The following is a 56,183-nucleotide window of genomic DNA, read 5'->3' as shown; positions in this document are numbered from 1 at the left end:
TAACGTAATCAAAGCAGTTCGTGCAGCAACTGGTCTTGGCTTGAAAGAAGCTAAAGCTGTTGTTGACGGCGCTCCTGCTGCTGTTAAAGAAGGCGTTTCTAAAGAAGATGCTGACGCACTTAAAGCGGCTCTTGAAGAAGCTGGTGCATCTGTCGAAATCAAGTAATGATACTTGTATTTCCAGATTTCGACCTATAAGTCGAAATGGCTGGTGACATTTTGTCACCGGCCTTTTTGGGTTTCTAGAAACTCAAATAAAACATAAAAGAATTTTCAAGTGGGAGATAACGCTCCCATATATGGTAAGGCCTGATTTGGGCCTTTTGCGTCAATGTGCACAAGCTGGGGAATGCTGATGGCTTACTCATATACTGAGAAAAAACGTATCCGTAAGGATTTCGGTAAACTGCCGCCCGTTTTGGATGTGCCATACTTGCTGGCAATACAGCTTGAGTCCTACCGTAATTTTCTGCAAGAAGGCAAAAGCCTTGCAGAGCGTGGGGAATTAGGTCTGCATGGGGCCTTTAAATCTGTCTTTCCAATGGTCAGCTTTTCCGGCAATGCGGCGCTAGAATACGTCGATTACCGTTTAGGCAAACCTGTGTTTGATGTGAAAGAGTGTCAGTTGCGTGGTATTACTTACGCGGCACCTCTACGCGTTCGAGTTCGACTCATCATCTACGATAAAGAGTCCTCTAACAAGGCCATCAAAGACATCCGCGAGCAAGAAGTCTACATGGGTGAAATTCCACTCATGACAGAAAATGGTACGTTTGTAATTAACGGTACAGAGCGTGTTATCGTTTCTCAATTACACCGTTCACCTGGTGTGTTTTTTGACCACGACCGTGGTAAAACTCACTCATCAGGCAAACTACTACATTCTGCTCGTGTAATTCCTTATCGTGGTTCTTGGTTGGACTTCGAGTTTGATCCAAAAGACTGCGTATTCGTTCGTATTGACCGTCGTCGTAAGCTACCAGTAACTATCTTACTGCGTGCTTTAGGTTATGGAACGGAACAAATTCTTGAAACTTTCTTCGAAACAACTCGCTTCTTCTTAACCCGTGACGGTTTTGAAATGGAGTTGGTGGCGAATCGTCTTCGTGGCGAAACGGCATTGTTTGATATCGCTGATGCTAACGGCGAAATCATTGTTGAAGAAAGTCGTCGTATTACGGCTAAGCACATTCGCGTTATGGAGAAAGCGGGTCTTGAGCGCTTATCTGTTCCGCTAGAGTACATGCTTGGTAAAGTCACGGCGAAAAACTTGGTTCACCCTGCTACGGGTGAATTGATTGCAGAAGCAAACACAGAGCTTTCTGTAGAATTGCTAGAAGTACTAGTGTCTGCAGGTATCTCAGAAATCGATACCTTGTACACAAATGACTTGGACAACGGTCCATTCATTTCTGACACGCTTCGTATTGATCCAACAAACAACCAGCTGGAAGCATTGGTAGAAATCTACCGTATGATGCGTCCTGGCGAGCCACCAACCAAAGAATCAGCAGAAGGCTTGTTCCAAGGTTTGTTCTTCTCTGAAGACCGCTATGACTTGTCTGGCGTTGGTCGTATGAAATTCAACCGCCGTCTAGGCCGTGACGAAGACACTGGTCTTGGTATTTTGGATAACGACGATATCGTCGCTGTTCTTAAGACCTTGCTAGATATCCGTAACGGTAATGGCATGGTTGATGACATCGATCACTTGGGTAACCGTCGTGTTCGTTCTGTTGGTGAAATGGCTGAAAACCAATTCCGTGTTGGTTTGGTTCGTGTTGAGCGTGCTGTTAAAGAGCGTCTGTCTATGGCAGAAGCAGATGGCCTTATGCCACAAGATCTTTTGAATGCGAAGCCTGTGGCTGCTGCAATCAAAGAATTCTTTGGTTCGAGCCAGCTGTCTCAATTTATGGACCAGAACAACCCGCTTTCGGAAGTCACTCACAAGCGTCGTGTTTCTGCATTAGGGCCTGGTGGTCTTACTCGTGAACGCGCAGGCTTTGAAGTACGTGACGTACACGCCACTCACTATGGTCGTGTTTGTCCTATCGAAACGCCGGAAGGACCAAACATCGGTTTGATCAACTCGTTGTCTACTTACGCGCGCACCAATAGCTACGGCTTTTTGGAAACGCCTTACCGTAAGATTGTAGACGGCAAGATGACCGATGAAACAGTCTATGTTTCTGCGATCGATGAAGCGAAATATGTTATTGCCCAAGCGTCTGCGAATGTAGATGAAGAAGGGCGTTTGGTTGATGAGTTGGTTCAGGTGCGTCATATGCACGAAACCACTTTGATTCCAAAAGAGAAAGTAAACTTGATGGATGTTTCTCCTCGTCAGGTCGTTTCTGTTGCGGCGTCATTGATTCCGTTCCTTGAGCACGATGATGCCAACCGTGCCTTGATGGGATCGAACATGCAACGTCAAGCCGTACCAACGCTTAAGGCTGATAAGCCTGTTGTTGGTACTGGTATGGAGAAGAACGTAGCAAAAGACTCAGGTGTTTGTATTGTTGCTCGCCGTGGTGGTGAGATTGAGTCTGTTGATGCAAGCCGCATCGTTGTTCGCGTGAACTCTGAAGAAACGCTAGCGGGTGAAGCCGGTGTTGATATCTACAACCTAACGAAATACGTTCGTTCTAACCAAAATACCTGTATTAACCAGCGTACTTTGGTCATGAAGGGTGAGAAAGTAGCGTCTGGCGATATCATGGCCGACGGTCCTTCTGTTGATATGGGTGATTTGGCTCTAGGCCAAAACATGCGTATTGCTTTCATGCCTTGGAACGGTTTCAACTTCGAGGACTCGATCCTTGTTTCTGAGCGTGTTGTAGAAGAAGATCGTTTTACATCGATCCACATTCAAGAGCTAACGTGTGTGGCTCGTGATACTAAGCTTGGGCCTGAAGAAATCACTTCTGACATCCCGAACGTGGGTGAAGGCGCACTTTCTAAGCTGGATCAATCCGGTATCGTTTACATCGGTGCGGAAGTTGAGCCTGGCGATATTCTTGTTGGTAAAGTGACACCTAAAGGTGAAACACAGCTGACGCCTGAAGAGAAGCTTTTGCGAGCTATCTTTGGTGAGAAAGCGTCTGACGTGAAAGACACGTCTCAGCGAGTTAAAACAGGTACACGCGGTACAGTTATCGATGTGCAAGTCTTTACTCGTGACGGTATTGAAAAAGATGAACGTGCTAAGTCCATCGAAAAATCGCAACTTGATCAAGTTCGTAAAGACTTGAATGAAGAGTTCCGCATTGTTGAAAAAGCTACGTTTGAGCGTCTTGCTGAAACCTTGGTTGGTCAACCTGCAGAAGGCGGTCCAGGATTGGCGCGTAATGCGATCATTACTGAAGAGTACTTGGCAAATCTTGATCACCCTGAGTGGTTTAAGATTCGCATCGCGAACGAAGAAGCGACTGAGCAGCTTGAAAAAGCGCAAGTGGCTTTGGTTGAGCGCCGCAAAGAACTTGATGCCAAATTCGAAGATAAGAAACGTAAGCTACAAACAGGTGATGATCTAGCACCTGGCGTTCTTAAAATCGTTAAGGTCTATGTTGCCATTAAACGTCGTATCCAGCCTGGTGATAAAATGGCCGGTCGTCACGGTAACAAGGGTGTAATCTCTAAGATCATGCCAGTTGAAGACATGCCGTACGATGAGAACGGTGATCCAGTAGACATCGTGTTGAACCCGCTTGGTGTTCCATCGCGTATGAACGTTGGTCAGGTTTTGGAAACTCACTTAGGTGCTGCTTCTAAAGGCTTGGGTCGTAAGATCAACGAAATGTTGGCAGTAGAGCGTGAAAAAGCAGAAGCGGTTGCTGAGCTACGTAGTTTCCTTGATGAAATCTACAATGGCTATGAAGGCGACTTGCGTTGTGCTCGTACGGAAGATCTAGATAGCTTCACAGACGAAGAAATTCTAACCTTGGCGCATAACCTGAAAGGTGGTGTTCCAATGGCGTCTGGTGCCTTTGATGGTGCGAAAGAAGCTGAAATCAAACGTATGTTGCGCTTGGCTGGCATTAACGAAAGTGGCCAGGTTAAGTTGTTCAACGGCCGTACTGGTGATGCTTTCGAGCGTCCTGTGACGGTTGGTTACATGTACATGCTTAAGTTGAACCACTTGGTTGACGATAAGATGCACGCACGTTCTACCGGTTCTTACAGCTTGGTTACTCAGCAGCCGCTGGGTGGTAAAGCTCAGTTCGGTGGTCAGCGTTTCGGGGAGATGGAAGTATGGGCACTAGAAGCATACGGTGCCGCTTACACGCTTCAAGAAATGCTAACTGTTAAGTCGGATGACGTGAATGGCCGTACGAAGATGTATAAAAACATCGTCGATGGCGACCATCGCATGGAACCTGGCATGCCTGAGTCCTTCAACGTGTTGGTGAAAGAGATTCGTTCTCTTGGTATCGATATCGAGCTGGAAACCGAATAAGCACGAATCACATTTGACCTGCTGGGGAGCAAGACTCCCCGGCCTTACGAGTGGGGCGAATATCCATGAAAGACTTATTAGGTCTTCTAAAATCACAGGGACAATCTGACGAGTTTGATGCAATCCGCATCGGCTTGGCATCACCAGATATGATTCGTTCATGGTCTTATGGTGAAGTAAAGAAGCCTGAGACTATTAACTACCGTACGTTCAAACCAGAACGTGACGGTCTGTTCTGTGCAAAAATCTTTGGTCCTATTAAGGACTATGAATGTTTGTGTGGTAAATACAAACGTTTGAAACACCGCGGTGTTATTTGTGAGAAGTGTGGCGTTGAAGTGGCTCTGTCTAAAGTGCGTCGTGAACGCATGGGTCACATCGAGCTTGCATCACCCGTTGCGCACATTTGGTTCTTGAAATCACTACCGTCTCGTATTGGTCTTATCCTAGATATGACACTACGTGACATTGAGCGAGTGCTGTACTTTGAATCTTTCATCGTGATCGATCCAGGTATGACAACGCTTGATAAAGGGCAGTTGCTAAACGACGAGCAGTACTTTGAAGCGCTAGAAGAATTCGGTGACGAATTTGATGCCCGTATGGGTGCCGAAGCGGTTCAGATGTTGCTACGCGATTTGGAAATGCCTGAAGAAATCAATCGCATGCGCGAAGAGCTAAACAGCACGAATTCTGAAACTCGTATTAAGAAGCTTTCTAAGCGTCTTAAACTGGTTGAAGCTTTCTATCATTCTGGAAACAACCCAGAGTGGATGGTGCTAGAAGTATTGCCCGTTCTTCCGCCAGATTTACGTCCATTGGTGCCTCTTGAAGGTGGCCGTTTTGCGACGTCTGATTTGAACGACCTTTACCGTCGTGTGATTAACCGTAACAACCGTCTAAAACGCCTGTTAGAGCTTTCTGCTCCAGACATCATCGTACGTAACGAAAAACGTATGCTGCAAGAGTCTGTTGATGCATTGCTTGATAACGGTCGTCGTGGTCGCGCGATTACTGGTTCTAACAAACGTCCTCTAAAATCTTTGGCTGATATGATCAAAGGTAAACAAGGTCGTTTCCGTCAGAACTTGCTAGGTAAGCGTGTTGACTATTCTGGTCGTTCTGTAATCACAGTAGGTCCATCACTGCGTCTACATCAGTGTGGTCTACCTAAGAAAATGGCACTTGAGCTATTCAAGCCATTCATTTTCTCTAAGCTTGAACTTCGTGGCATGGCGACGACGATCAAAGCAGCGAAGAAAATGGTTGAGCGTGAAACACCTGAAGTGTGGGATATCCTTGATGAGGTTATCCGTGAACATCCAGTGATGTTGAACCGTGCGCCAACACTTCACCGTTTGGGTATCCAAGCGTTTGAACCTATGTTGATCGAAGGTAAAGCGATTCAGTTGCACCCATTAGTGTGTGCGGCTTACAACGCCGATTTCGATGGTGACCAAATGGCGGTTCACGTTCCGTTGACGATTGAAGCGCAGCTTGAAGCTCGTGCCTTGATGATGTCTACGAACAACATCCTATCACCTGCAAACGGTGAACCAATCATCGTACCTTCTCAGGACGTTGTATTGGGTCTGTACTACATGACTCGTGAGAAAATCAATGCCAAGGGTGAAGGCATGGCGTTTTCTGACATCAAAGAAGTACACCGTGCGTATGGTGCTAAGCAAGTTGAATTGCACGCGAAAGTAAAAGTACGCATTAGCCAAGTCGATACGACATTGGATGGTGATAAAGTGCCGTCTACTTTCATTGCTGACACTACTGTTGGTCGTGCTTTGCTGTTTGATATCGTGCCTGATGGCCTACCGTTCTCTGTGGTTAACCAAACCATGAAGAAAAAGGCAATCTCGAACCTGATCAATGAGTGTTACCGTAAAGTTGGCTTGAAAGAGAGCTGTATCTTTGCTGACCAATTGATGTACACAGGTTTCGCGTACGCAACAGCCTCTGGTTCTTCTGTTGGTGTGGATGACTTTGTTATTCCACCAGAAAAAGCAGCGATCATCGCGAAAGCAGAAGCGGAAGTTAAAGAAATCGAATACCAATATGCGGATGGTCTTGTAACACAAGGCGAGAAGTACAACAAAGTAATCGATTTATGGTCTCGTACAAACGAAACCGTAACTGAAGCTATGATGAAAAACTTGGCAAAAGAGACCACGGTCAATAAAGCGGGTGAAACGGTTGAACAACAATCTTTCAACTCAGTTTATATGATGGCCGACTCCGGTGCCCGGGGTAGTGTTGCTCAGATGCGTCAGTTGGGTGGTATGCGTGGTTTGATGGCGAAACCGGATGGTTCCATCATCGAGACACCGATCACAGCGAACTTCCGTGAAGGTCTATCCGTACTTCAGTACTTTACCTCCACTCACGGTGCTCGTAAGGGTCTTGCCGATACCGCATTGAAAACAGCCAACTCTGGTTATTTGACGCGTCGTCTTGTAGACGTTGCGCAAGATTTGGTTATCACTGAAGTAGATTGTGGTTCCACAAACGGTATTTCCGTTGCAGCTATGATCGAAGGTGGTGATGTTGTTGTTCCACTAGGTCATCGTGTATTGGGTCGTGTTGTTGCTCAAGACGTGATGGACGCTAAGGGCAATGAAGTACTTCCTGCTGGTACTTTGATTGACGAGCATAACGTTCGTACTATCGAAGCGGCTGGTGTTGACGAAATGCTTATCCGCTCTGTAATCACTTGTGATACTCGTCATGGAGTATGTGCGAAGTGTTACGGTCGTGACTTGGCTCGTGGACATCAAGTAAATATCGGTGAAGCGATCGGTGTTGTGGCAGCACAATCCATCGGTGAGCCGGGTACACAGTTAACGATGCGTACCTTCCACATCGGTGGTGCGGCGTCTCGAGCTTCTGCTGTAGACAGTGTACAAGTTAAGAGCGCGGGTACAGTTCGTTTTAATAAAATGAAGAGTATCGAGCGTCACACAGGACATTTGGTTGTTGCTTCTCGTTCTTCTGAATTGGCGATTGCTGATGAAGCTGGTCGTGAGAAAGAGCGTTATAAACTTCCTTACGGTGCTGTGTTGAGTGTGCGTGAAGGGGATCAAGTAACAGCGGGTCAAATCGTTGCTAACTGGGATCCACACACACACCCAATCGTATCTGAGATGGAAGGTCGTCTTGAGTTCAGCGGTATGGAAGAGAACGTTACTATTCGTCGCCAATCTGACGAAATGACGGGTCTAACCACCATTGAAGTTATGGAAATTCGCGATCGTCCAACAGCGGGTAAAGATCTACGCCCTATGATCTCGGTGGTAGATGCGGAAGGCAATCCAGTATTGATTCCAGGAACCGATTCTCCTGTTCAGTACATGCTGCCTGAAAAAGCATTGTTGAGCCTTGATCATGGTGCAACCGTTAAATCTGGTGAAGTGTTGGCTCGTATTCCTCAGGAATCACAAGGTAACAAAGATATCACCGGTGGTTTGCCACGAGTGGCAGACCTATTCGAAGCACGTCGTCCGAAAGATCCAGCTGTTATGGCGGAAGCAACGGGTGTGGTTAGCTTCGGTAAAGAAACAAAAGGTAAGATCCGTTTGGTTGTTACGCCACAAGATGGCAGTGACCCAATTGAGACATTGATTCCTAAGTGGCGTCAAATCAACATCTTTGATGGTGAAGAAGTGGCAAAAGGCGAGATCATTGCCGACGGTCCTTTGAGCCCTCATGATATCTTGCGTCTTCAAGGTGTAGAAGCTCTGGCTGATTACATCACTAATGAAGTACAAGAAGTTTACCGCTTACAAGGCGTTGTGATTAACGATAAGCACATTGAAGTTATCGTTCGTCAGATGCTGCGTAAAGTAGATGTTGGTGAGTCTGGTGATACAGATCTTATCCAAGGTGACCAAGTTGAATTAACTCAACTTCTAGATGCAAACGAGAAAGCAGAAGCAGAAGGTAAATTTACTGCCAAGTTCGAACGTGTACTTCTAGGTATCACTAAAGCTTCTTTGGCTACTGAGTCCTTTATATCAGCAGCATCTTTCCAAGAGACAACTCGAGTCTTAACAGAAGGTGCGGTAACTGGTAAGAAAGATCACTTACGTGGCTTGAAGGAAAACGTTGTAGTAGGTCGTCTGATTCCAGCTGGTACTGGTTTGGCTTACCACAATGAGCGTAAGCGTAAAAAAGAGCTTGCGCTGGCAGCGAAGGAAGGAAGTGCCTCAATTAGTGCCTCTGATGTAGAAGAAGCACTGAGTGCAGCACTGAAAGACTAGTTAATCGCTGCTAAATCGCGAGGGAGGTGATTTTTTAGTCGCCTCCCTATTGACTGTTTTATAGGCGCAAATTACACTTGCGCCTCCTAAATTTTGGCGATTTCCGCCATAAGTATTGGATCTGTGGAGCTTGTTTAATGGCAACCGTTAACCAGTTGGTTCGTAAACCACGTAAACGTAAAGTGGCAAAGAGTGACGTTCCTGCGTTACAAGCTTGTCCGCAACGCCGCGGTGTCTGCACACGCGTATATACTACTACACCTAAAAAGCCTAACTCGGCTTTGCGTAAAGTATGTCGTGTTCGCTTGACTAACGGCTTCGAAGTAACTTCATACATCGGTGGTGAAGGTCACAACCTGCAAGAACACAGCGTAGTGCTGATTCGCGGCGGTCGTGTAAAAGATCTACCGGGTGTTCGTTACCACACAGTACGTGGTAGCTTGGATACTTCAGGCGTACAAAATCGTAAGCAAGGCCGTTCTAAATACGGTACTAAACGTCCTAAGTAAGTTAATACTGCTTAAGTCACCGTTTAGACATAATTTTTTAATACAGTAAGGCCGAGCAATAATTGTATTGTCTCGGGCGAACCTGAAGAGGATATAGACATGCCTAGAAGACGCGTAGTCGCTAAGCGTGAAGTTCTTCCTGATCCTAAACACGGAAGCCAACTTCTTGCTAAGTTCATCAACCATGTAATGGTTAGTGGCAAAAAATCTGTAGCTGAAAGCATTGTTTACAATGCACTAAACACAGTTGCAACCCGCGCTAAATCTGAAGATCCAATGGCGATCTTCGAGAAAGCACTAGAATCTATCCAGCCAATGGTTGAGGTTAAATCTCGCCGTGTTGGTGGTGCGACTTACCAAGTCCCTGTAGAAGTACGTCCAGCTCGCCGTTCAGCATTGTCTATGCGTTGGTTGGTTGAAGCGTCTCGTAAGCGTGGTGAAAAATCCATGGCTCTACGTCTAGCAGGTGAAATTCTAGATGCATCTGAGAATAAAGGTTCTGCTGTTAAGAAACGTGAAGACGTTCACCGTATGGCAGAAGCTAACAAAGCATTCTCTCACTACCGTTTCTAATAGACCGGAGCAACAAAGACAGTGGCACGTAAGACACCTATCAACCGCTACCGAAATATCGGTATCTGTGCGCATGTTGATGCGGGTAAAACGACGACAACTGAACGCGTTCTTTTCTATACTGGTTTGTCCCATAAAATTGGTGAGGTGCATGATGGTGCCGCAACAATGGATTGGATGGAGCAAGAGCAAGAGCGTGGTATTACCATAACGTCAGCAGCAACAACTTGCTTCTGGAGCGGAATGAGTAAACAGTTCGATCAGCACCGTATCAACATCATTGATACGCCAGGGCACGTAGATTTCACAATTGAAGTGGAACGTTCTTTGCGTGTTCTAGATGGCGCGGTGGTTGTGCTTTGTGGTTCTTCTGGTGTTCAGCCTCAAACTGAAACGGTTTGGCGTCAAGCAAACAAATATGAAGTGCCTCGTATGGTGTTCGTCAATAAGATGGACCGTACGGGTGCCGATTATTTCTCTGTGGTACGTCAATTAAAAGACCGTCTCGGTGCGAACGCGGTACCAATTCAAATGAACATTGGCGCTGAGGAAGATTTCCAAGGTGTTGTTGATTTGATTCTCATGAAGGCGATTCGCTGGAATGAAGAAGATCATGGGATGACTTTTACTTTAGAAGACATTCCTAGTGATCTCCTTGATGATGCGAATGAGTGGCGTGAGAAATTAGTAGAAGAGGCTGCAGAGGCGAATGAAGAGTTGATGGACAAATACCTTGAAGAAGGTGAGTTGTCTGTTGAGGATATCAAAGCCGGTTTGCGTGCTCGCACATTAGCCAATGAAGTTGTCTTGGTGACCTGCGGTTCTGCGTTTAAGAATAAGGGGGTTCAGGCTGTCCTGGACGCCGTTATTGAGTACATGCCTTCTCCTGTTGAAGTTAAGGCAATTGAAGGTACGCTTGAAGATGGTGAGACCGTCGTTACCCGTGAAGCGGATGACAGCGCACCTTTCTCTGCGTTAGCGTTTAAAATTGCGACAGATCCATTTGTCGGAACGCTAACCTTTATGCGAGTGTACTCCGGTGTACTAAAAACAGGCGATGCGGTTTACAACTCTGTCAAACAGAAGCGTGAACGTGTCGGCCGAATGGTTCAAATGCACGCCAATAATCGTGAAGAGATCAAAGAAGTGCTTGCTGGGGACATCGCTGCCGCTATCGGTATGAAAGATGTCACTACAGGTGATACGCTTTGTGACATGAAGGATGTGGTGGTACTTGAGCGCATGGAATTTCCAGAGCCTGTTATCTCGGTTGCGGTTGAGCCTAAATCTCAAGCTGACCAAGAGAAGATGGGGATTGCGTTAGGTAAATTAGCGCAAGAAGATCCATCTTTTCGTGTGGAAACACATGAAGAGACCGGGCAGACGATTATTTCTGGTATGGGTGAACTGCACCTCGATATCCTTGTTGACCGTATGCGTCGCGAGTTCAAGGTGGAGGCGAACATTGGTAAGCCTCAGGTTTCCTACCGGGAGAAAATTCGCAAAGAAGTGACGATTAATCACAAATTTGCACGTCAATCTGGTGGTCGTGGTCAATATGGTCACGTCGTAATGAAGTTGATTCCAACCGATAAGGAAGGACTTGAGTTCGTTAACGAGATTGTTGGTGGTGCTATTCCTAAAGAATACATCCCTGCAATAGAAAAGGGTGTTTCGGAGCAAATGAAAAATGGTGTGATCGCTGGTTTCCCTTTATTGGGTATCAAGGTCGTATTGTTTGATGGTTCATTCCATGATGTTGACTCCAATGAAATGGCCTTTAAAATTGCAGCTTCTCAAGGCTTAAAGAAAGGGGCAGTTGATGCTGACCCTTGCGTTCTTGAGCCTGTAATGAAAGTGGAAGTTGTTACTCCTGAAGAATACATGGGCGATGTGATGGGTGACCTGAATCGTCGTCGTGGTCTTGTACAGGGGATGGACGATTCCCCGTCTGGTAAAATTATTCGAGCGGAAGTGCCTTTGGGTGAGATGTTTGGGTATGCAACCGACGTGCGTAGCTTGTCGCAAGGGCGTGCAAGTTATGCGATGGAATTTGAGAAATACGCTGAAGCACCAGCTAGTGTGGCAGACGCGATCATCAAAAATGAAGATTAATCATCATACTTACTAATTCTTAAGGTGTATGTATCATGGCAAAGAGTAAATTCGAACGTAATAAACCACACGTTAACGTTGGTACTATCGGTCACGTTGACCACGGTAAAACAACACTAACTGCAGCACTAACTCGTGTATGTGCAGAAGTATTCGGCGGAACCGCTGTTGCTTTTGACGGTATCGATAATGCTCCAGAAGAACGTGAGCGCGGTATCACTATCTCTACTTCTCACGTAGAGTACGATTCTCCATCTCGTCACTACGCACACGTAGACTGTCCTGGACACGCCGATTATGTTAAAAACATGATCACTGGTGCTGCTCAAATGGACGGCGCGATCCTAGTATGTGGTGCGACTGACGGCCCTATGCCTCAGACTCGTGAGCACATCCTTCTTTCTCGTCAAGTAGGTGTACCTTACATCGTAGTTTTCCTAAACAAAGCTGACTTGTTGGCTGAAGACTGTGGCGGTGCGGATTCTGAAGAATACGCTGAAATGCTAGAGTTGGTTGAAATGGAATTGCGTGACCTTCTTTCTGAATACGACTTCCCAGGCGATGATACTCCAATCATCCCAGGTTCTGCTTTGATGGCATTGAACGGCGAAGACGACAACGAAATGGGTACTACTGCTGTTAAGAAACTTGTTGAAACTCTTGACTCTTACATCCCTGAGCCAGAGCGTGCAATCGACGGTGCATTCATCATGCCTATCGAAGATGTATTCTCTATTCAAGGTCGTGGTACAGTAGTTACTGGTCGTGTAGAACGCGGTATCGTTAAAGTTGGTGAAGAAGTTGAAATCGTTGGTATCAAAGATACTACGAAAACAACTTGTACTGGCGTTGAGATGTTCCGTAAGCTTCTAGACGAAGGTCGTGCTGGCGAAAACTGTGGTGTTCTTCTACGTGGTACTAAACGTGATGACGTTCAGCGCGGTCAAGTATTGGCTAAGCCTGGTTCTATCACTCCACACACTGAGTTCACTGCAGAAGTATACGTGTTGGGTAAAGATGAAGGTGGTCGTCACACTCCATTCTTCAAAGGTTACCGTCCACAGTTCTACTTCCGTACAACTGACGTAACTGGTGCTTGTGAGCTTCCAGAAGGCGTTGAAATGGTTATGCCTGGTGATAACATCCAGATGACTGTTACCCTAATTCACCCAATCGCGATGGACGAAGGTCTACGTTTCGCGATTCGTGAAGGTGGTCGTACAGTTGGTGCGGGCGTTGTAGCTAAAGTTCTAAAATAATTGATTCTTCGAATTAATTGTTAAGAGCTAGGAAAAGGCCGCTCGATTTTCGAGTGGCCTTTTTTATTTGTTGGCAAATTTTATTCTTTCAGAATTGGTTACTTGACAACCAGTTTTCGAATAGCTAATATTCGCCGTCCTTAAAAAAGGATGTTAGCTTAACAAATGTACAGTTAAGTTATCAAAACATTGTATTTGGAGTTGGAAATGCAAAGCCAAAAAATCCGTATTCGTTTGAAAGCGTTTGATCATCGTCTGATCGATGCTTCAACACAAGAAATTGTGGACACAGCGAAACGCACAGGTGCGCAAGTACGTGGACCGATTCCACTTCCTACTCGCAAAGAGCGTTACACAGTATTGATTTCTCCACACGTAAACAAAGATGCGCGTGATCAGTATGAAATCCGTACACACAAACGTGTTCTAGACATTGTTGAACCAACTGAAAAAACAGTTGATGCTCTAATGAAACTAGATCTTGCGGCAGGCGTGGAAGTACAAATCTCTTTGGGTTAATAACTCAAAGTTTTGGGGTGCGAGAACCGACTGGTTATCAGTCGGCTTATGCACATTAGTGGAATGGTCTGGAATGACCAGCCGTAGCGGGTGATAGCCCCGTACACAACTGGCAAATGAGGTAAAAAATGACTATTCAATTAGTCGGACGCAAAGCCGGTATGACACGTATCTTCAATGAAGATGGTGTATCCGTGCCAGTAACCGTCATCGAGGTTGAACCGAACCGCGTTACTCAGGTGAAAACGACAGAAACTGACGGCTACCAAGCTGTTCAAGTTACTGTTGGTACTCGCCGTTCGAGCCGCGTCACTAAAGCTGCTGCAGGTCACTTTGCAAAAGCGACAGTTGAAGCAGGTCGTGGTTTGTGGGAGTTCCGCCTGGCAGGTGATGAAAAAGAAATCAATGTTGGTGATGAACTGACTGTAGCTGATTTCGAATCTATCTCTATGGTTGATGTAACTGGTCAATCTAAAGGTAAAGGTTTTCAAGGTGCCATCAAGCGTCATAATTTCAGTATGCAAGACGCTACACATGGTAACTCATTGTCTCACCGTGCACCTGGTTCTATCGGCCAATGTCAAACACCTGGTCGTGTTTGGAAAGGCAAGAAGATGGCAGGACACATGGGCGCAGCACAAGTAACTACTCAGTCTTTAGAAGTAGTTCGTGTTGATACAGAACGTAACCTTATCCTTGTGAAAGGTGCGGTACCTGGCGCTGTAAACGGTGATGTTATTCTTCAATCAGCTGTTAAAGCTCGCTAAGAGGGGTAGACAATGAACTTGAATCTTACAGGCGCAGAAGGAACTATCGAAGTTTCTGAAGTAGCCTTTGCTCGTGAATACAACGAAGCACTAGTACACCAAGTAGTTACGGCTTACTTGGCTGGCGCTCGTCAAGGATCACGCGCACAGAAAACACGCTCTGAAGTGGCCGGTGGCGGACGCAAACCTTGGAAACAAAAAGGTTCTGGTCGTGCACGTGCAGGTACTATCCGTAGCCCTCTATGGCGCTCTGGTGGTGTTACCTTCGCTGCGAAACCACAAGATCACTCTCAGAAAGTAAACAAGAAGATGTATCGTGCAGCAATGCGCACCATCTGGTCTGAATTAGTACGTCAAGACCGCCTTGTTGTTGTTGAAGAACTTAAATTGGAAGCTCCAAAAACTAAGCTCTTCAAAGCCAAAATGACAGAATTGAATGTTGAGAATGCTTTGATTATCTCCCATGAATTGGACGATAACCTGTTTTTAGCAGCTCGTAACATTCCAAACGTAGATGTGCGTGATGCAGCGTCTATCGACCCTGTTAGCTTGATTGCTTACGACAAAGTGTTGGTGACAGTTGGTGCTCTGAAACAAGTTGAGGAGACACTAGCATGATCGGCGAACGCATTTATAAAGTTCTGTTGGGTCCACACATTTCCGAAAAAGCAACTATCGTTTCTGAAGGAAACGGTCAGTACGTTTTTCGTGTTACTGGTGATGCAACGAAACCTGAAATCAAAAAAGCTATCGAAGCGCTTTTTGAAGTCAAAGTTGAGTCTGTTCGCACGTTGAACCAAAAAGGTAAAACTAAGCGTACAGTTCGTGGTCTAGGCAAGCGTAGTGACGTGAAAAAAGCGTACGTACGTTTGGCTGAAGGCCAAGAAATTGACTTCATGGTCGCTGAATAAGGGGAGATAGGTCAATGGCTGTTGTAAAAAGTAAGCCAACGTCTGCAGGCCGTCGTCACGTTGTTAAAGTTACCAACAACGATTTGCACAAAGGCGCGCCATATGCACCTTTGCTTTCTAAAAAGAGCAAATCAGGTGGACGTAACAATAACGGACGCATCACTACGCGTCACGTAGGTGGTGGTCATAAGCAGCATTACCGTATGGTTGATTTTCGTCGTAACAAAGACGGAATTTCTGCGGTAGTTGAGCGTTTGGAATATGATCCAAACCGTTCTGCAAATATTGCATTGGTTAGATATGCTGATGGTGAGCGTCGTTACATTATCGCTTCTAAAGGTATGGTAGCTGGCAATGTTGTTTTTAGTGGTGCAGATGCGCCTATCAAAGCGGGTAATACTTTGCCTCTGCAAAATATCCCAGTTGGTAGTACCGTTCACTGTATCGAGCTTAAGCCAGGTAAAGGTGCACAAGTTGCACGTTCAGCCGGTGCTTCTGCTCAGCTAGTTGCTCGTGAAGGTCGTTACGTTACTCTTCGCCTACGTTCTGGTGAAATGCGTAAAGTCTTGACGGAATGTCGCGCTACTTTAGGTGAAGTATCAAACTCTGAGCATAGCTTGCGAGTTCTTGGTAAAGCTGGTGCTACGCGTTGGCGTGGTGTTCGTCCTACCGTCCGCGGTGCAGCGATGAACCCAGTTGATCACCCACATGGTGGTGGTGAAGGTCGTAGCAAAGGTGGTCGTCACCCAGTTACACCATGGGGTGTGCCTACTAAAGGTTACAAAACGCGCAGCAACAAGCGTACTGATAAACTTATTGTACGTCGCCGTACTAAGTAATAAGAGGAAACGACTGTGCCACGTTCACTAAAAAAAGGTCCTTTTATCGACCTTCATTTGTTGAAAAAGGTAGAGGCTGCGGTAGAGAAAAATGAACGCCGTCCAATTAAGACTTGGTCACGCCGTTCTACTATCTTCCCTGATTTTGTAGGGTTGACTATCGCTGTCCATAATGGTCGCCAACATGTTCCAGTTCTTGTAACTGAAGACATGGTCGGTCATAAATTGGGTGAGTTCGCTCCGACCCGTACATATCGTGGTCACGCTGCGGACAAGAAAGCCAAACGGTAATTAGGAGTATTAATATGAGTGAAGTAAGCGCTTCATTAAAAGGTGCTCGCCTCTCAGCGCAGAAGGCCCGTTTGGTTGTAGATCAAATCCGCGGCAAATCTGTTAGCGAAGCACTGAACATCTTAGCGTTCAGTCCTAAGAAGGCGGCAGTAATTGTCAAAAAAGTACTAGAGTCTGCTGTAGCAAATGCTGAGCATAACGAAGGTGCTGATGTTGATGACTTGCGTGTATCTACGGCGTATGTTGATGAGGCTATGACTCTGAAACGTATTAAGCCACGTGCTAAAGGCCGTGCTGACCGTATTCTTAAACGCGGTTGCCATATTACAGTTAAAGTCGCTGACTAATTAGGAGAAACCCAATGGGTCAGAAGGTTCATCCAACTGGAATACGCTTAGGGATTGTTAAAGATCATACTTCTACTTGGTATGCGAACAATCAGAACTATTCTAAGCTGTTATTAAACGATCTTCAGGTTCGTAAGTTCTTGGAGAAAAAATTGGTTCAGGCTTCTGTTTCTCGTATCGAGATTCAGCGTCCTGCTCAAACAGCTCGCATTACTATTTACACTGCCCGTCCAGGTATTGTAATTGGTAAGAAAGGCGAAGATGTTGAGAAACTACGTAATGCAGTTTCTGAGATGATGGGCGTTCCTGTTCACATCAACATCGAAGAAATTCGTAAGCCTGAAATGGATGCGAAATTGGTTGCGCAAAATATTGCTAGCCAATTAGAGCGTCGTGTTATGTTCCGTCGTGCGATGAAGCGTGCAGTACAGAACGCTATGCGTGCAGGCGCGAAAGGTATCAAGGTTCAGGTAAGTGGTCGTCTAGGCGGTGCTGAAATTGCACGTGCTGAGTGGTACCGTGAAGGCCGCGTGCCTCTACACACTCTACGCGCTGACATTGACTACGCTACTTATGAAGCAAACACAACTTACGGCATCATTGGTGTTAAAGTGTGGATCTTCAAAGGCGAAATCTTGGGCGGTATTGAGCAAGTGCGAGCTGACAAAGGCGCACAAAAGAAGAAGTCTAAGTAGGGGGTAAGTCATGTTACAACCGAAACGTACTAAGTTCCGCAAGATGATGAAAGGCCGTAACCGCGGTCTTGCCCTTCGCGGTAACCAAGTTAGCTTTGGTGAATTCGGATTAAAGTCCACTGAACGTGGTCGTATTACTGCTCGTCAAATTGAGGCGGCGCGTCGTGCAATGACTCGTCACATCAAACGTGGTGGTAAAATTTGGATTCGTGTGTTCCCTGATAAGCCGATTACTCAGAAACCTCTAGAGGTTCGTCAGGGTAAAGGTAAGGGTAATGTAGAATACTGGGTTGCACAGATTCAACCTGGTAAGATGCTTTATGAAGTTGAGGGCGTTTCAGAACAGCTAGCTCGCGAAGCGTTTGCTTTAGCTGCTGCTAAACTTCCTTTGTCCACAACTTTCGTAACGCGTACGGTGATGTAGATGATAGCAAAAGAACTGCAAGAAAAGTCTGTAGCAGAGCTACAAGCGACCTTGGTTGAGCTTCTACGTGAGCAATTTACATTGCGCATGCAGAAAGCAACTGGTCAGCTGACGCAAACTCATTTGCTTCCGCAAGTTCGCCGCAATATCGCACGTGTTAAAACCGTGCTAAATGATAAGGCAGGTAACTAAGATGGCAGAAACAAAAGCGCGTACAGCTACTGGTAAAGTAGTCAGCGACAAAATGGATAAAACCATTACAGTACTAGTTGAACGTACGGAGAAACACCCGTTGTACGGTAAGTACGTACGTCGTTCAACTAAACTACACGCTCACGATGAAAACAATGAGTGCCAGATTGGTGATACGGTTAAGGTCGTAGAAACACGTCCTTACTCTAAGTCTAAGACTTGGAACCTGGTTCAAGTTATTGAGAAAACTGCAGCTCTATAAGCTGCTTTTTCCCTCGTGAGACTTGTTATCTAACTTGATTGGAGAGCAGAAATGATTCAAACAGAATCGATGCTTGATGTTGCAGATAACAGCGGCGCAAAGCGTGTTCAGTGTATTAAAGTACTGGGTGGCTCACACCGTCGTTATGCTGCTATCGGTGACATTATTAAGGTCACAGTGAAAGAAGCGATCCCTCGTGGTCGTGTTAAAAAAGGGCAGGTTCTTAACGCAGTTGTCGTTAGAACTAAGAAAGGTGTTCGTCGTCCTGATGGTTCTGTAATCCGTTTTGATGTAAACTCAGCGGTTCTATTGAATGCTTCAGGACAGCCTATTGGTACTCGTATCTTTGGCCCTGTAACACGTGAGTTGCGAACTGAGCAATTCATGAAAATTGTTTCTCTTGCACCTGAAGTGCTGTAAGAGGGAGAGGGGACATTATGCGTAAAATCAAACGTGACGACGAAGTAATCGTGATTGCTGGTAAAGATAAAGGCAAACGCGGTACTGTTGTTAAGGTAGTAGACGAAAGCCGAGTTCTTGTTTCTGGTATCAATATGATCAAGAAACACGAAAAACCAAACCCTATGAAGGGTTCAACTGGCGGCATCGTTGAAAAAGAAGCACCTATCCAGGTTTCTAATGTAGCCATCTACAACAAGGCTACTGACAAAGCGGATCGCGTCGGCTTTAAATTGAATGAAGACGGTACTAAGGTACGTATCTTTAAATCAAACAGTGAAGCGATCGACGCCTAAGAGCGAGAATTATAGCCATGGCGAGACTTAAGCAAGTTTATAAAGATAATGTTGTATCAGCTCTTACTGAAGAGTTTGAATACAAGAATGTGATGGAAGTGCCGAAAATCACTAAAATCACATTGAACATGGGTGTTGGTGAAGCTATCGCAGACAAGAAACTTCTTGAACATGCGGTAAACGATCTAGAAGCACTTAGCGGCCAGAAAGTTGTAGTGACTAAGGCGCGTAAATCAGTAGCAGGCTTTAAAATCCGTGACGGTTACCCGATCGGTTGTAAAGTAACGCTACGTGGTGAGCGTATGTGGGATTTCTTTGACCGTTTGGTTGATGTTGCTATTCCACGTATCCGTGACTTCCGTGGACTTAATCCTAAGTCTTTCGACGGTCGTGGTAACTATAGCATGGGTGTTAAAGAGCAGATCATCTTCCCTGAAATCGATTACGATAAAGTGGATCGTGTACGTGGTATGGACATCACCATTACAACGACTGCTCGTACCGACGAAGAAGGTCGTGCTTTGCTAGCCGCCTTTAGTTTCCCTTTCAAGAAATAAGAGGTAGGAATCATGGCAAAGATCTCAATGATTCAGCGCGAAGCAAAACGTACTAAATTAGTAGCTAAGTTCGCTGAAAAGCGTGCTGCTCTAAAAGCGATCATTAGCGACGTTAATGCATCGGACGATGAAAAGTGGGAAGCAACGCTTAAATTACAAGCGCTTCCACGCGATTCATCTTCTTCTCGCCAGCGTAACCGTTGTCAAATAACGGGTCGCCCACATGGTGTTTATCGTAAATTTGGTTTGTCTCGAATCAAATTGCGTGAAGCAGCTATGCGCGGTGATGTACCAGGCTTGAAGAAAGCTAGTTGGTAAGCAAGTAGAGCGCTATCATAATACATGGCAGTGGGTGGGGTGTCTAAATACTGGACATTCTCCCCGCTGCTGTGTACTATGCGCGAGCTCTATTTGCTGCACAATGGTTTTTAATTAGGAGCTCTTTAATGAGTATGCAAGATACCCTTGCGGATATGTTCACACGTATTCGTAATGCACAGATGGCTGCAAAGACCTCTGTGAGCATGCCTTCATCAAAAATGAAGGCATCTGTCGCTGCAGTTCTACGCGAAGAAGGTTACGTAGGTGACTTTTCTGTAGACGAAGCGATTAAACCGACCCTTACTATCGAGTTGAAATACTACGAAGGTAAGCCGGTTATTGAACAAATTAAACGCGCATCTCGCCCAAGCTTGCGTCAATACAAAGGCACATCTGCTTTACCTAAAGTAGAAGCTGGCCTTGGTGTTGCGATCATCTCTACCTCTAAAGGTGTGATGACAGACCGAGCAGCTCGCGCTGCTGGTATTGGTGGCGAAGTAATCTGCACTGTATTCTAGGAGTTAGTATGTCTCGAGTTGCTAATAGTCCCGTGACGCTTCCTAGTGGTGTAGATTTAACCCTAAATGGCCAAAATGTTGTTGTAAAAGGCGGCAAAGGTTCATTAGAGTTTACTGTTCACACAAGCGTTATTGTGTCTAAAGAAGAAAATGTTATCACTTTCGCTGCCCGCGATGGTGCAAAACAAAGCCGTGCCTTAGCTGGTACTACTCGCGCTTTGGTTAACAACATGGTTGTTGGTGTTAGCCAAGGTTTTGAGAAAAGATTGCTTCTTCAAGGTGTTGGTTACCGTGCTGCGCTTAAAGGCAAAGTACTTAACCTATCTTTGGGTTTTTCACACCCAGTAGATTATGAACTACCTGAAGGCATTACAGCTGAATGTGCTTCACAGACAGAAGTCGTGATCAGAGGCATTGATAAGCAAGCCGTTGGTCAAGTCGCTGCAGAAGTTCGCGGTTTCCGTCCACCAGAGCCATATAAAGGCAAAGGTGTTCGCTATGCTGACGAAAATGTTCGTCGTAAAGAAGCTAAGAAGAAGTAGGTAAGCATTCATGAACACTAAGAAACAATCTCGAATTCGTCGTGCACGCCGTGCGCGCCTACATATTCGTGAGCTAGGTGCGAATCGTCTTACTGTACATCGCACGCCACGTCATATGTATGCTCAAGTGATTTCTCCTTGCGGTAGCAAAGTACTAGCTAGTGCTTCTACTCTGGAAGAAACTCTACGTGCTACAGCGACTGGCAACAAAGCAGCGGCTCAACAAGTCGGTACTTTGATTGCTACACGCGCTAAAGAAGCAGGTGTCACTTCGGTCGCTTTTGACCGTTCTGGCTTCAAATACCATGGCCGCGTTCAAGCTCTTGCTGACGCAGCACGTGAAGCCGGTCTAGAGTTCTAAAGGGGTAGCAAATGGCAGTTAATGATCAACAAACTAGCGACCTCCAAGAGAAGCTAGTTCAAGTAAACCGCGTTGCTAAAGTTGTGAAGGGTGGTCGTATCTTCTCTTTCACTGCTTTGACAGTCGTTGGTGATGGAAATGGTAAGGTTGGCTTCGGTCGCGGTAAAGCGCGTGAAGTCCCTCAAGCTATCCAAAAAGCGATGGAACAAGCTCGTCGCAACATGGTTTCAGTTAAACTTGACGGTGATACTTTACAGTATCCAGTTAAAGCAGTTCATGGAGCTTCTAAAGTTTACATGCAACCAGCTTCTCAAGGTACTGGTATCATTGCCGGTGGTGCTATGCGTGCAGTTCTTGAAATTGCAGGCGTACACAACGTATTGGCAAAATGTTACGGATCTACAAACCCAGTAAACGTAGTTCGCGCTACGATCAAAGGTTTGCAAGATATGAAAGCACCTGAGCAAATCGCGGCTAAACGCGGTAAGTCAGTCGATCAAATTTTGGGGTAATGTGTTATGGCGAATAATACCATCACAGTTCAACTAACCCGTAGCCCGATCGGTCGTCTTCCAAAGCACCGTGAAACAGTTAAAGGCTTGGGTTTGCGTAAAGTTGGCCAAACACGTGAGCTGGAAGATACTCCAGCAGTACGTGGTATGGTTAATAAAGTTTATTACATGGTTAAAGTAGTAGGAGAATAACATGTTCTTAAATACGCTTCGTCCTGGCGAAGGTAGCAAACATGCTCCGAAACGTGTCGGTCGCGGTATTGGTAGCGGCTTGGGCAAAACAGGCGGACGTGGCCATAAAGGTCTTAAGTCTCGCTCTGGTGGCTCAGTAAAACCTGGTTTTGAAGGCGGTCAAATGCCATTGCAGCGTCGTCTGCCAAAATTTGGTTTTACTTCACGTCAGGCAAAGTATGTTGCTGAGGTTCGTTTAAACGAACTTGCTGCTGTAAATGCTGAAGTTGTAGATTTGGCTGCTCTTAAAAGCGCCGACATTCTTGGTCATCAAATTAAGACAGCACGTGTAATTTTGTCTGGTTCTATCGACAAAGCCGTTACCGTTCGTGGTCTTAAAGTGACTAAAGGTGCTCGTGCTGCTATTGAAGCTGCCGGCGGAAAAGTCGAGGAATAAATGGCAAAGCGTGGCTCACTACCAGCTGGTGTACAAAATGGATTAGGCGAACTTTGGTCGCGTATCCGCTTTGTATTCTTAGCAATTATTGTATACCGAATTGGTGCACACATCCCTGTTCCGGGTATTAACCCAGATAGATTGTCTGCCCTGTTTAATCAAAATGAAGGCACAATTCTGAGTTTATTTAACGTATTCTCAGGGGGCGCACTCGAGCGTATGAGTATTTTTGCGCTTGGGATTCTGCCCTATATTTCTGCCTCTATTATTATGCAGTTATTAACGGTTGTGAGTCCGCAGCTAGAACAGTTGAAGAAAGAGGGTGAGGCGGGTCGTCGTAAGATTACTCAATACACTCGCTACGGCACTGTACTGTTAGCGCTTGTTCAGTCTGCCTCTATGGCAGTCGGCTTAGCGAGTCAGGGCATTTCGTTCAGTAATGGTATTGAGTTCTACGGCGTCGCCGTTGTGACTCTCGTTGCTGGTACGGTGTTCTTGATGTGGCTAGGTGAGCAAGTGACTGAAAAAGGAATTGGTAATGGTATTTCCATTATCATCTTCTCCGGTATCGTTGCTGGTTTGCCATCTGCTCTAGGTCGTTCATTTGAATCGGCTCGTCAAGGCGATATAAATATTCTTGCTCTGTTGGTTATTGGTGTATTAGCTGTTGCGACAATCGCGCTCGTTGTTTTCATCGAACGTGGTCAACGTAGAATTACAGTCAATTACGCGAAGCGTCAGCAAGGTAATAAGGTGTTTGCCGCACAAAAGAGTCATTTGCCTCTTAAAGTGAATATGGCGGGTGTTATCCCACCAATCTTCGCTTCTAGTATCCTTCTGTTTCCAGCGTCTATTGGCCAATGGTTTGGTCAAGGGCAAGGTATGGAATGGTTGCAAAATATCTCTTTGGCTCTAGCTCCTGGACAACCTCTATATGTGCTGTTGTTTGCAATCGCAATTGTTTTCTTTTGCTTCTTCTATACAGCGCTGGTGTTCAACCCTAAAGATGTGGCAGATAACTTAAAAAAATCCGGTGCTTTTTTGCCGGGTATTCGTCCAGGCGATCATACAGCTCGATATATTGATGGTGTAATGACTCGTTTGACTCTATTTGGTGCTTTATACATCACTTTAGTGTCGCTGATGCCTCAGTTCTTTGTTGTTGCGTGGAATGTTCCATTCTACTTTGGCGGTACCTCTATGTTGATCGTAGTGGTGGTTGTCATGGACTTTATGTCGCAAGTGCAAAGTCACTTAATGAGTCATCAATACGAGTCGTTAATGAAGAAATCTAATCTGACTGGTTATGGTCCAAATGGCCTAATGCGTTAGCATAGGTTGGAGTTGAACATGAAAGTACGTGCATCTGTAAAGAAAATCTGTCGTAACTGTAAAATCGTTCGTCGTAACGGTGCAGTTCGAGTGATTTGCACTGAGCCTCGACACAAACAGCGTCAAGGTTAATTGCAAGTTCGTTCGATGATAGGGTAGGGTGGTTGATTTTTCGCCTAAAGATAGGCATAATCAGCCGCCCTCATGAAAGTAAAGTGATGATTTAGATATCGTCCATAACAACGGAGTGAATTGAATGGCTCGTATAGCCGGTGTCAATATTCCTGACAATAAACATGCGGTCATTTCTCTGACTTACATCTTCGGAATTGGTCGCACACGTTCGCGCGCAATTTGCGCCGCGTCAGGTGTTGCAGAAACTACGAAAATTGGTTCTTTGAGTGATGATATCCTTGATGAACTTCGTGGCGAAGTTGCTAAGTATACTGTAGAAGGTGATCTACGCCGTGAAGTCAGCATGTCTATCAAACGCTTGATGGATCTTGGCTGTAATCGTGGTATTCGCCATCGCCGCAGTCTACCTGTTCGTGGTCAACGTACCAAAACGAACGCTCGTACACGTAAAGGCCCTCGTAAGCCTATTCGTAAGTAATATAAACGCGTTTCGCTCTAGTTGCTAAGTCCACTAGAGCTGAGCATTAAATAGGAAAGTGCAATATGGCTAAGCCAGCTACGCGCAATACCAAGAAAAAAGTCAAAAAGACGGTTGTTGATGGTGTTGCTCATGTACACGCTTCATTCAACAATACGATCGTGACTATCACCGACCGCCAGGGCAATGCTTTGTCTTGGGCTACGGCAGGTGGTTCTGGTTTTCGCGGATCTCGTAAAAGTACACCATTCGCAGCTCAAGTAGCAGCGGAACGTGCCGGTACTGTCGCACAAGAATTTGGCCTTAAAAACGTCGACGTAATGATCAAGGGCCCTGGTCCTGGTCGTGAGTCCGCAGTTCGTGCATTGAATGCATTGGGCTTGCGTATTAATAACATCACAGATGTGACGCCAATCCCGCACAACGGTTGCCGTCCACCTAAGAAACGTCGCGTTTAACTGAGGAGACAGATACATGGCTCGTTATATAGGTCCAACTTGTAAGTTGTCTCGTCGTGAAGGTACCGACTTGCAATTGAAGAGCGGTTCACGCGCTCTTGAGTCGAAATGTAAAGCAGAAACTGTTCCTGGTGTGCATGGCGCACGTCGCGGACGTCTTTCTGATTACGGCTTACAATTACGTGAGAAACAAAAAGTACGTCGTATGTACGGTGTTCTTGAAAAACAATTCCGTAACTACTACAAATCTGCTGCTCGTCTAAAGGGTGCTACTGGTGAAAACCTTCTGCAACTTTTAGAATCTCGTTTAGATAACGTTGTATACCGCGCAGGTTTTGGTTCTACACGTGCGGAAGCTCGCCAACTAGTAGGCCATAAAGGCATTCTAGTAAACGGCGCAACGGTTAACATTCCATCTTACCAAGTTAAAGCTGGTGATGTTGTGTCTATCCGTGAAAAAGCTAAGAAGCAATTGCGTATTCAAAGCGCACTAGAGCTATCTAAAAATCGTACGTCGATCCATTGGATCGAAGTTGATACAACTAAACTGGAAGCAACTTATAAAGCTGCTCCAGAACGTGCCGATTTATCAGCTGAAATTAATGAGAACCTAATTGTCGAACTTTACTCTAAGTAAGTCGGTGATTAGGATTAAGAAATAGGTGGATCTATGCAGCGTTCAGTGAGCGAATTGTTAACCCCACGCAACATTGAAGTTCAGGAATTGGGTAAAACGCGAGCTAAAGTGACGCTTCAACCACTAGAACGTGGTTTTGGTCACACTTTAGGTAATGCGTTGCGCCGAATTCTACTGTCTTCAATGCCTGGTTGTGCAATTGTTGAAGTTGAAATCGACGGTGTATTGCATGAATACAGCGCAATTGAAGGGGTTAAAGAAGATGTCATTGAAATTCTTCTTAACCTGAAAGGAGTTGCGATCGCTCTACACGGGCAAGATGAAGCAACTCTTACTCTAAGTAAAAAAGGTCCTGGTATCGTAACGGCTGGTGATATCCAGTTAGTTGCTGATGCAGAGATCGCTAACCCTGACCATGTAATTGCACACTTGGACGATACTGCTGAACTTTCTATGCAGATCAAAGTGGCTCGTGGTCGTGGTTATGAGCCTGCTGACGCTCGTGTTGCTAGCGATGATGAGACTCGTCCTATCGGTCGCTTGCAACTGGATGCCTCATTCAGCCCTGTTCGCCGTGTAGCCTACAGTGTTGATAATGCTCGTGTAGAGCAACGTACTGACCTTGATAAGCTAGTTTTAGATATCGAGTCAAACGGTACTATCGACCCTGAAGAAGCTATCCGTCGCGCAGCGACTATTCTACAACAACAGATCGCAGTCTTTGTTGCTCTTGAAAGTGAGAGTGAAGCGCCTGTAGTTGAAGAAGAGGATGAGATTGATCCAATTTTGCTACGCCCGGTTGATGATCTTGAGTTGACCGTTCGCAGTGCTAACTGTTTGAAAGCAGAGAACATTTATTACATCGGTGATTTGATTCAACGTACTGAGGTTGAGCTTCTTAAGACGCCTAACCTAGGTAAAAAGTCGTTAACTGAAATCAAAGATGTTTTAGCACAGCGTGGTTTGTCTTTGGGAATGCGTCTAGAAAACTGGCCACCAGCTAGTTTGAAAGACGATAGCAAAGTTCTAGCTCGCTAGGTCATTGTTCCCTGACCACCGTAGTTTGGTAAGGAATGTAAAATGCGTCATCGTAAGAGTGGACGTCACTTAAACCGTACTAGCTCTCATCGCAAAGCGATGTTCAAGAATATGGCTGCTTCTTTGTTCGAACACGAAGTTATTAAAACTACGTTGCCGAAAGCCAAAGAACTTCGCCGTGTTGCAGAGCCTTTGATCACATTGGCGAAAGAAGATTCCGTTGCGAATCGTCGCCTTGCCTTTGCTCGTACTCGTAGCAAAGATGCAGTAGGTAAATTGTTCTCAGAACTTGGTCCTCGTTACCAAGCTCGTCCTGGCGGTTATGTTCGCATTTTAAAATGTGGCTTCCGTGCAGGTGATAACGCACCTATGGCTTACGTTGAATTGGTCGACAGACCAGTTGCGGAAGCAGCTGAGTAACATCAGTTTGTAACAAAAAAGCCGAGCTAATAAGCTCGGCTTTTTTTGTGCCTAAAATTTGTCTCAAAAAAAAGCGGCTTAGCCGCTTTTTATGAAATAGGGCGCCAGTTAGCGCACCCCATGCCATTTAGTATTAAGCCAACATCCCTTTTAAGAAGCGACCGGTATGCGAGTTGCTGGATTCAGCCACCTCTTCCGGCGTCCCTTCAGCGATAATATAGCCTCCACCACTGCCACCTTCTGGACCAAGGTCAACAACCCAATCAGCGGTTTTTATCACGTCTAGGTTATGTTCAATGACGACAACGGTATTGCCGTGGTCTCGTAAGCGATGCAGTACCTTTAGAAGTTGCTCAATATCCGCAAAATGTAAGCCAGTCGTCGGCTCATCAAGGATATACAGTGTCTGCCCGGTATCGCGCTTAGACAACTCTTTGGCTAGCTTCACCCGCTGTGCTTCACCGCCAGACAGCGTCGTTGCCGCTTGACCCAGTTTGATATAACCCAAACCTACATCGATCAAGGTTTGCAGCTTACGGGCAATGGATGGCACGGCATCAAAGAAGTCTCTGGCGTCTTCAATGGTCATGTCTAAACACTGATGAATATTTTTGCCTTTATAGTGTATTTCTAATGTTTCGCGGTTATAGCGCTTACCTTTACAAACATCACAAGGCACATAGACATCCGGTAAAAAGTGCATTTCGACCTTAATAACCCCGTCACCTTGGCAAGCTTCACAGCGTCCGCCTTTAACATTAAAACTAAACCGGCCTGGCTTATAACCACGAGAACGCGCTTCCTGAGTGGCGGCGAACAGCTCACGCATTGGGGTAAATATACCCGTATAGGTTGCTGGGTTAGAGCGTGGCGTTCTGCCAATTGGGCTTTGGTTTATGTCTACGCACTTATCGAATAGATCTAATCCTTCAATGCGCTCATGAGGTGCTGCTTTGAGTGTGGTCGCTCCATTTAAGGCCGTTGAGGCCAACGGATACAGAGTGCCATTAATTAAGGTCGATTTTCCTGAGCCAGAGACGCCGGTAACGCAAGTCATGATGCCAACAGGAATCTTGAGGTCTACGCTGTTCAAGTTGTTTCCTGTTGCGCCAATCAAGTTCAGCGAGTGGCCATCTTTTGCTTTGTTTCTTATTTCAGGAATCTCAATCTTGCGTTTGCCCGTCAAAAATTGCCCAGTAATAGATTCCTTACAATCCATTACGTCTTGCGGAGTGCCGCTGACAATGACTTCGCCGCCGTGAATACCTGCGCCAGGGCCGATATCAACCACAAAGTCAGCGACTCGAATGGCATCTTCATCGTGCTCCACAACAATAACGGTATTACCGAGGTCCCGTAAGCGCGTTAAAGTTTCAATCAAACGCTCATTATCACGTTGGTGAAGTCCTATAGAGGGTTCATCAAGAATATACATAACGCCAACTAGGCCTGCGCCAATCTGGCTGGCGAGACGGATACGCTGAGCCTCTCCACCAGAGAGTGAATCTGCTTTGCGGTCTAGGGTTAAATAATCTAAGCCAACATTGACTAAGAAGGTAAGTCGGTCACGAATCTCTTTCAAAATTTTGGAAGCGATTTCGCCACGGGCACCGGGTAGGTCAAGCGCTTCAAAGTAGCTAAGACATTCTGCAATCGGGTAGGTCACTACCTCTGGCAAGGTTTGCTCATTAATAAAGACATTTCTTGCTGAGCGGTTAAGTCGCGAACCATGACACTCTGGACAGGATTGAGTGCTGATGTATTGGGAAAGATCTTCTCTGACGCTATCAGACTCTGTTTCATGGTAGCGGCGTTGGAGGTTAGGCAAAACGCCCTCAAACGCATGTGAGCGTATCATCTTGTCGCCGCGTTCATTGATGTAGACAAAGTCTATCTTGTCTTTTCCTGACCCTTTTAGAATCTTGTTTTGGAACTCGACCGGGATGTCTTTAAATTTCGCCTCGACATCAAACCCATAATGTTTCGCGAGAGCGGTCAGTTGTTGATAGTAGAAAATACTACGTCGTCCCCAACCTCGAATAGCGCCTTCAGCCAGCGTCAATGTATCGTCTTGGATGATTCGGTCAGGGTCGAACAGTTGGTGCGTGCCTAAACCATCACAAGTCTGGCAGGCGCCATTTGGGTTGTTAAAAGAAAATAGACGAGGTTCCAATTCCGTTAAACTGTATCCACAAACAGGGCAAGCAAATTTACTGGAGAAAATATGAACGTCTTTGTCGTCGTCCATATTGATGACTTTGGCAATGCCGTCAGAGAGCGCAAGACAGGTTTCAAAGGACTCTGCCAAGCGAAGTTGTAGGTCGTTACGAACCTTAAAACGGTCAATAACCACCTCAATAGTGTGTTTCTTATTTTTTTCTAAAGTGGGTGCGTCGTCTAAATCGACAACAATTCCGTCAATACGTGCGCGAATAAATCCCTTAGATAACAAGTCACTAAGAATATGAAGGTGCTCGCCTTTACGATCTTTCACGATCGGTGCAAGCAACATCATTTTAGTTTCCTCAGGGAGGGAGATTATCTTATCCACCATTTGTGATATGGTCTGCGCCTCAAGAGGCTCGCCATGATCAGGACAGCGTGGTTGGCCAGCTCGCGCAAACAGTAGACGTAGGTAGTCATAGATTTCTGTGATCGTACCCACCGTTGAGCGTGGGTTATGTGACGTGGATTTCTGTTCTATGGAGATCGCGGGAGAAAGCCCTTCAATATGGTCTATATCTGGCTTTTCCATCATGGATAAGAATTGACGAGCGTACGTAGAGAGGGATTCTACATAGCGTCGTTGACCCTCTGCATATAAGGTGTCGAAAGCAAGTGATGACTTTCCCGAACCTGATAAACCTGTGATCACCACGAGTTTGTCTCTGGGGATGTCTAAGTCCACATTTTTTAAATTGTGGGTGCGAGCTCCGCGTATGGTGATGGTATCCATGTGTCTCCAAATAGTGTTTTAGCAACAGAAGTTTTACATCGTTGTCGGTAGAATAACTGTCTATTTTTACAGTACTTGAAATAGAGCTTCAACGGTATTTTAAGTAAAATAGGCATCTTTCTTTTTTAAACCCTAAGTTGAGTGGTTGTAATCTCCTTATGGATGTACTCGAACGTCGTTCTGTTCTCGCCTTAGCATCAGTCTACTTGTTTAGAATGCTAGGCCTTTTTCTTATTATGCCAGTGATTAGTGTTGCCGCGGATGGCTTAACCGGATCCGATGCAGCCTTAATAGGTACTGCGATTGGCATTTACGGTTTTACTCAAGCGTGTCTACAGATTCCGATGGGCATGTGGTCCGATCGTATTGGCCGTAAACGTGTGATTGTCATTGGTCTATTACTGTTTGCTTTAGGCAGTTTGATTTGTGCCAACGCCACCGATATTAGCGTATTGATTATTGGTCGAGCCGTACAGGGCGCTGGGGCGATTGCTAGTACCTTAATGGCGCTTCTGAGTGATGTGACGCGAGAGCAAAATCGAACCAAAGCAATGGCGACCGTGGGCATTAGTATTGGCGCTTCCTTTATGCTGTCACTGGTATTAGGTCCTTGGATATTTGACCTGATTGGCTTGTCTGGGCTTTTCTATTTATCGTTTGGCTTTTCTTTTTTAGGCATCGCTTTGGTGCTCTTTATGGTGCCAAATGTGGTACAGCATACCTTCCGCCGAGATACGACACCAAGCGCGGTCGCTCTAGGAAAAGTTATCAAAGACAGCAAGTTACGCTTTTTGAATATTAGCGTGCTCTTGCTACACGCCAGCCTGACAGCCTTGTTTGTGACTGTGCCGCATTTATTAATCACTCGATTCGGTTTGCCATTGGCGCACCATAGCTGGTTGTATCTAGCGATTATGGGTTTTGCTTTTGTGGGTATGGTACCATTGGTGATTATTGCAGAAGCCAAAGGCAAAATGAAAGAAGTCGTTTTTGGCGTCGTTGCATTACTAGGTTTCAGTGCTTTGTTGCTACAATGGGCACCATACTTATGGGCTTTTGGGCTATTGCTATGGGCTTATTTTGTTGGCTTCAATACCTTAGAAGCAACCTTACCTTCTCTGATTAGTAAGTTAGCACCTGTTGGCTATCGCGGCACGGCCATGGGGGTTTTCTCTACTCATCAATTTTTAGGTTCCTTCATTGGTGGTATTGGTGGTGGCTGGCTATTACAGCACTTCTCCAGCAACAGTTTATTCCTCGTCGTTGGTTTGGCATTGCTTTTGTGGTCGATAGTCTGCTTATTCCAGCCTACAATACGACAACTGAGCAGCGTGGCGTTTAGCCTGCCAGAAGGCGATGACGCAGCGATAACTGCGTTCGCAGACCAGCTCTCCCATGTGGAAGGGGTGGAAGACATGCAGATTTTTATAGATGAGCGTACCGCTTATCTTAAAGTAGACAAAAAAATACTCGATAAAGAGACATTGCAGCGCCTTGCGCCGCAAGTGAATCTTTAAAGATGACAATGAATTATTTAGTTGGAGAGCGTCATGGCACGTGGAATTAACAAAGTTATCCTAATCGGTAACGCAGGCAATGATGCCGAAGTGCGTTTTATGCCATCGGGTGCAGCGGTTGCAAACGTTAACCTAGCAACATCAGAAAGCTGGCGTGATAAGCAAACCGGACAAATGCAAGAACGTACCGAGTGGCATCGAGTGGCTTTTATGGACCGCGGTAATTTCCGTTTGGGTCAAATTGCAGGTGACTTCATCAAGAAAGGCTCAAAAGTCTACGTAGAAGGTTCTTTGCGTACACGTGAGTGGGAAAAAGACGGCATTAAGCGTTACACCACTGAGATTGTTGCGAACGAAATGCAGTTACTTGACGGTCGTGGCGATAACAATAATGGCGGCCAGCAAGGCGGCTATGATTCATCTGCTCAAGGTGGCTACGGCAACAATGCACCACAACAAGGTGGTTATAACCAAGCACCGGCACAACAAGCGCCACAGCAAGGTTTTAATCAACCACAAGGTGGCTACAACCAAGCGCCCGCTCAGCAAGCACCACAACAAGCGGCTCCGCAAGCTCAGCCTCAATCTTTTGGTAGCTGGGGTAATGCGCCACAGCAAGCGCCTGCTCAAGCAGCGCCACAGCAACGTGCGCCACAGCAGCCGGCTCCTCAGCGTGCACCAGCGCCTGAGCCAAAACCTCAGCAAGCGCCAAACTTTGATGACTTCGATGATGATATCCCGTTCTGATATCTGAATTCATAACGTGTAGAGTTAACTTGAAAGCCCCTTTATAAGGGGCTTTCTTTTTTCATAGCACAACTCATAGAGGACTACGCAATGCTGTTAGGTGTTACGCTCGGAACGAATGATCTCGCAAAAGCGGGTGCTTTTTATGACGCTGTATTAGGCACCATTAATATGGTTCAGACGATGGCGGTAGAGGGGGAGATAGGTTACGGCGTGATAGGTGGCTTAAGTTGCTTTTGGGTATTAACGCCGTTTAATCAACAAGCTGCGTCGTACGGCAATGGCGTGCAAGTTACCTTTCAAGCGTCGAGTAACGATCAGGTTGAGGCTTTTCACCAAATGGCGTTAGCGCTTGGCGGCGTGGATGAAGGCGCACCAGGGTATCGTTATCGTTCAGATTATTACGGTGCCTACTGCCGAGATTTAGATGGTAATAAATTGCACGTTATGTACGAAGCTTAATAGTTCTATTTTCTCTTTAATATATTACGACTGAGTGCTTTGCCCTCTAAAGCTTTAAATATAACTTGCTATGTAATTACTTACTGTGTTAATATTTTTTCATCGGGTCAATAGAAAGCCCTGTTTATTTGTACGTACCACGTTGTTATTAGTAATAATCCTTCGCGTTATCCTCAGTTAAATATCTGTTTTCTTCACACTCAATCGCCTTATTTTGGGCACACTTTTATTAATTTCTAGGATATCTATTATGTCTAATACAACAACTGGTTCAGTAAAATGGTTTAACGAAACAAAAGGTTTTGGTTTTATTGAACAAGAATCTGGTCCTGATGTTTTTGCTCACTTTAGTGCAATCGTCAGTGACGGCTTTAAAACATTGGCCGAAGGTCAACGTGTTGAGTTTAAAGTGACACAAGGCCAAAAAGGCCCACAAGCAGAAAATATTGTTTGTATCTAAATTTCTAAATAGTGGGCTTAATTAGCCCACTATTTAACATTAGTTTGAAAGAAAGACCTGTTTATTGTACGTACCACGTTGTTATTAGTAATAATCCTTCGCGCTATCCTCAGTTAAATATTTGTTTTCTTCATGCTCTATCGCCTTATTTTGGGCACACTTTTATTAATTTCTAGGATATCTATTATGTCTAATACAACAACTGGTTCAGTAAAATGGTTTAACGAAACAAAAGGTTTTGGTTTTATCGAACAAGAATCTGGTCCTGATGTTTTTGCTCACTTTAGTGCAATCGTCAGTGATGGCTTTAAAACATTGGCCGAAGGTCAACGTGTTGAATTTAAAGTGACACAAGGCCAAAAAGGCCCACAAGCAGAAAATATTGTTTGTATCTAAACGTCTAAGCAGCGGGCTTTTTTAGTTCACTGGTTAATGTTAGTTTGAAATGAGGATCTGTTTATTGTTGGTGTCGCGTTGTCGAGCTTACTTTGGACTCCTTGTTAAAAAGCCTTGCTAAATTTAGCAGGGCTTTTTTGTTTTTAAGGGGTAATAAAGATGCTTCTTTAATCCTTTATTATCTTTAGTACAATTTTTCCTAGATGGTGTTTTTTCTGAAACGCTTCTTGCGCTTGAACGATTTCTTTTAGCGGATAAGTTTGTGCCACCAATGGTTGAATCTTCCCTTCTTCTAGGTAGTGAATTAAGTTCTGAAACACGTTCGGTGCTAAGACAGTGCAACTAAATACCCCCAGGTCTTTTAAGTACAAGGTTCTTACATCCAGTTCGACAAATGCTCTGCCAATCGCGCCAGATACTGCATAACGACCGCTTGGTTTATCAGCTTGTTATCGGGGAAAGCCGCAATCGCGTTCATCGACAAGCAGCCGTGAGGGGCGTTGTTGCTCATCCAGGTTTCAAGGCGCTGAAAGATAGTAGACAGGGCGTGTTCGCCACTCGTTGATAGGTCACTATCAAGGTAAGCAGGATAGCGCTGATGACGATATTCTAATGCGGCAACAACCATGGCTTCTTTCGAAGGGTAATGTTTATACAGGGTACGCAGACTGACATGACAGGCTGTTTTTAGTTTGTCCACATTTGGCTCGGCAAAGCCATATTGGCTAAAAGCGAGCTCAAGGTTGGCGGCGATTTTCTGCATCAAAGCGTGCTCCCTATTGGGGTAGAGTGTTTGCTTTACCTTTGTCAGTGTTCTGCTGCGAATCTATGGGCAATTTTGTTTACAGCGGAGCGATATCTGGGGCACATTTATCGGTATACTTAGCGCTTTTTAGCATCTAGTCATGCGTCCAAAAGGTGCATAACACAAGAAGAGGTTGAAACAGTGAACGATGACGATGAGGCATCTTTGTTTGCTCAAGAAGTAGCGGGCATTCAGCCTTTAGCAAAAAGCGAAGTCTACCTTGGCAAGAAAGGGGCGCCGGTGGATTTCCAAGCACGTAAACGTGCGGCCATTATGGCAAAGGAAGCCGACAGTAATCACTTGTCGCATGACTATGTTGAAAAGGTCGATCCAAACGATGTTTTGGAGTACAAGCGTTCAGGGGTGCAGGATGGCGTGTTTAAACGTCTACGCCAAGGAAAATACGGCATCGAGTCTCGTTTAGACCTACATCAGAGAACCGTAGCTCAAGCCCGGGAGCTTGTTTACCAGTTTGTTGAAGACTGCATGCGTAACGATATTCGGGTGGCTATTATTGTGCATGGTAAAGGCGATCGAACACCAAATCCAGATAGCCAAGCGATGATCAAAAGTTATATCAACAAGTGGTTACGTGATTTAGACAGTGTCATGGCCTTCCATACAGCGCAGCGTTACCATGGCGGCTTAGGCGCTGTGTATGTGCTTTTTAAAAAAAGTGAAAAAGCACGTCTCGAAAATTGGGAAAAAGCGCAGAAACGCTAAATGTTCACACAACCAAGACAAAACCATAACGGTTTGTTCGTGCAGTAAAAGTCACAAATTTGTTATAATTTCGCCACTTTGCAACCTTGAGTTCCATAGGGCTGCCCCAAAACATTCCAATCACCGTATTCTAATTCACTAGAGGTAGAGAATGACTAATAGCACCGCACATCATCCTGCGTTTACTTTTCTTCGCAGCGAATTTATCGATGCTCTAAACGTTACCGTTCAAGAGTTCGAGCACACAGTTACAGGCGCTAAACATTTTCATATCGCATCAGAGAATGATGAAAACGTTTTCTTGGTCGGATTGAAAACCGTACCAACCGATTCTTGTGGTGTTGCGCACATTTTAGAGCACACCGTATTGTGTGGTTCCGAGCGTTTTCCTGTTCGTGACCCTTTCTTTATGATGATTCGCCGTTCTTTGAATACCTTCATGAACGCCTTTACGTCATCTGACTGGACGGCGTACCCATTTGCCAGCAAGAACAAAAAAGATTTCCATAATCTTCTTGATGTTTATTTGGACGCTGTGTTTTTCTCTCGCTTGGATGAATTGGACTTTTCCCAAGAAGGTCATCGCCTTGAGTTTGCTGAGCCAACTAACCCTGAGTCAGAATTAACGTACAAGGGCGTGGTCTTCAATGAAATGAAGGGAGCAATGAGCTCGACCACATCGGTACTTTGGCAAACACTGACCAAATACCTGTTCCCAAATAACACTTACCATTTTAATTCCGGTGGTGAGCCGAGTGACATTCCAGACCTTTCTTATCAAGATTTGTTGGCTTTCTACCGCACGCATTACCACCCATCTAATGCGGTCTTTATGACGTTTGGTGACATTCCTGCGCAAACACTGCAAGCGGAATTTGAAGAAAAAGTATTGAGTCGTTTTGAGCGCCTAGCAACACAAGTCAGTGTGCCAAATGCCAAACGTTACTTTTCTCCGGTGCGTGTTGAAGAGGGCTATGCGGCCGACGAAGTCAAAGAAGACGGTAGTCATGTGGTTGTCGGTTGGTTATTGGGCGAAAGTATTGATCTTGGCCAGCAGTTTGAAGCCGAGTTGTTGTCGAGCGTGTTATTGGATAACAGCGCATCGCCATTGCGACGAGTACTGGAAAGTAGCGAACTAGGTCGTGCGCCGTCGCCTTTGTGTGGCCTTGAAGACAGCAATAAAGAAATGAGCTTCATGTGTGGTCTAGAAGGCGTGAAGCGTGAGAATACAGCGCAAGTTGAAGCATTAATTTTATCGACTCTTGAAGACATCGCTAACAACGGCATTCCACAAGACATGGTCGATGCCATGTTGCACCAATTGGAGTTAAGCCAGCGTGAGGTCGGTGGCGGTAGTTACCCATACGGACTGCAATTGATTTTAGCCGGTCTCTCAACGGCAGTGCATTCTGGTGATGTGATTGCGCAATTGGATTTGGATCCGGTTATCGAAAGCATGCGTGTGAAGGTGCAAGATAAGGACTACATCCCGAACTTAATTAACACCTTATTGCTGTCTAATGCTCACCGCGTGACGATTACATTGAGCCCTGACGATGCCTTAGAGATGCGCCGTAATCAGTCAGAAAAAGACCGCTTAAGCAAAATTAAAGCGGCGCTGTCCGATGACGAAAAAGCCAACATCATTGCTCGCAGCGAAGCCTTGAAAGAACGTCAGTCGCAAATAGATGATATGAGCATCTTGCCAAAAGTGGGTCTTGAAGATGTGCCGGCGCGCTTGCCAGAATACGAGCACCATCAGCAAGCGGGTGAGCTGCCTGTTACTTTTTATCCACAGGGCACCAATGGTTTGGTGTATCAGCAGTTGGTGATTACTTTGCCTGAGCTGGATGAAGAAGAAAAAAGCCATTTGCCTTTGTTCTCTTCATTGATCACCGAGTTGGGTGTTGGCGAGCAAGATTACCTTGCTATCCAAGAGCGCCAAGCTCAAGTATGTGGTGGTTTGGGTGCGTCGAACTCGATCCGCGCCAGTATTCAAGACCGCCAGAATGTGAGTGCGTATTTTGTGCTGTCTACCAAGGCGTTGGTGCCGAATGTGGCGGCAATGAGCGAATTGCTTAAAGACACCATGTTGAATGTTCGTTTTGACGAAATCAGCCGTGTGAAAGAGCTGGTGGCACAACGCCGTTCGCGTCGTGAGCAGTCTATTACAGGTCAAGGTCATTCACTTGCCATGACCGCTGCCGCGAGTGGTATTTCAGGTTTGTCTGCTCAGCAAGAGCAATGGGGTGGCATGACAGGGATTCGCAGTGCGATTGCCTTGGATGACGCGATGAAGGCGGATGATACGGCAGTAGAAGAGCTCTTTGCAGTGTTCTCTCGTTTACACGCCAAATTGCTCGCCGCGCCTAAGCAAATGTTGCTGGTGGCTGAGCCTCAGCACGAGACCAGTATTCTAGAATCTGTACAGCCTGTGTTTGCGGATCTGCCGAATGGCGCGTCAACAAGCACGTTTGTTTTGCCAGCAGTGGATCATAAGGTCAATACGGCATGGCTAACGGCGACCCAAGTAAGCTTCTGTAGTAAAGCCTTTAAAACCGTTTCAGGTGAGCACCCTGATGTGGCGGCCTTAACGGTATTAGGTGGCTTCTTACGCAATGGCTTTTTGCACCGTACGATTCGTGAGCAAGGTGGTGCTTACGGTGGCGGCGCGAGCTTCGATGGCACCAATGGCGCTTTCCGCTTTTACTCTTACCGCGATCCTCGTTTAACAGAAACCTTGGCGGATTTTGATGCCTCCATTGAGTGGATGTTAAATGAAGATCATACGGAGGACGCGCTAGAAGAGGCCATATTGGGTGTTATTGGGTCGATGGATAAGCCAGGATCACCTGCTGGCGAAGCGCAAAGTGACTTTTATGTTCAGTTGCATGGGCGTTCTCTTGCCTATCGCGAAGCATTTCGAGCACGTATTTTGGCGGTGACAATAGAGCAGCTAAAAGCGGTAACGAAAGCCTACTTGAACAAAGAAAATGAAAACGTGGCCGTGGTGACTTCAACCTCTAAGCGGGCAGAATTGGAAGCGTTAGGCTTCGATATTCAAACTTTATAATAAAAAACGAGACAGTTTTTACTAGCGGAAAATTAAATGGATCAGTTTCATGATATACGCCCTTACAACGACGACGAAGTCGTTGGGGTGTTGCACAACCTGGTAGACACGCCAGATTTTATTAACACTATTGTCGGCTTTCGTTTTGCCGGCTGGCCTAAATTATTGCACGCGCCTTTGGCACTTGCCGTCAAATTTGCGCTGAAGCGTCAGGTGGCAGGCATTAACAATGTGCATGATTTTCAAATGCGTGTTGCGGGCTACATGGATCGTATGATCAAAACAACGACCTCTGATGTAGAGTATCGTGGTATTGAAAAGCTCGACAAAGGGGTAGGGTACTTATTCCTATCCAATCACAGGGACATAGCGATGGACCCTGCGTTTGTAAATTATGGTTTGTATTTAGCTGGCCTGAACACGGTGCGTATCGCCATTGGTGATAACTTGTTACGACGTCCATTTGTGTCTGATCTGATGCGTTTAAACAAGAGTTTTATTGTTAAGCGCTCAGTCAATGGTATTCGTGAAATGATGGCCGCTTTTGGGCAACTATCAAGCTACATCACCCACTCCTTGACGAAAGACCAATGCAATATCTGGATCGCTCAGAAAGAAGGGCGAGCAAAAGATGGGGTGGATCAAACCGACCCTGCGTTGATCAAAATGTTGTACATGAGTCAGAAGAAAGAGAAAGTGAGCTTTGCCGAAGCCATGGCAAACTTGAAGATTGTCCCTGTCTCGATTTCTTATGAATACGATCCATGTGCGTTTGATAAAGCACAGGAGCTGCATGAAAAGTCGACCACTGGCAATTATGAAAAGTCAGAGTTTGAAGACATAGATAGCATCAAAAATGGCATAGTTGGGCAAAAAGGCAAAGTCGTGGTGACGTTTGGCGATGTGCTCAAAGAAGGCATTGATACCCCTGAAGCTTTGGTCGCAGAAGTGGACCGCCAGATCATTACCAACTACGCCATTCAAACGAGTAACGAAGCTGCACTCGCTATTCAGCAGGGTAAACCGTCCACCGACAGTGCGTTTGCTACGTATCTAGAAAGTTGCCCACAGGCGTTGCGTGATACGGTGGTCGCTATGTACGCGAACCCGCTAAAGCAGCAACAAAAATATCTAAGTGAATAGAAATTGAGGTAGCGATTGTGCGTTTAGGAATCTTGTTAAGGTCGTGGATCGGCTCAACCATTTTCTTTGTTTATTACATGTTGTCTACGGTCTTTTTTGGCGTGCTTGCTCCTTTTGCAACCGTGTTATTGCCAAAAGACTATCGTCAACCAGTACTTAACCAACATAACAAAGGCTTGTTGTTTGTGTTTCGAGTGCTGTGCGGCGTGAAAGTTGAAATCATTGGGCGCGAGCACATTAATAAAAATCGGCCAGTCGTGCTGGTGGCGAATCACCAGAGTGAGTGGGAAACCTATGTGCTGCAAGTTTTGATGGCACCTGTTTCAACCGTGCTTAAAAAAGAGCTGTTGTCGGTTCCCTTCTTTGGCTGGGGGTTGCGAATGGTACAGCCTATTGCCATTGACCGCTCTAAGCGAACCAATGCGCTGAAACAAATTATGAGTCAGGGGAAAGAGCGTCTAGAAGATGGACGATCAGTGCTGATCTTCCCGGAAGGAACCCGAACTAAGCCAACAGAAACAAAAGACTTTAATAAGGGTGCTGCCATGTTAGCGACATCCGCTAAAGCGCCGATTTTGCCTGTGGTTCATAACGCGGGATACGCTTGGCCGAGTAAGAGTTTTTTCAAGTTTCCAGGCTCTATTCGTCTTGTGATCGGACCGGTTATTGAGTCTGAAGGTAAGAAAACGTCTGAGCTGCACAATGAAATGGAGCAGTGGATGCGAGCGGAAATGGCAAAGTTGCCTAACGGTAAATAGTCCATTAGGAAAAAAGACTAAGCGCCTTATCTTTATGTTGTTTGTCGATGGGGTGTATTAGAAATAAAAAAGCCGCATTTATAATGCGGCTTTTTTTTGACACTGAACTGAGTCGTCAGTCAGATTATGCGTCGTATTTTTTGAATACTAGGCTGGCGTTAGTACCACCAAAACCAAAACTGTTAGACATGATCAAGTTCAAATCTACATTGTCTTGGCGAGTTGTCACAACTGGAATGTTACCAGCGGCTTCATCTAGCTCATCAATGTTTGCAGACGCTGTGATGAATTTGTTTTCCATCATTAGCAAGCAGTAGATAGCTTCATGAACACCGGCCGCACCCAAAGAGTGACCAGACAGTGATTTTGTTGAGCTGATAGATGGGATCTTGTCACCAAATGTCTCATTCACTGCTTGCAGTTCTTTCATGTCACCAGCGGGTGTACTTGTACCGTGAGTGTTGATGTAATCAATCTCACCATCGATGGTGCTCATGGCCATTTGCATACAACGTTTTGCGCCTTCACCAGAAGGAGCAACCATGTCGTAGCCATCAGATGTTGCACCGTAACCGACTAACTCAGCATAGATTTTCGCGCCACGAGCTTTAGCGTGTTCTAGTTCTTCAATGACTAGAATACCGCCGCCGCCAGCGATAACGAAACCATCACGGTTTGAATCGTAAGCACGAGAGGCTTTTTCTGGTGTTTCATTGTACTTAGAAGACAATGCGCCCATGGCATCAAACATACACGTTTGCGCCCAGCTTTCTTCTTCGCCACCACCGGCAAACACAACGTCTTGTTTGCCTAGTTGGATAAGTTCCATGGCATTACCAATACAGTGCGCACTGGTTGAACAAGCAGAAGTGATTGAATAGTTAACACCTTTGATTTTGAATGGCGTTGCCAAACAAGCAGAAACGGTGCTGCCCATGGTTTGAGTAACGCGGTATGGACCCACGCGCTTCACGCCTTTCTCACGTAGAGTGTCAGCGGATTCTACTAGGTTTTGTGCGGATGCACCGCCAGAACCAGCAATCAAACCAGTGCGAATATTAGAAACTTGCTCTTCTGTTAAGCCCGCATCTTCAATAGCTTGTTGCATAGAAACATACGCATACGTTGCCGCGTCGCCCATAAAACGGCGAACCTTGCGGTCAATGCTAGATGAATCTAAGTCGATGCGACCACAAACGTGGCTACGAAAGCCGTGTTCTTTGTAATCTTCAGCGAAACGAATACCAGAACGGCCCTCGCGCAAGGAGTTTAAAACGCTCTCTTTGTCATTGCCTAGGCAGCTGACAATGCCAAGACCTGTTACTACTACACGACGCATAAATGTGCCTCTTTATTCTTAGTCTTTAGAAGTTTTCTGTTGATGAGAATAAACCGACACGTAAGTCTTGTGCGGTATAAATTTCTCGACCATCAACGGATACGCTTCCGTCTGCAATTCCCATGATCAACTTACGCTCAATAACGCGCTTAAGATGAATATGAAAGGTAACTTTTTTTGCAGTCGGAAGGATTTGACCTGTGAATTTCACTTCACCAGAACCCAATGCGCGACCGCGACCTTTGTTGCCTTTCCAGCCAAGGAAAAAGCCAACAAGTTGCCACATAGCGTCCAAACCTAAACAACCAGGCATTACTGGATCACCAGGGAAGTGGCATTTGAAAAACCAAAGGTCTGGATGAATATCAAGCTCAGCTATGATTTCACCTTTACCGTATTTACCACCTTCGGTAGAGATACGAGTGATTCGATCCATCATCAGCATATTCCCAACTGGAAGTTGAGCATTGCCTGGGCCAAACATTTCGCCGTGGCCGCATTGTAATAGTTCGTCTTTTTCAAACGAGGAAGCTGTAGTCATTATAATCCTATTTCCACATTCAGCAGATAACTCGACTTGGTTACGCTGAGTTGTGTGGTTCAGTTAGCAGTATAAAATCCACCGGATTATAGCGTCTCAAGGACGTAATATGAACGTTTGAGTAGAAAAAAACCAACAAGACTTCGTAAAAGTCGGTTATTTACTGATCTTGGGCCGTGATTTTAGGGAGAATCTGGTGCTAGCAAGAGAAACAGAGCTGGTTTACTCTATTCTGCTGACACACATTAGAACGCTCCAACGGTAAGGTGGTACATAAGGTTGTCTAGGTTATTGCACGGAAATGAATGGCTAGATGCTTGGCGCCACGAATTTGTGGATGGCTATACAGTTGGGTATGTAGGGCCTGTTCGTGATGAGCGCCCTAATTTGCATTTTTTACATGGCAATGGCTTTGCTGTGCAAACCTATCGTCAGTTTCTGAGCGCACTGGGTGAAGACTACAATTTGATTCTACAAGAAGCGGCGGGTCATGGTCGATCGTCTGCAGGTCGCCGATTTGTTGGTTGGAATGCCACCGCAGAACGATTCTCTGCCAGTTTGAAGCCGCGAATGGCGTCGTTACCAAAGCAGAAAATGATGGGGGTAGGGCACAGCTTTGGCGGTTGTATGACGCTCTTAATGGGAGCTCAAGATCCCGCCTTGTTCGACCGGCTGGTATTGTTAGACCCTGCGTTATTTCCACCACGGTTGTTGTGGTTGTTGCGAGCAGTGACCTTTTTGGGATTGAAAAATCATGTGCCGTTAGCAAAACAGGCGAAACGCCGCCGCGTGAAGTGGGAAAGCATCGATCAGGTAAAAGCAAATTTCACCGGAAGAGGCACGTTTAAGGGTTGGCATCCGTCTTGTTTAGAGGATTATATAGAGCACTCAATTCGCCAAGACAAAGCATCACGAGAGTATCACTTAGCTTGCCCTTCATGGATGGAGGCCGCCGTTTTTGCCAGCTATCCGAAAGGACTTTGGAAAGCCATTCGTTCGATTTCTGTGCCGACTTATATTGTGCAGGGGAAAGAGACGTTTTCGTATTTTAAAGAAGCCTATCAGCTCGCCGCGCGCATTAACCCTAATATACAAGTAATAGAAGTGGAGGGTGGTCATTGCTTTATGCAGCAATACCCTGAGCAGAGTGCGAAGAAAGTGAGAGAGATATTGAAGCAAGAAATAAAACCTCGGACATGATGAGGTCTTATTTCTTGTGAGTCGCTAAGCAGCGCGTTTAGCTTTTGCGTTTCACCGCTGTGTTGGCTAATGCAATAAGCGCTTGTTTGTATTCAGACTCGGGCAAAATGGCAATAGACTGGATTGCTAAGTCGGCTTGCTGTTGTGCTTGTTGCTGGGTGAATTCAATGGCGCCACAGGCTTGTACATCGGCAATAATGGCATCAAGGTTTTCGAGGCCGCCAGTCAAAATCGCTTGTCTAACGCGATCTACGGCGTCTTGGCTGCCATTTTTCATTGTGTAGATTAGTGGCAGAGTCGGTTTGCCTTCGGCTAAGTCATCACCCACGCTCTTACCCATTTCTTCGGCGGTGCTGGTGTAATCCATCACATCGTCGATCAATTGAAATGCGGTACCAACGTACATGCCGTAATCTTGGAGCGCCGTTTGATGCGCTTTATCTGCATCAGCAATAACCGCACCGCAAAGCGCCGCACCTTCAAACAATTTGGCCGTTTTGTATTGAATAACTTTTAGGTAACTTTCTTCCGTGGTATCTGGGTCGCCGCAATTGATCAGCTGTTGGACTTCGCCTTCAGCAATGATGTTGGTGGTTTCCGCCAGAATCGCCATGCAATCCATGCTGTTAATGCTGACCATCAATTGAAATGCACGTGTGTATAAAAAGTCACCGACAAGAACGCTGGGCGCGTTGCCCCATTCTTCATTGGCGGTTTTTTTACCACGGCGCATATCAGATTCATCCACCACATCATCATGCAACAGCGTAGAGGTGTGGATAAACTCAATAATGGTCGCCATTTTAATGGCTTTTTCTAATTTGTCAGGGTCCAAATCGGCGCTTGCGCGAGCGGCAAGAAGTACTAACAATGGGCGCAATCGTTTGCCGCCATTACTAATAATATAGTAACCAATTTGTTCTATTAGAGGTATGTCACTGCTGAGCTGTGACATAATGTAGTCGTTCACTTGACCAAACTCGTTGGTCACAACATCATGGATTTGTGTGGATTGCATGCATTTTCCGAAGCTAATAAGTCCCAAGCTGAACAGCAAGTGCGCACCATGCTAGGTAAGCGCTGTGCTGCGGTCAACCCAAAACATGAAAAATATACAATAGATTGCCTTTTCTCTTGTTTTGACTGGTGTGATTTTGTACAATCTCGCGTCCGATTTACCCACGTTTTGCTCCCTATCATATGGTAAGTGAGTTTTTATCGTGATCGATAAAGATTTGGTGCCACTAGAAGTAGGTCAAACTCAATTCAGTAGCCGGGTAAATCTCATTGGAGAAGAACATGTTCGCAGTAATTAAAACTGGCGGTAAGCAATACCGTGTACAAGAAGGCCAAACCCTTAAGGTTGAGAAATTAGCTATCGAAGAAGGTGGCGTTGTGCAATTCGACGACGTTCTTCTAGTTAGCAATGGCGACGACGTTAAAATTGGCGCTCCTGTTGTAGAAGGCATCAAGGTAACAGCTGAAGTTGTTACTCATGGCCGCGGAGACAAAGTGAAAATTTTGAAATTCCGTCGTCGTAAGCACTCTATGAAGCGTATGGGTCATCGTCAGTGGTTCACGGAAGTGAAAATAACTGGCATTAAATAAGCCCTAACTAAACTAATTTTAAGGAGTAAGTCATGGCTCATAAGAAAGCGGGTGGTAGTACTAATAACGGTCGCGACTCCGAATCGAAACGATTAGGTGTCAAACGTTTTGGTGGTCAAGTTGTGATCCCAGGTAACATTCTTGTTCGTCAGCGTGGTACTCAGTTCCACCCTGGTGCAGGTGTTAAGATTGGTAAAGATCACACTTTGTTTGCTGTTGCAGAAGGCCAAGTGAAATTTGAAGTTAAAGGTAAGTTTAAGCGTCGCACAGTTTCTGTTGTTGCTGCTTAATCTCTGCTAAAAACTCAAAAAGAGCTCCGCGACGCGGGGCTTTTTTTTTGGAAAAATTCTATAATCAGTTTCTGTTGATTCTGATAAAGCACCTAAGAGGTGAATCTGTGAAATTCGTTGATGAAGCCAGTATCTATGTAAGAGCGGGTAAAGGCGGAAATGGTTGTTTAAGCTTTTGGCGTGAAAAATTCGTGGCGAAAGGTGGTCCTGATGGTGGTGATGGCGGCAACGGCGGCAGTGTAGTGCTGGTCGCTGATGAGTCATTGAACACTTTGATTGACTTTCGCTTTACCAAAAAATACATCGCAGAAAGCGGTGAAGGCGGCCAAGGCCGTGACATGACGGGTTCAAAAGGCCCAGATCTTGAGATCATAGTGCCAGTAGGGACCACAGTGATCGACGAAGACACAGGAGAAACCTTAGGGGATCTTGTGAAAGTCGGTCAGAAGCTAAAAGTGGCTCAAGGTGGTCACCATGGTTTGGGTAATACCCGTTTCAAATCCAGTACTAACCGTGCCCCTCGTCAAACGACAAAAGGAACGGTAGGGGAAGAGCGTACGCTTAAGTTGGAAATGAAGGTATTGGCCGATGTGGGCTTGCTAGGCTTGCCGAATGCAGGTAAATCGACCTTTATTCGCTCCGTGTCTTCTGCAAAACCAAAAGTGGCGGATTACCCGTTTACAACGCTAGTGCCCAATCTGGGTGTGGTAAAAGTTAAGAAACACCAGAGCTTTGTGGTTGCCGATATTCCGGGAATCATCGAAGGCGCTTCTGAAGGCGCGGGCCTGGGTATTCGTTTCTTGAAGCACTTGGTGCGTAACCGTATCTTGTTGCACATAGTCGATTTGGCGCCTTGGGATGAAATCACCCCTGCAGAAGCGGCTGTTATTGCGGTTAATGAACTTCATCAGTTTAGTCCAGCATTGGCTCAGCGTGATCGTTGGTTGGTATTGAATAAAACGGATATGGTGCCAGCAGAAGAGTTGGAAGAGCGCTGTCAAAGCGTGATCGATGCACTAGGCTGGGAAGGCAAGGCGTATCGTATTTCTGCCATCTCTGGTGAAGGTACAGAAGTCTTGTGTCTTGACCTTATGACAGCGCTTGAAGAGCAGCGTGAATTGTTGGCAAACAGTGAAGAAGCGCGTGAGAAAGAGCAGGCTATGCGTGCCTTGATCGACGAAGAAGGTCGTAATCGAATTCTGTCGTTGCGTGAAAAACGTCGTAAAGCAGGTCAATTGCTGGATGATGAAGACTTTGACGATGAAGATTATGATGTGGACGTAGAATACGTTCGTTAATTGGATGAGAAAATAAGCAGTATCATGGATATTCGAGAGAGAGTTGCTAATGCGCACCGTGTCGTAGTGAAGATCGGCAGTGCGTTGCTGACGAATGATGGTCAAGGGCTTGATGTGGCCCGTATTGGCCTCTGGGTTGCACAGATAGCAGAGTTAAGGGCGCAGGGCAAAGAGGTTGTCTTGGTGTCTTCAGGCTCTATTGCGGCTGGTATGAAGCGGCTCGGCTTCTCTTCTCGACCGACACAAGTAAACGAGCTTCAGGCTGCTGCTGCTGTTGGGCAGATGGAGTTGGTTGGTGTTTATGAGTCTCATTTTGAACGCCACGGTTTGTGTACCGCACAGATATTGCTTACTCATGATGATTTATCGAACCGCCGACGCTATTTGAACGCGCGCTCCTCGTTGCGAACGCTGCTTAATCTTGGGGTTGTACCCATAGTTAACGAAAATGACACGGTTGTAACCGATGAAATTCGCTTTGGTGACAATGACACCCTAGGCGCGTTAGTGGCGAACTTAGTTGAGGCGGATGTGTTGATCATTTTGACGGATCAGCTTGGCTTGTTCGATAAAAACCCACGTGATCACAAAGACGCTGTGTTATTGCCGTATGTTTCTGCTTCAGATAGTCGCCTCGAAGCCATGGCGAGTGGTGGAGCGGGTGCGTTGGGCAGTGGTGGTATGCTGACAAAAATCCGTGCGGCACGTTTGGCTGCTCGATCCGGTGCGGATACCTTGATCGCCTCTGGTCGTGAGGAGAATGTCATTGTCAGAGTCTCGTTGGGTGAGCCTATTGGTACTTGGCTAGAACCTGATCATAGTCGACAAGCTGCGCGTAAATTATGGCTGGCAGGTCATCTTAAGAGTCGCGGTTCTCTGGTGCTGGATGCCGGGGCGGTGAAGGCGCTTCGTAAAGCAGGAACCAGCTTGTTAGCGGTGGGGGTAAAAGACGCCGAAGGGTCTTTCTCTCGTGGCGATATGGTGTTGTGTGTCGATGAGCAAGGTGTTGTTGTCGCTCGTGGATTGGCCAATTACAGCGTTGCAGAGACGTTAAAATTACTCGGTCGCTCTTCTTCTGAAATAGGGGCGATTTTGGGGTATCAGGGTGAACCTGAATTAGTGCATCGCGATAATTTGGTGATTGTTTAATTGGCTGAGTAATTATTTAACTGTTAGTTGGGAGAATGTAATGGCAAAGCCGGGGCAGTCTGGTTTGGCGCGAGTATTGAGTGCGTCTCGTTATTCTTATCAAGGTCTTAAGGCGCAATGGAAACACGAAGCGGCTTTTCGCCAAGAAGTGTGTTTGTTTATTATCGCTCTTCCTTTTGCACTTTGGTTAGGGGATACAGCATTAGAGAAAGCGGTGCTGATCTTTTCAGTTGGTATGGTATTGATTGTTGAAACGCTGAATTCAAGTGTTGAAGCTGTGGTGGATAGAATCAGTGATGAGCATCACGAGTTATCTGGTCGAGCCAAAGATTTAGGGTCGGCGGCGGTTATGTTGACGCTATTGTTGGCCGTTGTGGTATGGGGTGTTGTGCTGATTGGCTAATGAGAGTTGGGCAAGAAAATAAAGTATAAAAAAACCGGCATAAGCCGGTTTTTTTATAGGTATTAGGCCAGTGCTTTGATTTTAGCACTCAAGCGGCTCTTATGACGAGCTGCTTTGTTTTTGTGATATAGGCCTTTATCAGCTGCTTTGTCTAGCTTAGATGTAGCTAGAACGTAAGCTGCTTGTGCATCAGCTTGATTACCTGCTTCGATGGCTGCATCTACTTTTTTCAAGTATGTGCGAACCATAGAGCGCAGGCTACCATTATGAGCGCGACGTTTGATCGCCTGGCGCGCACGTTTTTTTGAACCGGCGGAATTTGCCACAGTCTGGCTCCTTTCGTTTATATTAGGAAACGGCACAGCACTGTGCTGCGTCGTGAAATCAATGTCAAGTATGACTTCATAATCTCGCGGCGGATTTTACCAGTTTTTGAGCATGCCACAACCCCATTATACAAATAATCACCAAATCTACTGGCTTATTTCCCTAACTTGTTGTGGATTCAGGTGGTATTCTTGCTCCAATTTGTTGGAATGGTTAACAAAATTGCTATGTCGGAAAATAATATCACCCCGAAAAAAACATCGAAAAATAACTCATTATTGCGATCAGGTGTTTTGGTGTCCGTGTGCACTTTCTTGTCCCGTATCTTGGGGTTGGCTCGAGATTCGGCATTAGCGTATGTGCTGGGGGCAAGCGCAGGTGCGGATGCGTTTTATGTGGCGTTTAAAATTCCCAATTTTTTCCGTCGTTTATTTGCTGAAGGGGCGTTTGCTCAGGCGTTTGTTCCTGTGTTGAGCGACTATCGAGTGAACGAGACGAAAGAAGAGGTTCGCGCTCTTATTTCCGCAGTGTCTGGCTCCTTGGCGTTAGTGCTGCTGTTGATTACCGCGTTGTTTATGGTATGCGCTCCGTGGGTGGTGTATCTCTTTGCGCCTGGGTTTGCTGCAGACGGCGAGCAGGCACGGTTAGCGTCTGAGCTGCTAACCATTACTTTTCCGTATTTGCTGTTTATTTCACTTACGGCATTGGCGGGTGGCATTCTCAATGCCCATGGCGAATACGCAGTGCCAGCCATTACGCCCATTTTTCTCAACATTAGCTTATTGGTTGCTACCTTGGTGTTTGCGCGCAATGCCTTGGAAGCAGAAACTGCCGTGGCATGGGGGGTCTTTTTTGCAGGGCTGGTTCAATTGCTCTTCCAAATGCCCTTTCTGGCGCGCCTCAAATTACTGCCGATGCCGTCTCTTCAGTTTCGTCACCCAGGTGTGAAGCGCATTTTGATCTTGATTGGTCCGGCGTTGTTTGGGGTCTCGGTCGGGCAAATCAATTTGCTCTTAGACACTGTGTTGGCGTCGTTTCTGCAAACGGGCAGTATTACGTGGCTGTATTTGTCTGATCGTTTGTATGAATTGCCGCTGGGGATTTTTGCGATTGCGATTAGTACCGTGATTTTGCCTTCTTTGTCGCGCAGTTTTGCAGGCAAAGACCCGAAAGCATTTTCGGATACATTGGATTGGGCGCTGCGAATTTTATTGTTGATCGCAGTGCCGTCGGCATTGGCATTGTTTATGTTGGCTGAGCCATTGATTGCGACCATCTTTTATCGGGGTGAGTTGACCGTGCATGATGTGACGAAAGCCGCGCAGAGTTTACAGGCGTATTCTTTAGGGCTGATCTTTATGATGCTCATTAAGGTGCTGGCGCCTGGGTATTACGCTCGCCAAGATACGCGCACACCAGTGCGAATAGGGATTATCGCGATGGTGGCCAACATGGTGTTTAATCTGATTTTAGTGTGGCCTTTGGGTCATGTTGGATTGGCCTTGGCGACCAGTTTGTCGGCGGCGTTAAATGCATTTTTGTTGTGGCGCGGGTTGCGAAAGCAGGGTCATCATCAGTTTTCTCATCATTGGAAATTGATAACGAGGGTGTTAATCGCGGCAACGGCGGCCTTGGCGGTGTGGATCTATTTCTTTCTGCAACAGGGTATGGTGTGGACGCAAATGACTGATCTGCATCGCGTTGGTGAGGTGCTTCTTGTGGTTGTGGTTGGTGTGACCGTCTACGTAGGTGCTGCGGTACTGGTGGGGTTGCGACCGTCTTCTTTCAAACACTAGATTCGTTTCATGGCGTCATCGATGCTTCTTGCTGAGGTTGTGCTAGTTCTGGCCTACCTTCAGGTGGTGATCTGCTATATAATCTCGGTTATTTTTTCGGCACTGGGTGGGATAGTCTTGAACGAGGTACTATGGAGTTAATTCGCGGTATTCATAATATCCGTTCAAAGCATAAAGAATGTGTGCTGACGATAGGGAATTTCGACGGCGTTCATCGTGGCCATCATGCCATCTTGAACCGCGTCAAAGCGCTGGCGGAACATTATCAAGTGCCGGCAGGCATTATGATTTTTGAACCTCAGCCAAGGGAGTTTTTTACGCCCGATAAAGCGCCAGGTCGTATTAGTCGACTGCGTGATAAAGTGCACTTCTTGAAAGGGCAGGGCATTGATTATGTGTTGTGCTTGCCGTTCAACCCTAAGCTTCAGCAATTGGATGCGAAGGCTTTTTGCCAGCAGATTCTATTTCAAGGATTGTCCGTTCGTCATTTGGTGGTAGGAGACGATTTTCGTTTTGGCTGTGATCGCCAAGGGGATTTCGATTACCTTAAACAATTTGGTGAGAGTCATGGCTTTGATGTGGAAAATACCCCATCGGTATTGAACGAGGCCGGTGAGCGTATTAGCAGTACCTTGGTGCGCCAAGCATTGGAAACCGGTGATATTGACGCCGCCCAAGAAAACATGGGCCATCCGGTCATTTTGGGCGGGCGAGTCATCGGTGGTCAGAAGCTGGGTCGCACATTGGGCTTTCCTACGGCTAACGTTCATTTAAAAGGGACTCAGCCTGCGTTGTCAGGTGTGTATGCGGTGCAACTTGACGTTGCAGGCGTAACGCACAATGGTGTGGCTAATATTGGTGTGAGACCAACCGTACAAGGCAAGACGCCGATATTAGAAGTGCACCTTTTTGATTTTAATGGTGATCTGTACGACAAATATGTTCAGGTAACCTTCTGTCGCTTTATCAGGGCAGAGCGAAAAATGGCCAGCTTAGATGCGCTGGAAAAACAAATTCAATGTGATAAAGAAGAAGCAATACTCTTTTTTGCCTAATCAGTGAACTGATGATCTTTGAGGATAAATCGATAAACCATGAGTGATTATAAACCGACGCTTAATTTGCCAAAGACAGACTTCCCTATGCGTGGAGACTTGGCAAAACGTGAACCTGCAATGCTGAAGCAATGGCAGGATATGGATCTATACAACAAAGTACGCGAAGTCAGTAAAGGCCGTAAATCTTTTATTCTTCATGACGGCCCTCCGTACGCAAATGGCAGTATTCACATTGGTCACGCGGTTAACAAAATCCTCAAAGATATTATTGTTAAATCAAAAACCGTCAGTGGTTTTGATGCGCCTTACATTCCAGGTTGGGATTGTCACGGCTTGCCGATTGAGCACAAAGTAGAACAGTTGATAGGCAAAGCGGGTACCAAAGTATCGTACAAAGAATTCCGTGCCAAATGTCGCGAATACGCTTACACGCAAATCGAACAACAGAAAAAAGATTTTATCCGTTTGGGCGTAATGGGCGATTGGGAAAACCCATACCTTACGATGAACTTCCAAACCGAAGCGAACATTGTTCGTGCCTTGGGTAAGATTGCTGAAAACGGCCACCTCGTTAAAGGCTTTAAGCCAGTTTACTGGAGTGTGGTGGGTGGTTCTGCCTTGGCTGAAGCCGAAGTGGAATACCAAGATAAAACGTCATTGTCATTGGATGTGCGCTACGCGCCTCAAGACGAAGCGGCGTTGTTGGCAAAATTCTCTGATGTAGAAGGCGAAGGCAAAGTATCGGTTGTTATCTGGACAACGACGCCTTGGACCTTGCCTGCTAGCCAAGCGGTTTCTGTTCACCCTGAGTTTAACTATGCCCTTGTTGAAGTGGACATGGGCTTGGGTAAAGAGCGCTTAATCGTTGCTGAAGACATGGTTGAAGGTTTGATGGTGCGCTACGGTGTGTCTGATTTCCGTATTGTGGGTCGTACTATCGGTGCGGATCTACAAGGCACTGTCTTGAATCACCCATTCTTGGAACGTGATATCCCCGTTATTCTTGGCGAGCACGTGACCACCGAAGCCGGTACAGGTTGTGTGCATACCGCACCAGACCATGGTGTAGACGATTTCAACGTCGGCCGTGAAAATGGCATTGGTACCATTAACCTAGTACAAGACAATGGCGTGTATTCAGATGCCGCTGGTGAATTTGCTGGCTTGCATGTTTATAAAGTAGATGGCGCAGTGCTTGAAGCATTAAACCGAAACAACGCCTTGGTTTTCGAATCGAAAATTTTCCACAGCTACCCTCATTGCTGGCGTACTAAAACACCATTGATCTTCCGCGCGACACCACAGTGGTTTATCAGCATGACCAAAGAAGGTTTGTTGGATGCGGCCAAACACGCAGTTGAAGGTGTGAAGTGGGTGCCAAGCTGGGGACAAAATCGCATGGAAGGGATGTTGAATAACAGCCCTGATTGGTGTGTGTCTCGTCAACGTACTTGGGGTGTTCCGATTGCTTTGTTTATCAACAAAGAAACGCAAGAATTGCACCCAGAAACACCACGTTTGATTGAAGAAGTTGCCAAACGTATCGAGCAAGAAGGCATTGATGCTTGGTTCGAAATGGACGCAGAAACCCTATTGGGTGATGAAGCGGCAAAATACAGCAAGGTGACTGACACGCTAGACGTATGGTTTGACTCTGGGGTAACGCATTACTCTGTCATCGATCAGCGTGACGAATTAAGTTTTCCGGCCGATTTGTATTTGGAAGGTTCTGATCAGCACCGTGGTTGGTTCCAATCGTCGTTGAAAACGTCCATCGCGATTCGCGGTGTGCCTCCGTACAAGCAAGTGCTTACCCATGGCTTTACAGTGGATGGCGACGGTCGCAAGATGTCGAAATCATTGGGTAACGTATTGTCACCTCAAAAAGTGATGGATACCTTAGGAGCGGACATCATTCGTTTGTGGGTAGCGGCAACCGATTACACCACTGAAATGACTGTTTCTGATGAGATTCTGAAGCGTGTTGCAGATTCATACCGTCGTATCCGTAATACCGCGCGCTTTATGTTGTCTAACTTAAGTGGCTTCAATCCAGCAACGGATGTTGTTGCAAGCAAAGACATGTTGGCCTTGGATCGCTGGATTGTAGATCGTGCCGCTTTGTTGCAAACAGAGTTGGATACGGCTTACAACGAATACCAATTCCACACAGTTAATCAGAAAATCCAAAACTTCTGTTCTGTGGATCTAGGTGGTTTTTACCTAGATATCATCAAAGACCGTCAGTATACGACTCAGCCAAACAGCTTGGCTCGTCGCTCTGCGCAGACGGCCTTGTACCATATCATGGAGGCCTTCACTCGCTGGATTTCGCCAATCTTGAGCTTTACCGCGGATGAGTTGTGGCACGCTATGCCAGGTGACCGAGTTGAGTCTGTCTTCTTAGAAACATGGTACGAAGGATTAGAAACGTTGTCTGGTGATGAGCCAATGGGACGTGAATTCTGGAAGCATGTGCTGGAAGCTAAAGTCGCTACTAACAAGGTATTAGAAGCCGCACGCAGCGAAGGCAAGATGAAGGCCAGCCTAAGTGCAGAAATCACCTTGTATTGCGATGAGGCATTGCAAGCGACATTGAGTCGTCTTGATGATGAGTTACGCTTTGTGCTGATTTCTTCTAATGTAAAAGTATTGCCATTGGCGCAAGCGGGTGATGATGCCGTAGCAACAGATCTTGATGGGCTAAAAGTTGTGGTAGCGTTAAGCAGCAATGAGAAATGTGTTCGCTGCTGGCACCACCGTCCAGAAGTTGGTCAGCGTGCCGAACACCCAGAATTGTGTGATCGTTGTATTTCCAATTTACCAGATGGAGAAGGTGAACAACGCCTTTACGCCTAATGACCATTCGTTTTGTATGGCAACAAGTCCAGCGCTGGTGGGCGCTGGCACTTGTTATATTTGCAGTAGACTGGCTGACTAAGCAATGCATTGAAGCAAGCATTGCTTATGGTCAGACTGTCCCTGTTCTTCCCTTCTTTGATTTAACGCTGCGTTATAACACGGGGGCTGCTTTTAGCTTCTTAGCAAATGCAGGCGGCTGGCAGCGTTGGTTCTTCTCCTTTATCGCATTAGCTGTCGTAATCGGCATTAGTTGGCGCTTGGTTAAAGTGGCCGCTACGAATCGTTGGGAAGCCTTGTCACTGAGCCTCATATTAGGCGGTGCAGTTGGCAATTTATATGATCGATTGGTTTATGGTCACGTTGTCGATTTTCTAGAGTTTCATTGGCAACAGTCTTGGTATTTTCCTGCTTTTAATGTGGCGGACAGTGCCATCACCATTGGTGTTATTTTGATGTTGTTAGAAAGTGTGCTGGCAAAGCCACAGAAAGGCCCGAAAGAATGAATGTAATTACCACGAATAGTCAGGTGACTTTGCACTTTGAGTTGTCTTTAGAAGATGGCCAAATAGTCGACTCTAATTTCTCTCATGAGCCCGCTCGGTTTGTGTTCGGCGATGGCAACTTACTGCCTGCTTTTGAAGAAGTATTGCTGGGCATGAGCGTGGGCCAAGAAGGTCGTTTTGAAATGTCGCCAGAGCAAGCCTTTGGTGCGCGAAATGAAAGCAATATTCAGCGTATGCCGCGTTCTCAATTCTCGATGGATATAGAAGAGGGCATGGTGGTGTCGTTTGCTGATGCCAGCAAAAACGAATTGCCAGGCGTGATCGCAGAGATCAGTGACAATGAAGTGCTGGTGGATTTTAATCACCCCTTGTCTGGTCGCACCTTAACTTACCGAGTACAAATTGTAGCGGTAGAGGAGGCAGCATGAGTTTTGCTATTCAGTTAGCCAATCCTCGTGGTTTTTGTGCTGGTGTAGATAGAGCCATTGATATTGTAAATCGCTGTTTGGATTTGTTTGAAGCGCCTATCTTTGTTCGCCATGAAGTGGTTCATAACAAGTTTGTTGTTGAGTCCCTTAAAGCGCGTGGCGCTGTCTTTGTTAACGAGTTAGACGAAGTGCCGGATGACAATATTGTCATCTTTAGTGCGCACGGTGTGTCTAAAGCGGTTCGTGATGAAGCCGAAAAGCGCGGTCTTAAAGTGTTTGATGCTACCTGCCCGTTAGTGACTAAAGTTCATCTAGAAGTGCTTCGTTATTCTCGCGATGGTGCTGAGTGTATTTTGATTGGTCATGATGGTCACCCTGAAGTAGAAGGGACCATGGGGCAGTATGATAACAAGCAAGGTGGTGCTATTTACCTTGTGGAAAACCCTGATGATGTGGCCAAGCTAAAAGTAGAAAACCCAGACAAACTCGCTTTTGTCACGCAAACAACACTTTCTATGGATGACACCTCTGTCGTGATTGATGCCTTACGTCATCACTTCCCTAATATTACAGGGCCGAAGAAAGACGACATTTGTTACGCAACCCAAAATCGTCAAGACGCAGTGAAGACGTTAGCGAAAGAGTCAGAGCTGGTATTGGTCGTTGGCTCAGTCAATAGCTCGAACTCAAACCGCCTTCGAGAACTGGCGGAGAGAATGGGAGCGAAAGCGCATTTAATTGATAATGCGAGCGAGATACAAAGTGACTGGTTGGCTGGTGTTCGTAGCGTGGGCGTCACCGCGGGTGCCTCGGCGCCTGAAATCTTGATAAACGAAGTAATTGATCGTCTTATTCAAGAAGGTGGTAATTCACCAGAGGAGCTTAAAGGGAGAGAAGAGAATGTTTCTTTCTCTATGCCTAAAGAGCTTCGAATCGTTGAATTATAGGTGCTTTCATTTTTATTATAAAAAAATGAATCTTTTATTAAAAAGTACTTGCGCTAAAATTTTCACGATGTATTATACGCACCCACTGACACGGACAACGACGCAAACAAGAGTTTGCAACTTAGCTTGCTAAGTAAGTCGACCGACATGTCAGACGCTCTTTAAAATAGATAATCAGATAATTTGTGTGGGCGCTCGCTGGAGTCTTCAGAAGATCATCGCCGTTCGGTTTTACCGGAAGGTAGTTGATCAAAAAAATTGAAGTCTTACGAGAG

63 protein-coding genes (1 of these 63 running past the window's edge) are annotated in these 56,183 nt (G+C 45.9%); 56 read left to right on the top strand and 7 right to left on the bottom strand.

Annotated elements, in window-relative coordinates; all coding sequences use genetic code 11:
* The 35 genes from rplL to rplQ all read left to right on the top strand — a co-directional run.
* On the top strand, positions 1–166 hold the 3' end of the coding sequence (rplL, locus tag E0D71_RS17045) for a 50S ribosomal protein L7/L12 (protein WP_133004508.1). 206 nt of this gene lie to the left of the window's left edge; 166 of the gene's 372 nt are visible here — the last part of the coding sequence; its start codon lies beyond the left edge, outside the window; its stop codon occupies positions 164–166.
* Between the two features lie 189 nt (positions 167–355).
* The gene (gene rpoB / locus E0D71_RS17040; RefSeq protein ID WP_133004507.1) at positions 356–4,456 is read left to right on the top strand and encodes a DNA-directed RNA polymerase subunit beta; all 4,101 of its coding nucleotides are present in this window, start codon (positions 356–358) and stop codon (positions 4,454–4,456) included.
* A gap of 65 nt (positions 4,457–4,521) precedes the next feature.
* Positions 4,522–8,724, top strand: a complete 4,203-nt coding sequence (gene rpoC, locus E0D71_RS17035) for a DNA-directed RNA polymerase subunit beta' (RefSeq protein WP_133004506.1) — start codon at positions 4,522–4,524, stop codon at positions 8,722–8,724.
* Between the two features lie 137 nt (positions 8,725–8,861).
* Positions 8,862–9,233, top strand: coding sequence for a 30S ribosomal protein S12 (rpsL, locus tag E0D71_RS17030; protein WP_013659444.1), 372 nt, complete (start codon positions 8,862–8,864; stop codon positions 9,231–9,233).
* 99 nt (positions 9,234–9,332) lie between these two features.
* Positions 9,333–9,806 (top strand): 30S ribosomal protein S7, encoded by a 474-nt coding sequence (rpsG, locus tag E0D71_RS17025; RefSeq protein ID WP_133004505.1) that lies wholly within the window; start codon positions 9,333–9,335, stop codon positions 9,804–9,806.
* A gap of 21 nt (positions 9,807–9,827) precedes the next feature.
* A complete protein-coding gene (gene fusA / locus E0D71_RS17020) occupies positions 9,828–11,921 on the top strand; it encodes an elongation factor G (protein ID WP_133004504.1) in 2,094 nt (697 codons plus the stop codon).
* 35 nt (positions 11,922–11,956) lie between these two features.
* Positions 11,957–13,180, top strand: coding sequence for an elongation factor Tu (tuf, locus tag E0D71_RS17015; protein ID WP_133004503.1), 1,224 nt, complete (start codon positions 11,957–11,959; stop codon positions 13,178–13,180).
* A 207-nt stretch (positions 13,181–13,387) separates the two neighbouring features.
* Entirely contained in the window at positions 13,388–13,699 is a 312-nt protein-coding gene (gene rpsJ / locus E0D71_RS17010; RefSeq protein ID WP_012071937.1) for a 30S ribosomal protein S10, read from the top strand.
* 128 nt (positions 13,700–13,827) lie between these two features.
* Positions 13,828–14,466: a 50S ribosomal protein L3 gene (rplC, locus tag E0D71_RS17005; protein ID WP_133004502.1), complete on the top strand. Its 639-nt coding sequence runs from the start codon at positions 13,828–13,830 to the stop codon at positions 14,464–14,466.
* 12 nt (positions 14,467–14,478) lie between these two features.
* Positions 14,479–15,084 carry a 50S ribosomal protein L4 gene (rplD, locus tag E0D71_RS17000; protein ID WP_133004501.1) on the top strand — a complete coding sequence of 202 codons (606 nt, stop codon included), beginning with the start codon at positions 14,479–14,481 and terminating at the stop codon, positions 15,082–15,084.
* Positions 15,081–15,377: a 50S ribosomal protein L23 gene (gene rplW, locus E0D71_RS16995; RefSeq protein ID WP_115898953.1), complete on the top strand. Its 297-nt coding sequence runs from the start codon at positions 15,081–15,083 to the stop codon at positions 15,375–15,377. The genes rplD and rplW overlap by 4 nt, the downstream gene beginning before the upstream one ends.
* 14 nt (positions 15,378–15,391) lie before the next feature.
* Positions 15,392–16,216: a 50S ribosomal protein L2 gene (gene rplB / locus E0D71_RS16990; RefSeq protein WP_133004500.1), complete on the top strand. Its 825-nt coding sequence runs from the start codon at positions 15,392–15,394 to the stop codon at positions 16,214–16,216.
* Positions 16,217–16,231: 15 nt separating this feature from the next.
* Positions 16,232–16,507 carry a 30S ribosomal protein S19 gene (gene rpsS / locus E0D71_RS16985; RefSeq protein ID WP_115898955.1) on the top strand — a complete coding sequence of 92 codons (276 nt, stop codon included), beginning with the start codon at positions 16,232–16,234 and terminating at the stop codon, positions 16,505–16,507.
* A 14-nt stretch (positions 16,508–16,521) separates the two neighbouring features.
* Positions 16,522–16,854, top strand: a complete 333-nt coding sequence (rplV, locus tag E0D71_RS16980) for a 50S ribosomal protein L22 (protein WP_133004499.1) — start codon at positions 16,522–16,524, stop codon at positions 16,852–16,854.
* Positions 16,855–16,868: 14 nt separating this feature from the next.
* Positions 16,869–17,549, top strand: a complete 681-nt coding sequence (gene rpsC / locus E0D71_RS16975; protein WP_133004498.1) for a 30S ribosomal protein S3 — start codon at positions 16,869–16,871, stop codon at positions 17,547–17,549.
* 10 nt (positions 17,550–17,559) lie between these two features.
* Positions 17,560–17,973: a 50S ribosomal protein L16 gene (rplP, locus tag E0D71_RS16970; protein ID WP_133004497.1), complete on the top strand. Its 414-nt coding sequence runs from the start codon at positions 17,560–17,562 to the stop codon at positions 17,971–17,973.
* Positions 17,974–18,165: a 50S ribosomal protein L29 gene (rpmC, locus tag E0D71_RS16965; RefSeq protein WP_115898959.1), complete on the top strand. Its 192-nt coding sequence runs from the start codon at positions 17,974–17,976 to the stop codon at positions 18,163–18,165.
* 1 nt (position 18,166) lies between these two features.
* Positions 18,167–18,427: a 30S ribosomal protein S17 gene (gene rpsQ / locus E0D71_RS16960; RefSeq protein ID WP_133004496.1), complete on the top strand. Its 261-nt coding sequence runs from the start codon at positions 18,167–18,169 to the stop codon at positions 18,425–18,427.
* 51 nt (positions 18,428–18,478) lie between these two features.
* Positions 18,479–18,847, top strand: coding sequence for a 50S ribosomal protein L14 (gene rplN, locus E0D71_RS16955; protein WP_113875592.1), 369 nt, complete (start codon positions 18,479–18,481; stop codon positions 18,845–18,847).
* Between the two features lie 17 nt (positions 18,848–18,864).
* Complete coding sequence (gene rplX / locus E0D71_RS16950) at positions 18,865–19,182, top strand: 50S ribosomal protein L24 (RefSeq protein ID WP_115898961.1); 318 nt, start codon at positions 18,865–18,867, stop codon at positions 19,180–19,182.
* Positions 19,183–19,199: 17 nt separating this feature from the next.
* Positions 19,200–19,739: a 50S ribosomal protein L5 gene (gene rplE, locus E0D71_RS16945; RefSeq protein WP_133004495.1), complete on the top strand. Its 540-nt coding sequence runs from the start codon at positions 19,200–19,202 to the stop codon at positions 19,737–19,739.
* Positions 19,740–19,751: 12 nt separating this feature from the next.
* Positions 19,752–20,057: a 30S ribosomal protein S14 gene (gene rpsN, locus E0D71_RS16940; RefSeq protein ID WP_133004494.1), complete on the top strand. Its 306-nt coding sequence runs from the start codon at positions 19,752–19,754 to the stop codon at positions 20,055–20,057.
* 128 nt (positions 20,058–20,185) lie between these two features.
* Entirely contained in the window at positions 20,186–20,578 is a 393-nt protein-coding gene (gene rpsH, locus E0D71_RS16935) for a 30S ribosomal protein S8 (RefSeq protein WP_133004493.1), read from the top strand.
* Between the two features lie 8 nt (positions 20,579–20,586).
* Positions 20,587–21,120: a 50S ribosomal protein L6 gene (gene rplF, locus E0D71_RS16930; RefSeq protein ID WP_133004492.1), complete on the top strand. Its 534-nt coding sequence runs from the start codon at positions 20,587–20,589 to the stop codon at positions 21,118–21,120.
* 10 nt (positions 21,121–21,130) lie between these two features.
* Complete coding sequence (gene rplR, locus E0D71_RS16925; RefSeq protein ID WP_115898965.1) at positions 21,131–21,481, top strand: 50S ribosomal protein L18; 351 nt, start codon at positions 21,131–21,133, stop codon at positions 21,479–21,481.
* 11 nt (positions 21,482–21,492) lie between these two features.
* On the top strand, positions 21,493–21,993 hold the full coding sequence (rpsE, locus tag E0D71_RS16920) for a 30S ribosomal protein S5 (RefSeq protein WP_115898966.1): 501 nt from the start codon (positions 21,493–21,495) through the stop codon (positions 21,991–21,993).
* 6 nt (positions 21,994–21,999) lie between these two features.
* Positions 22,000–22,185 (top strand): 50S ribosomal protein L30, encoded by a 186-nt coding sequence (gene rpmD / locus E0D71_RS16915; RefSeq protein ID WP_036163144.1) that lies wholly within the window; start codon positions 22,000–22,002, stop codon positions 22,183–22,185.
* A gap of 1 nt (position 22,186) precedes the next feature.
* Positions 22,187–22,621 (top strand): 50S ribosomal protein L15, encoded by a 435-nt coding sequence (gene rplO, locus E0D71_RS16910; RefSeq protein ID WP_133004491.1) that lies wholly within the window; start codon positions 22,187–22,189, stop codon positions 22,619–22,621.
* A complete protein-coding gene (gene secY / locus E0D71_RS16905) occupies positions 22,622–23,953 on the top strand; it encodes a preprotein translocase subunit SecY (protein ID WP_133004490.1) in 1,332 nt (443 codons plus the stop codon).
* Between the two features lie 18 nt (positions 23,954–23,971).
* A complete protein-coding gene (gene rpmJ / locus E0D71_RS16900; RefSeq protein WP_133004489.1) occupies positions 23,972–24,085 on the top strand; it encodes a 50S ribosomal protein L36 in 114 nt (37 codons plus the stop codon).
* Between the two features lie 124 nt (positions 24,086–24,209).
* Entirely contained in the window at positions 24,210–24,566 is a 357-nt protein-coding gene (rpsM, locus tag E0D71_RS16895; RefSeq protein ID WP_133004488.1) for a 30S ribosomal protein S13, read from the top strand.
* 65 nt (positions 24,567–24,631) lie between these two features.
* On the top strand, positions 24,632–25,024 hold the full coding sequence (gene rpsK / locus E0D71_RS16890; RefSeq protein WP_012071913.1) for a 30S ribosomal protein S11: 393 nt from the start codon (positions 24,632–24,634) through the stop codon (positions 25,022–25,024).
* A gap of 16 nt (positions 25,025–25,040) precedes the next feature.
* Complete coding sequence (rpsD, locus tag E0D71_RS16885; RefSeq protein ID WP_115898970.1) at positions 25,041–25,661, top strand: 30S ribosomal protein S4; 621 nt, start codon at positions 25,041–25,043, stop codon at positions 25,659–25,661.
* 33 nt (positions 25,662–25,694) lie between these two features.
* The gene (gene rpoA / locus E0D71_RS16880) at positions 25,695–26,699 is read left to right on the top strand and encodes a DNA-directed RNA polymerase subunit alpha (protein WP_133004487.1); all 1,005 of its coding nucleotides are present in this window, start codon (positions 25,695–25,697) and stop codon (positions 26,697–26,699) included.
* Between the two features lie 42 nt (positions 26,700–26,741).
* Positions 26,742–27,119, top strand: coding sequence for a 50S ribosomal protein L17 (gene rplQ, locus E0D71_RS16875; protein ID WP_067020081.1), 378 nt, complete (start codon positions 26,742–26,744; stop codon positions 27,117–27,119).
* A 133-nt stretch (positions 27,120–27,252) separates the two neighbouring features.
* Here the strand turns inward: rplQ and uvrA are convergent, their stop codons facing one another.
* Positions 27,253–30,075, bottom strand: coding sequence for an excinuclease ABC subunit UvrA (gene uvrA, locus E0D71_RS16870; RefSeq protein ID WP_133004486.1), 2,823 nt, complete (start codon positions 30,073–30,075; stop codon positions 27,253–27,255).
* Positions 30,076–30,233: 158 nt separating this feature from the next.
* On the opposite strand from uvrA, the gene E0D71_RS16865 reads away from it, so the two are divergent.
* From E0D71_RS16865 to E0D71_RS16845, 5 genes are all read left to right on the top strand, one after another.
* On the top strand, positions 30,234–31,592 hold the full coding sequence (locus E0D71_RS16865) for an MFS transporter (RefSeq protein WP_133004485.1): 1,359 nt from the start codon (positions 30,234–30,236) through the stop codon (positions 31,590–31,592).
* Positions 31,593–31,625: 33 nt separating this feature from the next.
* Complete coding sequence (gene ssb, locus E0D71_RS16860) at positions 31,626–32,339, top strand: single-stranded DNA-binding protein (RefSeq protein WP_133004484.1); 714 nt, start codon at positions 31,626–31,628, stop codon at positions 32,337–32,339.
* Between the two features lie 90 nt (positions 32,340–32,429).
* On the top strand, positions 32,430–32,801 hold the full coding sequence (locus tag E0D71_RS16855) for a VOC family protein (protein ID WP_133004483.1): 372 nt from the start codon (positions 32,430–32,432) through the stop codon (positions 32,799–32,801).
* Between the two features lie 250 nt (positions 32,802–33,051).
* On the top strand, positions 33,052–33,261 hold the full coding sequence (locus tag E0D71_RS16850; RefSeq protein WP_115898976.1) for a cold-shock protein: 210 nt from the start codon (positions 33,052–33,054) through the stop codon (positions 33,259–33,261).
* 186 nt (positions 33,262–33,447) lie between these two features.
* Positions 33,448–33,657 (top strand): cold-shock protein, encoded by a 210-nt coding sequence (locus E0D71_RS16845; protein ID WP_115898976.1) that lies wholly within the window; start codon positions 33,448–33,450, stop codon positions 33,655–33,657.
* Positions 33,658–33,824: 167 nt separating this feature from the next.
* Here the strand turns inward: E0D71_RS16845 and E0D71_RS17510 are convergent, their stop codons facing one another.
* Both E0D71_RS17510 and E0D71_RS16835 read right to left on the bottom strand, forming a co-directional pair.
* Positions 33,825–33,977 (bottom strand): zinc-binding dehydrogenase, encoded by a 153-nt coding sequence (locus E0D71_RS17510; RefSeq protein WP_279433452.1) that lies wholly within the window; start codon positions 33,975–33,977, stop codon positions 33,825–33,827.
* Between the two features lie 56 nt (positions 33,978–34,033).
* Positions 34,034–34,420 carry a TetR/AcrR family transcriptional regulator gene (locus E0D71_RS16835; protein WP_133004524.1) on the bottom strand — a complete coding sequence of 129 codons (387 nt, stop codon included), beginning with the start codon at positions 34,418–34,420 and terminating at the stop codon, positions 34,034–34,036.
* A 183-nt stretch (positions 34,421–34,603) separates the two neighbouring features.
* On the opposite strand from E0D71_RS16835, the gene smrA reads away from it, so the two are divergent.
* From smrA to E0D71_RS16815, 4 genes are all read left to right on the top strand, one after another.
* Complete coding sequence (gene smrA / locus E0D71_RS16830) at positions 34,604–35,185, top strand: DNA endonuclease SmrA (RefSeq protein WP_133004482.1); 582 nt, start codon at positions 34,604–34,606, stop codon at positions 35,183–35,185.
* 151 nt (positions 35,186–35,336) lie between these two features.
* Positions 35,337–38,258 carry an insulinase family protein gene (locus tag E0D71_RS16825; RefSeq protein ID WP_133004481.1) on the top strand — a complete coding sequence of 974 codons (2,922 nt, stop codon included), beginning with the start codon at positions 35,337–35,339 and terminating at the stop codon, positions 38,256–38,258.
* A gap of 36 nt (positions 38,259–38,294) precedes the next feature.
* On the top strand, positions 38,295–39,401 hold the full coding sequence (locus tag E0D71_RS16820) for a 1-acyl-sn-glycerol-3-phosphate acyltransferase (protein ID WP_133004480.1): 1,107 nt from the start codon (positions 38,295–38,297) through the stop codon (positions 39,399–39,401).
* 17 nt (positions 39,402–39,418) lie between these two features.
* Positions 39,419–40,159, top strand: a complete 741-nt coding sequence (locus tag E0D71_RS16815; RefSeq protein ID WP_243712076.1) for a lysophospholipid acyltransferase family protein — start codon at positions 39,419–39,421, stop codon at positions 40,157–40,159.
* A gap of 124 nt (positions 40,160–40,283) precedes the next feature.
* Here E0D71_RS16815 and fabB read toward each other — a convergent pair whose 3' ends face one another.
* Both fabB and fabA read right to left on the bottom strand, forming a co-directional pair.
* Positions 40,284–41,498 (bottom strand): beta-ketoacyl-ACP synthase I, encoded by a 1,215-nt coding sequence (fabB, locus tag E0D71_RS16810; RefSeq protein ID WP_133004479.1) that lies wholly within the window; start codon positions 41,496–41,498, stop codon positions 40,284–40,286.
* A 25-nt stretch (positions 41,499–41,523) separates the two neighbouring features.
* Positions 41,524–42,039 carry a 3-hydroxyacyl-[acyl-carrier-protein] dehydratase FabA gene (gene fabA / locus E0D71_RS16805; RefSeq protein ID WP_133004478.1) on the bottom strand — a complete coding sequence of 172 codons (516 nt, stop codon included), beginning with the start codon at positions 42,037–42,039 and terminating at the stop codon, positions 41,524–41,526.
* A gap of 279 nt (positions 42,040–42,318) precedes the next feature.
* On the opposite strand from fabA, the gene E0D71_RS16800 reads away from it, so the two are divergent.
* Positions 42,319–43,239, top strand: coding sequence for an alpha/beta hydrolase (locus tag E0D71_RS16800; RefSeq protein WP_243712075.1), 921 nt, complete (start codon positions 42,319–42,321; stop codon positions 43,237–43,239).
* A gap of 37 nt (positions 43,240–43,276) precedes the next feature.
* Here the strand turns inward: E0D71_RS16800 and ispB are convergent, their stop codons facing one another.
* Positions 43,277–44,257, bottom strand: coding sequence for an octaprenyl diphosphate synthase (gene ispB / locus E0D71_RS16795; protein ID WP_133004477.1), 981 nt, complete (start codon positions 44,255–44,257; stop codon positions 43,277–43,279).
* Between the two features lie 281 nt (positions 44,258–44,538).
* Between ispB and rplU the strand changes: the two genes are divergently transcribed.
* The 5 genes from rplU to E0D71_RS16770 all read left to right on the top strand — a co-directional run bounded on the left by rplU (position 44,539) and on the right by E0D71_RS16770 (position 47,987).
* A complete protein-coding gene (gene rplU, locus E0D71_RS16790; protein ID WP_133004476.1) occupies positions 44,539–44,847 on the top strand; it encodes a 50S ribosomal protein L21 in 309 nt (102 codons plus the stop codon).
* A gap of 32 nt (positions 44,848–44,879) precedes the next feature.
* On the top strand, positions 44,880–45,137 hold the full coding sequence (gene rpmA, locus E0D71_RS16785; RefSeq protein WP_133004475.1) for a 50S ribosomal protein L27: 258 nt from the start codon (positions 44,880–44,882) through the stop codon (positions 45,135–45,137).
* 107 nt (positions 45,138–45,244) lie between these two features.
* A complete protein-coding gene (gene cgtA, locus E0D71_RS16780; protein ID WP_133004474.1) occupies positions 45,245–46,435 on the top strand; it encodes an Obg family GTPase CgtA in 1,191 nt (396 codons plus the stop codon).
* Positions 46,436–46,459: 24 nt separating this feature from the next.
* The gene (gene proB, locus E0D71_RS16775; protein WP_133004473.1) at positions 46,460–47,584 is read left to right on the top strand and encodes a glutamate 5-kinase; all 1,125 of its coding nucleotides are present in this window, start codon (positions 46,460–46,462) and stop codon (positions 47,582–47,584) included.
* A gap of 40 nt (positions 47,585–47,624) precedes the next feature.
* Positions 47,625–47,987, top strand: coding sequence for a diacylglycerol kinase (locus tag E0D71_RS16770; RefSeq protein ID WP_133004472.1), 363 nt, complete (start codon positions 47,625–47,627; stop codon positions 47,985–47,987).
* A 62-nt stretch (positions 47,988–48,049) separates the two neighbouring features.
* Here E0D71_RS16770 and rpsT read toward each other — a convergent pair whose 3' ends face one another.
* Positions 48,050–48,313: a 30S ribosomal protein S20 gene (gene rpsT / locus E0D71_RS16765; protein ID WP_115898992.1), complete on the bottom strand. Its 264-nt coding sequence runs from the start codon at positions 48,311–48,313 to the stop codon at positions 48,050–48,052.
* A 228-nt stretch (positions 48,314–48,541) separates the two neighbouring features.
* On the opposite strand from rpsT, the gene murJ reads away from it, so the two are divergent.
* From murJ to ispH, 6 genes are all read left to right on the top strand, one after another.
* On the top strand, positions 48,542–50,110 hold the full coding sequence (gene murJ / locus E0D71_RS16760) for a murein biosynthesis integral membrane protein MurJ (RefSeq protein WP_133004521.1): 1,569 nt from the start codon (positions 48,542–48,544) through the stop codon (positions 50,108–50,110).
* A 131-nt stretch (positions 50,111–50,241) separates the two neighbouring features.
* Positions 50,242–51,165, top strand: a complete 924-nt coding sequence (gene ribF, locus E0D71_RS16755) for a bifunctional riboflavin kinase/FAD synthetase (protein ID WP_133004471.1) — start codon at positions 50,242–50,244, stop codon at positions 51,163–51,165.
* A 39-nt stretch (positions 51,166–51,204) separates the two neighbouring features.
* Positions 51,205–54,027 (top strand): isoleucine--tRNA ligase, encoded by a 2,823-nt coding sequence (gene ileS, locus E0D71_RS16750; RefSeq protein ID WP_133004470.1) that lies wholly within the window; start codon positions 51,205–51,207, stop codon positions 54,025–54,027.
* A complete protein-coding gene (gene lspA / locus E0D71_RS16745) occupies positions 54,027–54,533 on the top strand; it encodes a signal peptidase II (protein ID WP_133004469.1) in 507 nt (168 codons plus the stop codon). Before ileS ends, lspA begins: the two co-directional genes overlap by 1 nt.
* Positions 54,530–54,961: a peptidylprolyl isomerase gene (locus E0D71_RS16740; protein WP_133004468.1), complete on the top strand. Its 432-nt coding sequence runs from the start codon at positions 54,530–54,532 to the stop codon at positions 54,959–54,961. Before lspA ends, E0D71_RS16740 begins: the two co-directional genes overlap by 4 nt.
* Positions 54,958–55,908, top strand: a complete 951-nt coding sequence (gene ispH, locus E0D71_RS16735; RefSeq protein WP_133004467.1) for a 4-hydroxy-3-methylbut-2-enyl diphosphate reductase — start codon at positions 54,958–54,960, stop codon at positions 55,906–55,908. The genes E0D71_RS16740 and ispH overlap by 4 nt, the downstream gene beginning before the upstream one ends.
* Positions 55,909–56,183: the final 275 nt, after the last annotated feature.

This window comes from Marinomonas sp. KMM3893 (assembly GCF_004352855.1).
Classification (GTDB): domain Bacteria; phylum Pseudomonadota; class Gammaproteobacteria; order Pseudomonadales; family Marinomonadaceae; genus Marinomonas; species Marinomonas arenicola.
The sequence above is the reverse complement of the archived record's forward strand: the minus strand, read 5'-3'. Positions and strand labels throughout refer to the sequence as shown.

Bases quoted from the DNA above. Each gene is read 5' to 3' on its own strand.
- ileS (WP_133004470.1), top strand. From the start codon at position 51,205: ATGAGTGATTATAAACCGACGCTTAATTTGCCAAAGACAGACTTCCCT.
- E0D71_RS16825 (WP_133004481.1), top strand. From the start codon at position 35,337: ATGACTAATAGCACCGCACATCATCCTGCGTTTACTTTTCTTCGCAGC.
- rpsQ (WP_133004496.1), top strand. From the start codon at position 18,167: ATGGCAGAAACAAAAGCGCGTACAGCTACTGGTAAAGTAGTCAGCGAC.
- ssb (WP_133004484.1), top strand. From the start codon at position 31,626: ATGGCACGTGGAATTAACAAAGTTATCCTAATCGGTAACGCAGGCAAT.
- E0D71_RS16820 (WP_133004480.1), top strand. From the start codon at position 38,295: ATGGATCAGTTTCATGATATACGCCCTTACAACGACGACGAAGTCGTT.
- rpoC (WP_133004506.1), top strand. From the start codon at position 4,522: ATGAAAGACTTATTAGGTCTTCTAAAATCACAGGGACAATCTGACGAG.
- rpmJ (WP_133004489.1), top strand. From the start codon at position 23,972: ATGAAAGTACGTGCATCTGTAAAGAAAATCTGTCGTAACTGTAAAATC.
- rpsE (WP_115898966.1), top strand. From the start codon at position 21,493: ATGGCAGTTAATGATCAACAAACTAGCGACCTCCAAGAGAAGCTAGTT.
- rplF (WP_133004492.1), top strand. From the start codon at position 20,587: ATGTCTCGAGTTGCTAATAGTCCCGTGACGCTTCCTAGTGGTGTAGAT.
- rpsG (WP_133004505.1), top strand. From the start codon at position 9,333: ATGCCTAGAAGACGCGTAGTCGCTAAGCGTGAAGTTCTTCCTGATCCT.
- E0D71_RS16865 (WP_133004485.1), top strand. From the start codon at position 30,234: ATGGATGTACTCGAACGTCGTTCTGTTCTCGCCTTAGCATCAGTCTAC.
- rplX (WP_115898961.1), top strand. From the start codon at position 18,865: ATGCGTAAAATCAAACGTGACGACGAAGTAATCGTGATTGCTGGTAAA.
- rpmC (WP_115898959.1), top strand. From the start codon at position 17,974: ATGATAGCAAAAGAACTGCAAGAAAAGTCTGTAGCAGAGCTACAAGCG.
- murJ (WP_133004521.1), top strand. From the start codon at position 48,542: ATGTCGGAAAATAATATCACCCCGAAAAAAACATCGAAAAATAACTCA.
- tuf (WP_133004503.1), top strand. From the start codon at position 11,957: ATGGCAAAGAGTAAATTCGAACGTAATAAACCACACGTTAACGTTGGT.
- ispB (WP_133004477.1), bottom strand. From the start codon at position 44,257: ATGCAATCCACACAAATCCATGATGTTGTGACCAACGAGTTTGGTCAA.
- E0D71_RS16850 (WP_115898976.1), top strand. From the start codon at position 33,052: ATGTCTAATACAACAACTGGTTCAGTAAAATGGTTTAACGAAACAAAA.
- E0D71_RS16845 (WP_115898976.1), top strand. From the start codon at position 33,448: ATGTCTAATACAACAACTGGTTCAGTAAAATGGTTTAACGAAACAAAA.
- fabA (WP_133004478.1), bottom strand. From the start codon at position 42,039: ATGACTACAGCTTCCTCGTTTGAAAAAGACGAACTATTACAATGCGGC.
- lspA (WP_133004469.1), top strand. From the start codon at position 54,027: ATGACCATTCGTTTTGTATGGCAACAAGTCCAGCGCTGGTGGGCGCTG.
- proB (WP_133004473.1), top strand. From the start codon at position 46,460: ATGGATATTCGAGAGAGAGTTGCTAATGCGCACCGTGTCGTAGTGAAG.
- E0D71_RS16740 (WP_133004468.1), top strand. From the start codon at position 54,530: ATGAATGTAATTACCACGAATAGTCAGGTGACTTTGCACTTTGAGTTG.
- rplV (WP_133004499.1), top strand. From the start codon at position 16,522: ATGAGTGAAGTAAGCGCTTCATTAAAAGGTGCTCGCCTCTCAGCGCAG.
- rpsM (WP_133004488.1), top strand. From the start codon at position 24,210: ATGGCTCGTATAGCCGGTGTCAATATTCCTGACAATAAACATGCGGTC.
- rplN (WP_113875592.1), top strand. From the start codon at position 18,479: ATGATTCAAACAGAATCGATGCTTGATGTTGCAGATAACAGCGGCGCA.
- rpmD (WP_036163144.1), top strand. From the start codon at position 22,000: ATGGCGAATAATACCATCACAGTTCAACTAACCCGTAGCCCGATCGGT.
- E0D71_RS16835 (WP_133004524.1), bottom strand. From the start codon at position 34,420: ATGCAGAAAATCGCCGCCAACCTTGAGCTCGCTTTTAGCCAATATGGC.
- rplC (WP_133004502.1), top strand. From the start codon at position 13,828: ATGACTATTCAATTAGTCGGACGCAAAGCCGGTATGACACGTATCTTC.
- rpoB (WP_133004507.1), top strand. From the start codon at position 356: ATGGCTTACTCATATACTGAGAAAAAACGTATCCGTAAGGATTTCGGT.
- rplB (WP_133004500.1), top strand. From the start codon at position 15,392: ATGGCTGTTGTAAAAAGTAAGCCAACGTCTGCAGGCCGTCGTCACGTT.
- rplE (WP_133004495.1), top strand. From the start codon at position 19,200: ATGGCGAGACTTAAGCAAGTTTATAAAGATAATGTTGTATCAGCTCTT.
- ispH (WP_133004467.1), top strand. From the start codon at position 54,958: ATGAGTTTTGCTATTCAGTTAGCCAATCCTCGTGGTTTTTGTGCTGGT.
- rpsJ (WP_012071937.1), top strand. From the start codon at position 13,388: ATGCAAAGCCAAAAAATCCGTATTCGTTTGAAAGCGTTTGATCATCGT.
- ribF (WP_133004471.1), top strand. From the start codon at position 50,242: ATGGAGTTAATTCGCGGTATTCATAATATCCGTTCAAAGCATAAAGAA.
- rplW (WP_115898953.1), top strand. From the start codon at position 15,081: ATGATCGGCGAACGCATTTATAAAGTTCTGTTGGGTCCACACATTTCC.
- rpsC (WP_133004498.1), top strand. From the start codon at position 16,869: ATGGGTCAGAAGGTTCATCCAACTGGAATACGCTTAGGGATTGTTAAA.
- fabB (WP_133004479.1), bottom strand. From the start codon at position 41,498: ATGCGTCGTGTAGTAGTAACAGGTCTTGGCATTGTCAGCTGCCTAGGC.
- rpsN (WP_133004494.1), top strand. From the start codon at position 19,752: ATGGCAAAGATCTCAATGATTCAGCGCGAAGCAAAACGTACTAAATTA.
- rplU (WP_133004476.1), top strand. From the start codon at position 44,539: ATGTTCGCAGTAATTAAAACTGGCGGTAAGCAATACCGTGTACAAGAA.
- rplP (WP_133004497.1), top strand. From the start codon at position 17,560: ATGTTACAACCGAAACGTACTAAGTTCCGCAAGATGATGAAAGGCCGT.
- rplR (WP_115898965.1), top strand. From the start codon at position 21,131: ATGAACACTAAGAAACAATCTCGAATTCGTCGTGCACGCCGTGCGCGC.
- rplO (WP_133004491.1), top strand. From the start codon at position 22,187: ATGTTCTTAAATACGCTTCGTCCTGGCGAAGGTAGCAAACATGCTCCG.
- E0D71_RS16770 (WP_133004472.1), top strand. From the start codon at position 47,625: ATGGCAAAGCCGGGGCAGTCTGGTTTGGCGCGAGTATTGAGTGCGTCT.
- rpmA (WP_133004475.1), top strand. From the start codon at position 44,880: ATGGCTCATAAGAAAGCGGGTGGTAGTACTAATAACGGTCGCGACTCC.
- rpsK (WP_012071913.1), top strand. From the start codon at position 24,632: ATGGCTAAGCCAGCTACGCGCAATACCAAGAAAAAAGTCAAAAAGACG.
- rpsH (WP_133004493.1), top strand. From the start codon at position 20,186: ATGAGTATGCAAGATACCCTTGCGGATATGTTCACACGTATTCGTAAT.
- uvrA (WP_133004486.1), bottom strand. From the start codon at position 30,075: ATGGATACCATCACCATACGCGGAGCTCGCACCCACAATTTAAAAAAT.
- rpsL (WP_013659444.1), top strand. From the start codon at position 8,862: ATGGCAACCGTTAACCAGTTGGTTCGTAAACCACGTAAACGTAAAGTG.
- rplQ (WP_067020081.1), top strand. From the start codon at position 26,742: ATGCGTCATCGTAAGAGTGGACGTCACTTAAACCGTACTAGCTCTCAT.
- rpsD (WP_115898970.1), top strand. From the start codon at position 25,041: ATGGCTCGTTATATAGGTCCAACTTGTAAGTTGTCTCGTCGTGAAGGT.
- rpoA (WP_133004487.1), top strand. From the start codon at position 25,695: ATGCAGCGTTCAGTGAGCGAATTGTTAACCCCACGCAACATTGAAGTT.
- E0D71_RS16855 (WP_133004483.1), top strand. From the start codon at position 32,430: ATGCTGTTAGGTGTTACGCTCGGAACGAATGATCTCGCAAAAGCGGGT.
- secY (WP_133004490.1), top strand. From the start codon at position 22,622: ATGGCAAAGCGTGGCTCACTACCAGCTGGTGTACAAAATGGATTAGGC.
- rplD (WP_133004501.1), top strand. From the start codon at position 14,479: ATGAACTTGAATCTTACAGGCGCAGAAGGAACTATCGAAGTTTCTGAA.